Genomic DNA, 55,199 nt, shown 5'->3' on the forward strand with positions numbered 1-55,199 from the left:
CCCACCCCCTGGTGGGGGGTGGGCCCCCGGCCTGTCCGCACGGCGTGGCGGGCGGGCCGTTACGCCCCCGGTCGGTGTGTCGTGGACCCGGTGTGTCGTGGACCCGGTGGGTCCTGCCCGGTGTGGGGCGGCGCGGTTACTTCGGGAGGGCGGGGAGGGAGGGGAGCTTGCCCGGCTCGCTCTTCTGGAAGGTGTCGGTGCCGGCGGCGCCCTCCCAGGTGACCTTCAGGGTGGTGGCGTCGACGGAGTCGACCTTGCCCTTCGCCCGCTGGGCGCCGGCCGGGCACTTCAGGTCGATGGTCTTGCCGTTGGTGGTGCCCTCGCAGGTGAGACCGGTGGCGGCCTCGACGACGAACGCGATCTGCCCCTTGACGGTCAGGATGACGCCCTTGCCCGGCGTGGCCATGGCGATCCAGCCGCCCTCCAGGCTGCCGCCCTTGGCGTCGCCGGCCGGCGCCGGGCTGCCGGGCGCGGGGGTCGACGAGGCGCCCCCGGCGGGCTTGTCGGCGGTCGGGGTGTTCTCGCTGCCGCAGCCGGTCAGGGTGAGGACGGCCACGGCGGCGGTGGTGGCGGCGATGGAGAGGCGCAGGTGGTTGAGCACGGGAAGTCCCCCAGGTAAGGCGAGTTGATCGGCGGAACGCGCCAAACTACCAGCCGTTCGGGTGACGGTCGGAACCCCGCGCCGGGCGGCGTGTCACAGGTACTGGGCGAAGTCGTCCAGGGTGCGGAGGATCTCCGCCTCGCGGGCCGAGGGGAGTTGGAGGACGACCTCCTCGATGCCCAGCTCGGCGTAGTGGCCCAGTTTGCCGGGGCTGGGCTGGACCGCGTACGGGACCACCTGGAGGGTCTTGGGGTCGCGGCCCGCCGCCTCCCAGGCCTGTCGCAGGACCGGTAGGGACTCGGTCAGGCCGCGGCCGCCGATGGGGAGCCAACCGTCCGAGTGGTCGACGATCGCCGAGAACAGCTTCGGTCCCGCGGACCCACCGATCAGGGTCCGCGGCCCGTACAGGGGCTGTCCGGCGGCCAGTTCGCGGGGAGCCTGTACCGGCTTGGGGTGGGCGGAGCTCGCCTGCACGGAGCCGTACGGGCCCTCGTGGGCGGTGGGTCGTGGAGCCCACAGGGCGCGCATCAGGGCCATGTTGTCGCGGACGCGTTCGCGGCGGGTGGGCCAGTCGACTCCGTGGTCGGCGGCCTCCTCGACGTTCCAGCCGTAGCCGATTCCGAGGGTGACGCGGCCGTTGCTGAGGTGGTCGAGGGTGGCGACCTGCTTGGCGAGACCGATGGGGTCGTGCTGGGCGACGAGGGTGATGCCGGTGCCGAGGTGGAGCCGTTCGGTGACCGCGGCGGCCTGGCCGAGGGCGACGAACGGGTCGAGGGTGCGCCCGTACTGCTCGGGCAGGTCGCCGCCCATGGGGGCGGGCGTGGCGCGGCTGACGGGGATGTGGGTGTGCTCGGGGAGGTACAGGCCGGAGAAGCCGCGCTCTTCGAGGGAACGGGCCAGCCGGGTGGGGGAGATGGTCAGGTCGGTGAGGAAGATGGTCGTGGCGATCCGCATGGGCGCGTGCACCTCCGAGACGTGGGAGGGACACGGTAAGGCCTTGCGGGCGAGGCCGGCAGGGTCACACGACGGCGTGGAGAGGTGGATGGCGTGAGGGGCACGGAGACGATCACGGTGCCGGAGGCGTTGCACGGCTACCCGGGGGTGGCCTTCGGCGGCTACGTGGCGGGGCTGCTGGCCGCGCGGATGGCGGCCCCGGCCGAGGGGGAGGCGGTACGGGTGGATTTCCGGCGGCCCGTCGCGACGCGGACGCCGGTCCGGCCGGAGCCGGGTCCCGAGGGGGTGTCCCTGCTGGACGGGGACGGGGGGCTGCTCGCCGCCGCCGTGACGGTCGCGGCACCGCTCGGGGAGCTGCCCGCGCCGCCCTCCTGGGCGGAGGCCGTGAAGGCCGCCGACACCTACCGGGCGGATCCGCCGGACGGGCAGGTCGACTGTTTCGGCTGCGGTCTCGGCCGGACCCCGGCGACGGGGCTGCGCCTGCACTGCGGGCGGGTGCCCGGCCGGGACCTCGTCGCCGCCGCCTGGACGCCCGGAGTCGAACTCGCCGGGCCGGACGGGGCGTTGCCGGCCGAGCTGGTGTGGGGAGCGCTGGACTGTCCCGGCAACGCGGCGGGCCGGTTGCTCGCGGGCGGCCCGGCCGGCGCCGTCACGGCCTCCCTGACGGCGCGGCTGCTGCGGCCCGTGCCCGTGCCCGTGGCGGGGGAGGGGCTGGTCTCGTACGCCTGGCTGCTCGGGGTGGAGGGGCGCAAGTGCGAGGTGGGTACCGCCCTGGTCGCGCCGGACGGTGAACCGTACGCGTACGCACGGGCGTTGTGGATCCGGCCACGGACCGCGTAGCGGCGGTGGAGCGGGGCGGGGCCGGGGCAGGCTCGGTCATACTGGCGGCGGTATCGCGGAGGGGGCGTGCGCAGTGGGGTACGGGACGACTGATCCGCCGGAGCGGATCGGCGCGTACGCCGTCGAGCGGGAGCTGGGCGCGGGCGGCATGGGGACGGTGTATCTGGCCCGGTCGCGGGGCGGCCGGGCCGTCGCGGTCAAGGTGGTGCGGCCGGAGCTGGCCTCCGATCCGCACTTTCGGGAGCGGTTCCGCGCGGAGGTCGAGGCGGCCCGCAAGGTCGGCGGTTTCCACACGGCCCCGGTCGTGGACGCCGATCCGGACGCGGACGTGCCCTGGCTGGCGACGGCGTACGTACCCGGGCCCACCCTGTCGGGGCTGTTGGCGGAGCAGGGTCCGATGGACGGGGCCCGGCTGAGGGCGCTGGGGGCCGCGCTGGCGGAGGCGTTGCAGGCCGTGCACGCCTGCGGGCTGGTCCACCGGGACCTTAAGCCGGGCAACATCATCATGGCCGGGGACGGGCCCCGGGTCCTCGACTTCGGCATTGCCCGGGCCGTTGAATCGACCCGGCTGACCTCCACGGGCACGGCGTTCGGCACGCCCGGCTTCCTGGCCCCCGAGCAGGCGCAGGGGCTGGAGGTGAGCGGCGCGGCCGACGTGTTCGCGCTGGGCGCCGTACTGGTCGCGGCGGCCGGGGGCAGTGCCTTCGGGGAGGGTACGCCGCTCGGGCTGATGTACCGGTCGGTGCACGAGCGGGCGGACGTGTCCGCGGTGCCGGAGGGGCTGCGGGCGGTGGTCACCGCCTGCCTCGCGAAGGACCCGGCGGGGCGGCCGACGCCGGAGGAGCTGTTGGACCTGTTCGCGCCGGGCCCGGGGTTGGTCCCGCGGACTCCTGACGGGCGGGCGTCCGGCCCGTCGGGTCCTACCCGGCGGGCCCGTGCCGCGTCGACTCCCGCCCCGACGGTTCCCCCCGAGCCGGTTCCCACGGCGTCGGCCCCCACCGAGCCGGTTCCCGCCCCGACGGTTCCCCCCGAGTCGGTTCCCACCGAGTCGGCCCCCGGCCCCGCGGCCACGCGGGTGGCCCCGGGGGAGTCGGAGCCGCCGGCGGAGAGGGAGGGTCCCTGGCGCTTTTCGCCCCTGGTCACGGTGCTCACGTTCGTCATCCTGGGGGCCGTGATCATCGTGCCGTTCGCCCTGGCCGCGTGGCGCGACGGCCGGGGTGACAAGGGAGGGGCGTCCCCGTCGCCGTCCCCCTCCGTGTCCGCCTCCCGGTCGCCGTCGGCCGGTGCGGACACCCCGGCCTCCGGCGCGACGTCCCAGGGGGTCGTGGTCCTGATCAGTACCCGTGAGTCGAGCTGGATCTCCGTGAAGGACCACGGCGGGCGCCTGCTCTTCGACGGGACCATGGGCGCGGGCGAGAGCCGGACCTTCACGGACGGCGATTCGATCGACCTCGTATTGGGTGACGCGGGAGCCGTCGACCTCGTCGTCAACGGCAAGGCGGTCCAGGACGATTTCCGGTCCGGTCAGGTGGAACGCCTCACCTACACGAGGGATGCCCCCCGCCCCTAGGACCTGTCGTCAGGCGCGCGGGTAGCGGGCCAGCCAGCCGGGGGCGGAGGCGGAGGGGCCGTGGAGGGCCGGGCCCTGGGTCATTTCGAGGGCGAAGTCGTCGGCGAGTTCCAGGATCGTGGCGCGGCCCTCCAGGTCGGCCAGCCAGGCGGGCGGCAGGGCCGTTTCGCCGTGGAGGGCGCCGAGCAGGGCTCCGCAGAGGGCGCCGGTGGCGGTGGAGTCGCCGCCGTGGTTGACCGCGAGGCGCAGCCCGTGCGGGACGTCCTCGGCGACGAGGGCGCAGTACACGGCGACGGCGAGGGCGTCCTCGGCGTCGCGGCCGTCGCCGGGGGAGAGGGATTCGACGGCCCTGGGGCTCGGTGCCTGGAGGGTGACGGCGGCGACGGCCCGTTGGAGGGCGTCGGTCACCGGCTGGTGGCCGGGGCGGGTGCCGAGCAGGCCGAGGGCGCGCCGGACGGCGGCGTCGAGGGTTTCGCCGCGGGTCAGGCCGTGGACGATGACGGCGAGGGAGCCGGCGGAGAGGTACGCGGTGGGGTGGCCGTGGCTCTGGGTGGCGCACTCGACGGCGAGTTGGAGGACGAGGGCGGGTTCCCAGCCGACGAGCAGGCCGAAGGGGGCCGAGCGGACGGTGGCGGCGGCGTCGCGTGCGGTGGGGTTCTTCGGCTGTTCCAGGGTGCCGAGGATGTCGTCGGCGAAGCCGGTCAGGCAGGCGCGGTCGGGGCCGCGGCGGGCGTAGAGCCATTCCTCGCCGGCGAGCCAGCCGTTGTCCTTGCGGCGTTCGTCGGGGCCCCAGTCGTGTTGGGTGGCGGCCCAGCGCAGGTAGGCGCGGTGGACGTCGGTCGGCGGGTGCCAGCCGCCGGTGTCGCGGCGTACGTGGGCCCGTATCAGGCCGTCGACGGTGAACAGGGTGAGCTGCGTGGAGGCGGTGACGGTGCCGCGGCGGCCGTGGGCGGGGGCGGGTTCGGTCAGGCCGGCCAGGCCGTGGGTCTCGCGGATGCCGCTCAGGGAGAGGCCGGCGACGGGTGCGCCGAGGGCGTCGCCGATCGCGGTGCCGAGGAGGGTGCCGCGTACCCGGCTGCGGAAGTCCTGTTGTTCGGTGCGGCCCCACAGGGCGGTGGCCACCCCGGCGGACGTGGCCGGACCCGGGCCCGCGGTGGCCGGCGGTGCGGTGCGGGTCGGCGGGGTGCCGGTCGGTGCGGGTGCGGTGGTCGGTGCGGTTCCCGTCGGTGCGTCGGGTGCGTCCGTTGCGGTCTTCGTCGCGATGTCGGTCGTCCCGGTCGTCCCGGTCGTCCCGGTCGTGCCGGTCGTGCCGGTACTTCCGATCGTGCCGGTCGTCGCGGATTCCGGCGCCGCCCCCGCGGGCGCCGGTGCCGCAGCTCTTGACATGGCTGTGTCCATTGCTGTTTCCCCCCAGGGTTCGGCGTGACTGTAGTGGACAGGTTCGGTCGATTCCGGAAGGAGTCCGTCAGCTCGCCCTTAAGTGACCGGAGAACGGCCGGAATGCGAACAGTTCCAGCCGCCATCCCATCATGTGGCACGTTTTGCCAGTCGCCTTCCCGGTGGCTGTTTCCGGCCACGCCTCGTTCACGCGGTGTTCTGCCGCGGCCCACAGCCTCGGGGCATGAAGAAGGCACTCCTCGCCGCGACCGTCGTCGCCTCCGCGCTCACCGCCTCCCTGGTCGTGATCCCCTCCGCCTCGGCCTCCGGCTGGGACCTCCCCCGGCACAACGGCCACCACGGCGCCCGTTCCGACATCCCCTTCACCGAGGCCACCGTCACGGCCTCCGGCGACGGCTCCTTCACGCTGAAGTGGAACGCCAAGGGCACCAAGCGCGTCGCGATCAGAGCGAACGGCAAGGTCGTCGCCAAGGGCGGCGCCCAGGGCCGGGCCGTGGTCAAGGGCCTGCCCGCCGCGGACCGTCAGTGGTTCGACTTCGAGCCGGAGCGCGGCGAGGGCCTGCGCCTCGCCGACCGTCTGATCGCGCTGGAGGGCACCGCCAACTTCCGTGACGCGGGCGGCTACCGCACCACCAACGGCCAGTGGGTCAGGATGGGCGAGATCTACCGATCCGACGCACTCAACAAGCTCACCGCGAACGACCTCGCCAAGCTGCAGCGACTGCGCGTGAAGACCATCTTCGACCTGCGCATGGAGGACGAGCGCACCAAGGACGCCGACAAGGTCCCGGCGGGCGCCAAGTACGTCGTCGCGGACGTCTTCGCCGGCTCCGGCTCCTTCCAGTCCCTGCCCAAGACCCCCGACGAGGCCGTCAAGGCCATGATCGACGCCGAGAAGAACATGGTCTCCGGCGAGGGCGGAAAGAAGGCCTACACCCGGGTCTTCCAGGGCATCCAGAACGACCGCGGCCGCTCCGTCCTCTTCCACTGCACCGCCGGCAAGGACCGTACGGGCTGGGCGAACGCCGCGCTGCTGACCGCCCTCGGCGTCCCCCGCGCCACCGTCGAGGCCGACTACCTGGCCAGCAACGACTACCGCAAGGCCGCCAACGACGCGATCCTCTCCCACCTGCCGCCCCAGCAGGCCGCCGTCTACAAGCCGCTCCTCGACGTCCGCCCCGAGTACCTGAACGCGGGCTACGACGAGGTCAAGGCCGAGTACGGCACCTTCGACCGCTACCTGAAGGACGGCCTCGGCGTCGACTCCCGCGAGCTCCGTGAACTCCGCGAGGACCTCCTCGTCGGCTGACCCGACCCGACCCGGCCCGGCGGGAGGTGAGCGGGAGCCCGGCCGGCCCGGCCGGGCTCCCGCGCGCGCAAGCCCGGTCAGTCCAGGACCGGGAGCAGCTCCGGCAGGTGGCCGTCCGAGGCGCGGGCCGCGTCCTGCCGCTCCTGCGGCACCTCGCCGTAGAGGGTCGTACGGGCCTTCGCCGGCCGGCCGGCCGCCTCCGCGACCGCGATCAGGTCCCGGACCGACTTGTACGAGCCGTAACCGGATCCGGCCATCCGGGAGATGGTCTCCTCCATCAGGGTCCCGCCCAGGTCGTTGGCTCCGGACCGGAGCATCTCGGCCGCGCCGTCCGCGCCCAGTTTCACCCAACTGGTCTGGATGTTGGTGATGTGCGGGTGGAGCAGCAGCCGGGCCATCGCGGTGACCGCCCGGTTGTCGCGGACCGTGGGGCCGGGCCGGGCGATGCCCGCCAGGTAGACGGGCGCGTTGGTGTGGATGAAGGGCAGTGTCACGAACTCGGTGAAGCCCTCCACGCCCTTGGCGAGGGCCGCCTGCTGGATCCGCGTCAGCGTCCGGAAGTGGCCGAGCCAGTGCCGGGGCTGGTCGACGTGGCCGTACATCATCGTGGAGGAGGAGCGGATGCCGAGCTCGTGCGCCGTGGAGATGACGTCGATCCAGTCGGCGGTCGGCAGCTTGCCCTTGGTGAGGACCCAACGGACCTCGTCGTCGAGGATCTCCGCCGCCGTGCCCGGGATGGAGTCCAGACCGGCCTCCTTGGCCGCCGTCAGCCAGTCCCGTACGGACATGCCCGTGCGGGTGGCGCCGTTCTCGACCTCCATCGGGGAGAAGGCGTGCACGTGCATGCCGGGGACGCGCTCCTTCACGGCCCGCGCGATGTCGAAGTAGGCGGTACCGGGCAGGTCCGGGTGGATGCCGCCCTGCATGCACACCTCGACCGCGCCCACGTCCCACGCCTGGGCGGCCCGGTCGGCGACCTGGTCCAGGGACAGGGTGTAGGCGTCGGCGTCCGTGCGGCGCTGCGCGAAGGCGCAGAAACGGCAGCCGGTGTAACAGACGTTGGTGAAGTTGATGTTCCGGGTGACGACGTACGTGACCTCCTCGCCCACCACCGACTTGCGCAGGTCGTCCGCGATCCGGCACAGGGCGTCCAGGGCGGGGCCGTCCGCGTGCAGCAGGGCCAGGGCCTGCGCGTCGGTCAGCGCGGTGGGGTCGTCGGCGGCCTGCGCGAGCGCGGCCCGTACGTCGGTGTCGATGCGCTCGGGCACCATGCCGGGGGCGGCGGCCTCGCGCAGCGCGTCCCAGTCGCCGTAGACGTGGTCGAAGTCCTCGCGGCGGTCGCCGGTGCGGCCCTCGGTGTCGATGGTGGTGTGCAGGTCGGTGCGGCCGTACGCGGCGAAGCCCTCGTCGGGCTCCTGCCAGGGGCGGCCCTCGACCGTCGCGGACTCGTTCGCCATGCCCGTCTCCGGGTCGGCCAGGGCGCGGACGTGCGGCAGCAGCCGGGGGTCCAGCCAGGGCTCGCCGCGTCGCAGGAACTCCGGGTAGATGGTGAGGCGTTCGCGCAGCTCGAAGCCGGCGGCCGCCGTGCGCGCGGCCAGCTCCTCGATGTGGGGCCAGGGCCGCTCCGGGTTCACGTGGTCGGGGGTCAGGGGGGACACCCCGCCCCAGTCGTCGATGCCCGCGCCGATGAGCAGCGCGTACTCGGCGTCGACCAGGTTCGGCGGGGCCTGGATGCGGGCGCCGGGGCCGAGGATGTGCCGGGCGACGGCGATGGCGGCGGCCAGCTCCTCCAGTTCCGCGTCGGGCATGCCGCGCATCGCGGTGTCCGGCTTGGCGCGGAAGTTCTGGACGATGACCTCCTGGAGGCCCTGGTAGCTGCGCTGGATCCGGCGCAGCTCGAAGAAGGCCTCGGCGCGCTCCTCGTATGTCTCCCCGATGCCGATGAGGACACCGGTGGTGAAGGGGACGTTGGAGCGGCCGGCGTCCTCCAGGACCCGCAGGCGTACGGCGGGGTCCTTGTCGGGGGAGCCGTGGTGCGGGCCGCCGGGCTCGGACCACAGGCGGCCGGCGGTGGTCTCCAGCATCATGCCCATCGACGGGGCGACGGGCTTGAGGCGCTGGAGTTCGGACCAGGTCATGACGCCGGGGTTGAGGTGGGGGAGCAGCCCCGTCTCCTCCAGGACCCGGATCGCCATGGCCCGTACGTAGGCGAGGGTGTCGTCGTAGCCGTGCGCGTCGAGCCATTCGCGGGCCTCGGGCCAGCGGTCCTCGGGTCGGTCGCCGAGGGTGAACAGGGCTTCCTTGCAGCCCATCGCCGCGCCTTCGCGGGCGATGGCGAGGACCTCGTCGGGCGACAGGTACATGCCGTGGCCGGCGCGGCGGAGCTTGCCGGGCACGGTGACGAAGGTGCAGTAGTGGCACTTGTCGCGGCAGAGGCGGGTGAGGGGGATGAAGACCTTGCGCGAGTACGTGATGACGCCGGGCCGGCCGGCGGCGGCGAGCCCGGCGTCCCGGACCCGTGCCGCGGAGGCGGCGAGGTCCTTGAGGGCCTCGCCGCGCGCCCGCAGGAGTACGGCTGCCTCGGTCGCGTCCAGCGCGACGCCGTCGCGGGCCCGCCGCAGCGCGCGCCGCATCGCGTTGTCGGTCGGAGCGTCACTCGGAGTGGTCATGGGGCGAGCATACGATCCGGTGGTAGATGCACGAAGGTCGTCATCGCATCAGTTCACCGGCGTTGACCAGCAGCGACTGGCCGGTTATCGCCCGTGCCCGGTCGGAGGCGAGGAACGCGGCGGCGTCGGCGACGTCCCCGTCGGTGGCGAGGTCGGGCAGGGCCATCCGTTCGGTGAGTCGGGCGTGGACCTCGGCCTCGGGAACCCCTTCGGTGTGGGCGGTGAACGTGACGAACGCCTGGACGGGCGGGCCCCACATCCACCCCGGCAGCACGGTGTTGACGCGGATCCGGTGCGGGCCGAGCTCGCGGGCCATCGAGTACATCGCGGAGGTCAGCGCGCCCTTGGACGCGGCGTAGGCGGCCTGCTGCACCTCGTTGGGGGCGGCGACGGCGGACTGGGTGCCGATGATGACGACGGAGCCGCCGTTCTCCTTCAGCGCGGGCAGGCAGGCCCGGGTCATCCGCAGGGTGCCCAGGAGGTTCACGTCGAGGATCTGTTGCCAGGTGCCGAAGTCGGCGTCCGTCAGGCCCCCGAAGTACGAGTCCCAGGCGGCGACGTGCACCACGGCGTCGACGCCCCCGAAGCGCTCCCGGGCCAGCGCGACGAGCGCCTCGCACTGCGTCTCGTCGGTGATGTCGGTGGGGAGGAGGGCCGTGTGCCGTCCGTTGGGGTCGATCTCGGCGGCGGACTTGGCCAGGTTCGCCTCGGTCCGCGCTCCGAGGACGGCGTTCCCGCCGTCGCGCACGACGGCGGCGGCCACTTGATGGCCGAGCCCGGCCCCGACGCCGGAGACGATGACGGTCTTCCCTCGCAGCAGCATGGCGCGCTCCCTGACGGCTCGATCTGACGGGCCGTCAGGGTGGGGCGCGGGGGCGCGGATGGGAAGGTGCGCCGAAGGGGTCGCCGGGGGTTCGGGAGCGCGGCGCGTACCGGCCGGCTCCGCGGCGCGGCAAGCGGGTCAAAGGGGCGCCGGCCGTAGCGGATCGGGGCATTGGGGCGTTACCGGCAGAGATGGTGCGCCGATCCTGACCCGCCGGGCGCTCCAGGGCCCCCCGCCCTGGACGTCCTGGGCCACAGGACGGTGAAGCCGAGACGAATGGTGCGTCATATCTCCCGGGGTGACGGCGAGTCGCGTCGGAATACCTGATAGACAGAAGAATCACGGCTCGACCGGCCGCAAACCAAAGCTGGCCGTCTTGGGGGGATCGCCGCACTGTGAAGCCGCTTCACCGTCATGTAGTCAACACCTCGCGCAAGGTCCTGTGCACGGCCGCCCTCGCGGCCAGCCTGACCACCGCCGCGGTCGTGACCAACCCGTCGACCGCAGGCGCGGGGGAGTCCGAACCGACGCCGGACAGCCCGCAGGCCACCGATCGTGGCGACGCGCGGCTCGACCTGCCGCCCGCCCTCGCCGACCCGACGCCGCCGCCCGGGGCGAACGCCCCCGAGGGAGCCGGCGGCATACCCGCGACCGCCCTCGACGCCTACCAGCGCGCCGCGGTGTCGGTGGGCGCCGCCCTGCCCAACTGCAAGCTGCCCTGGGAACTGCTCGCGGGCATCGGCCGCATCGAATCCGTGCACGCCTCCGGCTACGGGCTCCAGTCCGACGGGTCCACGGAGAAGCCGATCCGCGGCCCCCGGCTCGACGGCAACGGCTTCGCGTCGATCAGGGACACCGACAAGGGCGAGTGGGACGCGGACACCGAGTACGACCGCGCCTTCGGCCCGATGCAGTTCATCCCGTCCACCTGGAAGGACTGGAAGGCCGACGGCAACGCCGACGGCAAGCGCGACGCGAACAACATCTACGACGCGGCGCTGGGCGCGGGCCTCTACCTGTGCGCCGGCGACCGGGACCTGTCGGACCCGGCCAAGCTCGACAAGGCGATCCTCAGCTACAACAACTCCCGCGAGTACGTGAACAACGTCCTCGGCTACATGCGGCAGTACCAGAACGGCGCCGCCGGGGTCCCGAACCCGCCCGCCGGGAACTTCCCGACCCTGCCGACGACGGGCACGCTGCCCACCCCGCGGCCGTCGTTCCCGACGACGCCCGTCACGCCGACGACGCCCACGACCCCGACGACACCCACGACGCCGACGAAGCCCACCACTCCGACGACGCCGACGACGCCGACCACGCCGACCAAGCCCACCGAGCCGACCAAGCCGACCCCGGCCGCGCTCGCCAAGTTGGAGAAGGCGGGCGACGTAAAGCTGGAGGCCGAGACCGGAAGCGTCTTCGGCGAGGGCGCCCGCTTCAAGGCGCTGCTCGCCGACGGCAAGCCGGCCGTCGGCCAGGCCGTCGTCATCGCCGTCGAGGCGGACACCACCGGCGGCACCCGCTTCTCCCCGCTGAACGGGTCCAGCGTGGTGGTCCGTACGGACGACCAGGGCATCGCCACCGCCCCGAAGCTCAAGGCGGGCCCGAAGGCGGGCACCTTCACCCTGCGCGTGACGGCCTACGACTCCAAGACCCAGCTCACCCTGGCCCTGGACGGCAAGGTCACCGCCAAGCCGCTCGTGCTGACCCGCGTCGACGGCACGGCCCCGGTCCGGGTCGTGACCGGCACCGCGGTGAAGGGCGTGCAGTTCCTCGCCACCGTCGGGGACGAGCCCGTTGCCGGTACGCAGCTCACCGCGGCCCTGGTCGAGAAGGAAGCGGGCGCCTGGGTGCCCGTCGACCCGACGAAGGCGAAGGGTCCGTACTTCGCGGGCGAGGCCGGCAAGAAGCTGTTCGCGCTGGAGCTGCCGAAGACCGGCGCCGACGGCAAGACCGTCCTGCCGGAACTGCTCACCACGGACGTGGCCCCGGGCACCTACCACCTGCGCCTGATCACGCCCGAGAAGACGTTCCTGATCCTGGAGATCGTGGTCGCCGCCAAGGCGGAGACCACGCCCACGCCGGAGGTCCCGCCGGCGACGGGCACCAACCCCGCCCCGGTCACCTCCGGAACGGCCCCCAGGACCTGATCCGGGGCGCTGCCCGAACGTACAGAAGGCCGCCGGCCGGTCACCGTTCCCACGGTGACCGGCCGGCGGCCTTTCCCCTTTCCTCCGCCCGACAGGGGGAAAGGCAGGAGCCCCGCCACCTCCGCTCGCACGGAGGAGGCAGGGCTCCTTGGGTACTGCTTAATCCAACCGCGATCCGGTCGGCCAGGCGACTAGGCCGGGATAACGTTCTCCGCCTGCGGGCCCTTCGGACCCTGCGTGACGTCGAAGGTCACCTGCTGGTTCTCCTCCAGGGAGCGGAAGCCAGAGGCGTTGATCGCGGAGTAGTGGACGAAGACATCCGGGCCGCCGCCGTCCTGGGCGATGAAGCCGAAGCCCTTTTCAGCGTTGAACCACTTCACGGTTCCGGTAGCCATGAGCCCTCCTATGGGCCAAAGGGTCGCCCTGCTCCAGAACCTGCTAAGAAGTCTGAAAACTACAAAAGCCTGCGGGTCACATTCTCCGCAGGCCTCGTACTGCAAGGGAAACCAAACTGCAACTTGCGTCGAGCCTAGCACGCACCCTGCGGCGGAGACCAGAGGGAAAGATCACGTCACCCGGACGTTTGAGACCCGCGCGATCGCTGACGGAGAGCCGGGCGCTAGTCTCGCGATGTGGACGTCTACCGCAGCCGGCCCCGCGTCGGCCACATCCAGTTCCTGAACTGCCTGCCCCTCTACTGGGGACTGGCCCGAACCGGCACGCTGCTGGACCTGGAGCTGACCAAGGACACCCCCGAGAAACTCAGCGAGCGCCTCGTGCGGGGCGAGCTCGACATCGCGCCCATCACCCTCGTCGAGTACCTCCGCAACGCGGACGAGCTGGTCGCGTTCCCCGACCTCGCGGTCGGCTGCGACGGCCCCGTCATGTCCTGCGTGATCGTTTCCCAGGTCCCGCTGGAGCGGCTCGACGGCGCCCGGGTCGCTCTCGGATCGACCTCCCGAACCTCCGTCCGCCTCGCCCAACTGCTCCTCGCCGAGCAGTACGGAGTCCGGCCCGACTACTACTCCTGCCCCCCTGACCTGGGCGTGATGATGCAGGAGGCCGAAGCGGCCGTGCTGATCGGCGACGCCGCGCTGCGCGCTTCCCTGCACGACGCGCCCCGGCTGGGGCTGGCCGTCCACGACCTCGGGCAGATGTGGAAGGACTGGACCGGACTGCCGTTCGTCTTCGCCGTCTGGGCCGCCCGCAAGGACTACCTGGCCCGCGAGCCCGACGTCGTCTCCAAGGTCCACCGGGCCTTCCTCGCCTCCCGGGACGTCTCCCTGGCGGAGGTGGCCAAGGTCGCCAAGCAGGCCGCCCGCTGGGAGGCCTTCGACGCCGAGCTGCTGGAGCGTTACTTCACCACGCTCGACTTCCGTTTCGGCCCGGAACAACTGGCCGGCGTGCGCGAATTCGCGCGCCGTACGGGGCCCACGACCGGGTACTCCTCGGACGTCGCCGTGGAGCTCCTGAAGGTGGCCGCTCCGTAAGGTCGGGCGGGTTATCCCCGGGGCGGTTCCGCTTGCGGAAAGTGAATGCGCGGTTTCCCGGGAATTCGTTCCCCATTCGCCCTCGTGTACCGCAAACGGACGGGCGAAGCGGAATGCATGCATTTGCCGGGGGTTCGGGAGCGGCCTCGCCGGCGGCCCACCGCGGGTGAGGCCGAAGCCCTAAGGTGCTGTGGTGTTCAGGTGACATCACACAGCGCGGGGGACGGGGAAGCGATGCAGCCGCTCGAAGCCGGTGAACCGCGGACGATCGGGGCGTACCGGCTGCTCGGCCGGCTCGGTGCGGGCGGCATGGGCCGCGTCTACCTGGGGCGCAGCGCGGGCGGCCGGACCGTGGCGGTGAAGATCGTGCACCCGCACTTCGCCTCGGACGAGGAGTTCCGGGCCCGGTTCCGCCGTGAGGTGGAGGCCGCGCGCCGGGTCGGCGGGGAGTGGACGGCGCCGGTGCTGGACGCCGACCCGGAGGCGGCCGTGCCGTGGGTGGCGACGGGTTATGTGGCGGGCCCTTCCCTGGACCGGGCCGTGGCGGGGCACGGGCCGCTGCCGGGGTCCGCGGTGCGGGCCGTCGGCGCGGGGCTGGCGCGGGCCCTGGTCGCGGTGCACGCGCTGGGCCTCGTCCACCGGGACGTCAAGCCGTCGAACGTGATGCTGACCCTCGACGGGCCCCGGCTGATCGACTTCGGGATCGCGCGGGCCACGGACGGCACGGCCTCGCTGACCTCGACCGGGGTGTCCGTCGGCTCGCCGGGCTACATGTCGCCCGAGCAGATCCTCGGAAAGGGCATCACGGCGGCGGCGGACGTGTTCTCGCTGGGCGCGGTCCTGGCCTTCGCGGCGACCGGCCGGCCGCCTTTCAGCGGCGACAACTCGGCCACGCTCCTCTACAAGGTGGTGCACGAGCCGCCGGAGCTCGACGGGATCCCGGCCGGGGAGCTGCGCACGCTGATCGAGTCCTGCCTGGCCAAGGCGGCGTCCGAGCGGCCCGCGCCCGAGGACCTGGTGGTGGCCCTGGGCGGCGCGTTGGGCGCCCCGGGGTGGCTGCCGGCCCCGCTGGTGGAGGAGGCGAGCCGGGCGGCCGTCGCCCTGCTGGACCTGGACGCCGACCATGCCGGGGCCGCCGGGCCCGGGAACCCCGGGCAGGAGGCCGGTTCCGGGCCGGTGCCGTGGACGTCGGCCTCCTCCGGGCCGGCCGTCGGCTTCGGGGCGCCGGACCCCTCCTACGGCGGCGGGCTCCCCGGCCCCGGGGCCACGGGGGGTTCTCCGTACTCCGCCCAGGCGGGCCCGTACGGGTCCTTCGGCGCGGGCGGCACACCGCACGCCGCCCCGACGGGGACGGCGGGCGGCGGCGGGACCGGCGCCGGTGGTGGCGTGCCCGGACCGAGGGCGGCTTCCGACGGGCGCCGGGTCACGGTGACCGCGGCCGGGCGGCGCTTCAGCTGCACCGTCGTCGTCGCGGCGGCGGCCGTCCTGGCGGCGGTGTCCGGCGGGCTGTACGGGATGGGGCTGTTCCCGGGCGGCGGCGAGGGCCGGGACTCCGCGAGCAGCGGCCCCCGCCCCTCGGAGTCCGCGCCGGCGGACACGGCCCCGGGGGCGTCCTCGCCGGCCACCACGCCCTCGGCCGGTCCGTCCGGGGGCGGCTCGGCCGCGCCGAAGGGGACGCGGGGCGACGTCCCGAAGGAACTGATCGGGACCTGGAAGGGGACGGTCACGACCGCCCGCATGGGCGTCCCGAGCGAGTTCGAGATCACCATCAAGGGCGGCAAGGTCGGCGACGTCGTCGCCCGCGACAAGTCGGTCGTCGAACTCCTCGGCACCGACTGCGGCGGCGACTGGAAACTGACGTCGGCCACCGACCGTTCGCTCGTCCTGGACACCTCGGGCGGCCCGAACCCGGCCCCCGGCATCTGCTCCAACGGCTCCGCCGACGAACGGTTCGCCCTCAACGCGAACGGAACCCTGCACTACACGTCGGGCGACCGGGCCGCCGGGAACCCGGAGGGCGACCTCACGCGCGGCCCCTGACCGGCGGGTGCCGGTGTCGGCCCCGGCCCCTGAAAACCGCGCACCGGCCCTGGCGTACGCTGGATCGGTCCGGACCCTTGACACACCGCCGAAAGGTGACGCACCGGTGACCGACCAGGCCGCTCTCCAGTCTGTCCTCGACCGTGCCGCCGCAGGGGGCCGGATCACTCGGGAAGAGGCCCTCGACCTCTACCGGCACGCCCCGTTGCACGCGCTCGGCCAGGCCGCCGACGCCGCACGCCGGCTGCGCTACGCCGGTACGGAGCACATCGCGACGTACATCATCGAGCGCAACATCAACTACACCAACGTGTGCGTCACGGCGTGCAAGTTCTGCGCCTTCTACGCGGCGCCCAAGGACAAGAAGAAGGGCTGGTCCCGGGACCTCGACGACATCCTGCGCCGCTGCGCGGAGACCGTGGAGCTCGGCGGCACCCAGATCATGTTCCAGGGCGGCCACCACCCGGACTACGGCGTCGAGTACTACGAGCACCACTTCGGGGCCATCAAGAAGGAATTCCCGCAGCTGGTCATCCACTCCCTCGGCGCGTCCGAGGTCGAGCACATGGCCCGCATCTCGGGCGTCTCGGCGGAGGAGGCCATCCAGCGGATCCACGCCGCCGGCCTGGACTCCTTCGCGGGAGCCGGCGCGGAACTGTTGCCCGCCCGCCCCCGCAAGGCGATCGCCCCGCTGAAGGAGTCCGGCGAGCGCTGGCTGGAGATCATGGAGATCGCCCACCGGCTGGGCGTGGAGTCCACCTCCACGATGCTGATGGGCACCGGCGAGACCAACGCCGAGCGCATCGAGCACATCGCGATGATCCGGGACACGCAGGACCGCACGGGCGGCTTCCGCGCGTTCATCCCGTACACCTACCAGCCCGAGAACAACCACCTCAAGGGCCGCACCCAGGCGACGGTCTTCGAGTACCTGCGCATGATCGCCATCGCGCGGCTGTTCCTCGACAACGTCGCCCACATCCAGGGTTCCTGGCTCACCGTCGGCAAAGAGGCGGGCCAGCTCTCCCTGCACTACGGCGCCGACGACCTCGGCTCGATCATGCTGGAGGAGAACGTCGTCTCCTCGGCCGGTGCCAAGCACCGCTCGAACCGCCAGGAGATCATCGACCTGATCCGCAAGGCGGGCCGCACCCCGGCGCAGCGCGCGACGACGTACGAGCACCTCCTCGTGCACGACGACCCGGCGAACGACCCCGTCGACGACCGCGTCGCCTCGCACATCTCCTCGATCGCCATCGAGGGCGGCACCGCGCACCCCGAGCTGAAGCTCATCTCCTCGAACTGACGGCGGGGACCGACGCCCGATGCTGACGCTGCACACCGCCGAACTCCTCGTCACCGGTGCGGGGTCGACGCCGCTGGAGGGCGGCGCCGTCCTCGTCGACGGCGACCGGATCGTCCGCGCGGGCCCGTTCGCGGAGCTCGCCGCGGACGCTCCGCACGCCCGGGTGCGCCGCTGGCCCGGCGTGCTGACGCCGGGACTGCTGGCGCGCGGCGCGGACGAGTTGCTGGAGCGGACGTACTACCCGGACGACCCGTACGAGATCACCGAGCTCGGCGCGGATCCGATCACCGGACGGGACGCCCTCGACGCGCTGAGGATGACCGAGGCCCGCTGGGGCAACAGCGCCCGCCGCGGCACGCAGAAGCTGCTCGCGCGCGGAGTGGTGGCGGTCGCCGGGCGGTTCACCGTCGGATCGGTGCGCACCGCGGTGGTCCGCTCGGGTCTCGCCGTGCTGCCGCCCGTCCCCTACGAGGGGCGGCCGGCGCTGGATCCGTTCGCCGGGCGGGAGAGCGCCGAGGACGCCTTCCACGGGGTCCTGGCGGTCGGCGCCCCGGCCCGGTTCGCGGTGTTCGCCGTGCCGTCCCCGGAGGACCTCCAGGCACTCGGCGCGGGCACCTGCGTGGCCACCGTCATCGGGGGTCGTCTGCTGCACCGGCGTCGCTGAGCGGGGTGGGGTCGGCGGTCGGGACGTCGCCCGGCCGCGGGGGCTCCTGGAGCCGTCGGCCGTCGCGGGCGAGGGCGGCCAGCAGGCAGGCCTGGAGGCGGCTGACGCCGCCGAGCTTGGCCCGTATGTTGCCCACGTGGAACTTGACGGTGCTGACCGACAGTTGGAGTTCGGCGGCGAGTTCCGTGTTCGAGGCGCCCGTCGCCAGGAGCAGGAACACCGCCGACTCCTGGTCCGTCAGCCGCACCCGGGGCGGCCCGGCCCCGTACGACGGGAACCAGGCGGGGACGCTGAAGCTGACGACGCGCACGGTTCCCGCTCCTCACCCCGGACACTCCTGTGTCAGGGGACGCGCGGACCGGACAGGTAGGTTCCCGCGGCGTCGAACGGCCACGCGTTGGACGTACAGCCGAGCAGCCCCTTGATCTGCTGCATCATCGCGGGAGCCTGCTGCCCGACCCCGGGGCAGGTCTCGTGTTCCCGACCGAGTTCGTGGCCCACCTCGTGGTTCACGATCAGTGCCCGGTACTCCTCCACGGTCCCGCTGAACTGCGGGGAACCCTCCTGCCAGCGCTTGAGGTTGACCACGACGGTGTGCCCGGCCCGGCAGTTGGTCTCGCCGACCAGCTCGGGCGTGACGACCTCGCACAGCCGGTCGGTGGTCGACGGCGTGGCGATCTTCACGGTGAAGTCCACCGGCTGCCCGGGCCCGGCCAGCCGGAAACCGTACGCCGGGTCCCGGATCCAGCCGCGCCGGTCCCCGAGGACCGCCTCGACTGCGCGGGCGGCGGCGTTCGCGTCGATGCCGCTGCCCTGCTCGACCTCGACCCGCCAGCTCCGCGCGGGCCCCTGGCCCTGGGCCTGACCGGCCACGGTGGAGGCCGTGAACACCCCCGGGCCCGCGGTGGGCGCGGGCGGGCTCGTGGAGGCCGACGCCTTCGGGGAGGCCGGTGCGGAAGGGGGCGCGGTGCGGCCCTTGGACGGCTCCGCCGGGGCACGCCGGCTCTGCCGGGGCGCGGGTGAGGCGGTCGTGGGGGCGCCGGCGTCCGCCGGGGCGGTCGGGGCGGGCCCGGCTCCCCGTCCGTCGGCGACCGTGGCGACCTCCGGGTTGGCGGGGGCCATGGTGTACGCGGTCACGGTGAGCGCGATCAGCGCCGTCGCGCCCAGGATCGTACGGCGCAGCCGTCTGCGTCGTTCGGCCCGGCGCAGCGCGCGCGAACCACTTCGGGGACGACCGGTCGAGCGGCCTGCCGGCATGCGTGAGCCCTTTGCTAGGTGAGGGCACCCAGTGTGCCCCTGCCCTACCGGGCCGTCGGCGCCGTGGGAGCCCGCGCCCAGTCAACCCACCCGCACGCCGCACCACAACTGTCCTCGGGGCCAGTCCCGGGCCGGGTCGGGGGCGCGGGCCGGGGCGCGGCGGGCGGCCTGAGAGGATGGCTGCGTATCTGTCGATCCGCACAGCGAGGGGCCAACGCCAGTGACAAGGGCTTCCCTGGACAAGCAGCCGCACGAAGTCGCCTCCATGTTCGACGGTGTGGCGGCGAACTACGACCTCACCAACGACGTCATCTCCCTCGGCCTGGACCGGCTCTGGCGCAGGGAGGTCGCGAAGGCGGTCGCCGCCCGTCCCGGGCAGAAGGTCCTCGACCTGGCCGCCGGAACCGCCACGTCCTCGCTGCCCTTCGCCGCGACCGGTGCGTACGTCGTCCCCTGCGACTTCTCCCTCGGCATGCTCCGCGAGGGCAAGAAGAAGCACTCCTGGCTGCCGCTGACCGCGGGCGACGCGACGAAGCTGCCGTTCAAGGACGGCGTCTTCGACTCCGTGACGATCTCCTTCGGGCTGCGCAACGTCCAGGACACGGACGCCGCGCTGCGCGAGCTGTACCGGGTGACGAAGCCCGGCGGCCAGGTCGTGATCTGCGAGTTCTCGCATCCGACGTGGGCGCCGTTCCGCACCGTCTACATGGAGTACCTGATGCGCGCGCTGCCGCCGGTGGCCCGCGTCGTGTCCTCCAACCCGGACGCGTACGTGTACCTCGCCGAGTCGGTCCGCGAGTGGCCGGACCAGCCGGCGCTGGCCGCGCTGCTGCAGAAGGCAGGCTGGGGCAAGGTCGCCTGGCGCAACCTGACGGGCGGCGTCGTCACGCTGCACCGCGGCACCAAGGCGTAGCAGGCGGTGGTGGAGACCGGCCCCTTCGACTACGCGGCGCTGCTGGAGCAGGTCGCCGCGGACGTCGCCCCGCTCGTCGGCAGCGGCACCCCCGCCGAGTACATTCCGGCGCTCGCGACGGTGGAACCCCGCAGCTTCGGCATGGCGCTCGCCGACCTCGACGGCAACGTCTTCGGGGTCGGCGACTGGCGGACGCCGTTCTCCACCCAGTCGATCACCAAGGTGTTCTCGCTGGCCCTGGCGCTGGCCGAGGGCGGCGACACGTTGTGGGAGCGGGTGGGGCGCGAGCCGTCCGGCAACCCGTTCAACTCCCTCGTCCAACTGGAGTACGAGAGCGGCATCCCGCGCAACCCGTTCATCAACGCGGGCGCGCTCGTCGTCACCGACCGGCTGCAGAGCCTGACCGGCGACGCGAGCAGCGAACTGTTGGAGTTCCTGCGCCAGGAGAGCGGCAACCCGGGCCTGGGCTTCGACGCGGAGGTGGCGGCGTCCGAGCAGGCACACGGCGACCGGAACGCGGCCGTCGCCCACTTCATGGCCTCGTACGGGAACATCGACAACCCGGTACCGGCGCTGCTGGAGCACTACTTCTGGCAGTGCTCCATCGAGATGAGCTGCGCCGACCTAGCCCTCGCCGGCCGCTTCCTGGCCCGGCACGGGCTGCGCGCGGACGGCTCCCGGCTGCTGACGCGCAGCGAGGCGAAGCAGATCAACGCGGTGATGCTGACGTGCGGGACCTACGACGCGGCGGGCGAGTTCGCCTACCGGGTCGGGCTGCCGGGCAAGAGCGGCGTCGGAGGCGGCATCGTCGCGGTCGTCCCGGGCCTGTGCACCCTCGCGGTCTGGAGCCCGGGCCTCGACGCCCAGGGCAACTCGGTGGCGGGCGTGGCCGCCCTGGACCGCTTCACGACACTGACGGGCCTGTCCGTTTTTTGACCCGTCCCTCGCACGGAGCGGCGTGCCCCGGTGAAATCCAGCCCCGCCGGCGTTTGAGGCGCGGGGTACGGGGCGGAGCCCCGGAAGGGGATCGGGGGCGGAGCCCCCGGGCCCTCGGGTCCGGGCGGAGCCCGGGAAACGGAGAAAGGGCGGGTCGGGGAACGGTCCCGCGCAGCGGCACACCCGGACACCACCCGCCCCGGAACCCCTCACCGTCGGGACGGAAACGCCAACGCCCTCACCCGGCGTCGAACACCAACTCGTAGCGCCGCCCGTACCGCGTACCGCTCGGCAACAGGAACCGCTCCGCAAGCGTCATCCCCAACCGCTCCGCGACCGCGATCGACCGCGCGTTCGCATCGTCGATCATCGCGACCACCCGCGGCACCCCCGCCTCCCGCACCCGCTCCAGCGAGGCCAGCGCGGCCGCGTACGCGTACCCCCGCCCCCACGCGGAGCGCCCCAGCCGCCAGCCGATCTCGATCTCGCCGACCGGCCCCCACGCCTTCTCCGCCGGCCACGGCTGCGCCCCGGTGAAGCCGATGACCTCGCCGTCCGCGTCCAGCAGCGTCCACAGGCAGTGGCCGAGTTGGGCGTCGTGCATCCGCTGCCGTGCGGTGAATTCGACGTACGAGGACAGTTCGGCGGGGCCGCCGAGGAACTCCATCACGTCCGGGTCGTCGAAGACTCCGTGCCAGGCGTGGGCGTCCTCGTGGGTGGGTACGCGCAGGCGTACGTCGGGGAGGGGCCGGGTCGGCGAGGTGGTCATAGGGGGCAGCCCTTCGGATCGTGATCTCTCTCGCTGCTTAGACTGCACTTGTCCGGTGCCGCCTGGCACCCTATATCGAGCCTTCGGGAGACCCCGCAGTGACCGAGCCCCTCTCCGAACACTCCGCGGATGTGATCGTCGTCGGCGCCGGTCCGGCCGGCTCCACCACCGCCTACTACCTCGCCAAGGCCGGACTGGACGTCCTGCTGCTGGAGAAGACGGCGTTCCCGCGCGAGAAGGTCTGCGGTGACGGTCTGACCCCGCGTGCCACCAAGCAGCTGGTGTCGATGGGCATCGACATCTCGGAAGAGGCGGGCTGGCTCCGCAACAAGGGCCTGCGGATCATCGGCGGTGGGCAGCGGCTCCAGCTGGACTGGCCGGAACTCGCCTCCTACCCGGACTACGGCCTCGTCCGCAAGCGCGACGACTTCGACGAGACGCTGGCCCGTCAGGCGCAGAAGGCCGGCGCCCGGCTGTACGAGCGGTGCAACGTCGGCGAGCCCGTCCGTGACCCGCGCACCGGGCACATCACGGGCGTGCAGGCGAAGCTGGGCGAGGAGAAGACCCCGGTCACCTTCCACGCGCCGCTGGTCGTCGCCGCCGACGGCAACTCCTCGCGGCTGTCCCTCGCGATGGGTCTGCACCGGCGCGAGGACCGCCCGATGGGCGTGGCGGTCCGTACGTACTTCACCTCGCCGCGGCACGACGACGACTACCTGGAGTCCTGGCTGGAGCTGTGGGACCGGCGCGGCCCGCAGGACCGGCTGCTGCCCGGCTACGGCTGGATCTTCGGCATGGGCGACGGTACGTCCAACGTCGGCCTCGGCATCCTGAACTCCTCCTCCGCGTTCAAGGAGCTGGACTGGCGCGAGGTCCTCAAGGCGTGGTGCGCGTCCATGCCGGAGGACTGGGGCTACACCCCGGAGAACATGACGCAGCCGATCCGCGGCGCGGCGCTGCCCATGGCGTTCAACCGGCAGCCGCACTACACGAAGGGCCTGCTGCTGGTCGGTGACGCGGGCGGCCTCGTCAACCCGTTCAACGGCGAGGGCATCGCCTACGCGATGGAGTCCGGGCAGATCGCGGCCGACGTCATCGTGCAGGCCCACTCCCGTGCCACGACGGCGCTGCGCGAGCTGACGCTGCACAGCTACCCGAAGGTGCTGAAGGAGACGTACGGCGGCTACTACACGCTGGGCCGCGCCTTCGTGAAGCTGATCGGCAACCCGAAGGTGATGAAGCTGGCCACGCAGCGCGGCCTGACCCACCCCGTACTGATGAAGTTCACGCTGAAGATGCTGGCCAACCTGACCGACCCGACGGGCGGCGACGCGATGGACCGCATCATCAACGGCCTGAGCAAGGTCGCGCCGAAGGCCTGACGGCCCGTCCCGCGTCCCTGCGGTCCTGCGGCCCGACACATTTCGGGCCGCAGGACCGCGGGGACCGCCATCCGGGGCGGTGTGCCTGGACGGCTACCCGACGAGGTGGTCGAACTCGCCGGCCTTCACGCCCGCGATGAACGCCGCGAGCTTCTCGAGTGACGTCGTGATGATCTGAGCCGGGTCGTCACTCTCGCGGATCACGACGACTTCGGCCCGAGCGCCGACCTCGATGCAGTTCTCCCCGTTGCCCCCGGAGAAGCTCGACTTCTGCCACTTGATGCCCTCGACCATGCCTACGGACCCACCTTCTTGAGCGGTGCGGCGAACGAAGCGTTCCTACGAGCAAGCCTTGCCCATGCGCCGGGCGCAGGGGAACTCACAGTCGGTGGAACGTGCGGGGGCCAGTGCCATGTGTCTGACGGGTCTGAGCCGCCATTCGGCGCGCGTTCCGTCCCGCAGGGTGATCGTGAAGCCGGTCGTCCCGCCGCGGTACAGGGCGGCGACGGCTTGCAGCCGGCCGCCGGCGTCGACGTGTTGGAGTGCGCGGATTCTTTCGTCGCGCTTCATGGCGAAGACGTCCGAGTCGAGGATGTCGACGCGGACGGCCCGGACGGCGGCCAGGGGGCTCGCGACGACCTGTACGGGGGCTTGGACCTCGACCGGCCCGCCGTCGGGGTCGTAGCGGACGCGCTCGATCGCGATGCCGGGGTGGACCGTCGCGCCGTGGTCGAGGTGTTGGTGCGCACTGCTGAGTTCGTGAGTTGGTGCCGGGAGTTGAACGAGCACGGGTGCCCCTTCCTGCCGCTCCGTGGGCGGCCGCTCCCTCGCGATGCCGTGACGAGCGGCAAGGCGGGAGAGCGGCCAACTCCCCACAGAAGGCGTAGGACTGAGGGGAGTTCGCGCAGCGTGGGCCAGGGCGTCTCAAGTCGCCCGGCATTCGCGCCTCGCACATCGAAGTTAACGTGTGCGTCGGCAGCGCATCAACTGTTTGCCGTCTAACGAGTGATTCGGCATATGCCATTAGGTGAGGTGTCGAGGGAAAGCCCAGCGGCCCCCGCTGATGCGAGGGCCGCTGGGGATCGGTCCGGTCAGGCGCCGGTGCCGTACTTGTCGAACTGCCCGGCGCGAGCGCCGTCGAGGAACGCTTGCAGTTTCGCGCGAGTCGTTCGGATGACCACCGCAGGGTCGTCGCTCTCCCGCAGCAGAATCTCGTCGTCGCCCTCTCCTTCGGCGACCTCCAGGCAGTTGCTGCCTTCCGCGTCCGTGCTGTAAAGAGACTTCTCCCACTGAATGTCCATAGTCCTACGCCTTCATACTTGTTGTGCTCTTTTGTGAATAAAATCCCTTGACCGGTCCGGGTCGAGGGAGCGCTGCTCCGTCCGATCAAGGATCGCCCGGTAGTTGTCGAGGCGCGTCTCGGCGTCGAGGAACGCAGGTCCGTGTGCGGTGTCGGTCTGCACCGTGTCGAGCTGGGGGACGGGCCCTGACGCGTACAGGGTCGACGACCCCGCATTGGGGAAACCGCCTGCCTCGAACGGGATGACTCGCACCCTCACGTTCTCCCGCTCCGACTCCTCCAGCAACCGATCGAGCTGCGCCCTGGCCACTTTCGCGCCGCCGAACTCCAGCCGCAGCGCGGCCTCGTGGATCAGGAACGTGCACATCGGCGCGTTGGGACTGTCGAGTACGTCTCGACGCTTCAAGCGGTACGAGAGCTGCCGGCGAAGGTTGGTGGGGCTGAGTGTGGGCACTGCCTGCTCGAATACGGCGCGGGCGTACTCCTCGGTCTGGAGCAGGCCGGGCATGTGCATGATCTGTACGGCGCGCAGTGCGTGGGAACGGGCCTCCAGTTCGGCCAGATCCAGGGCGCCGGGCGACAGGACGCCCGCGTAGTCGTCCCACCACCCTTGACCGCGTTCCTCGGCCATGTCCGCGAGGGCGTCGATGTACGCGGTGTCGGAACAGCCGTAGTGACCGGCCCACGTCCTGACCCGCTCGCCGCTGACGCCGGATCGGCCGGATTCGATGTTGGAGATCGCCGTTCGGTCGGAACCTACGAGCTGCACGGCGTGCGCGGGTGTCAGTCCGGCATGTTCCCGCATCTTGCGCAGCTCTGCACCGAGCCGCTGCTGCCGCGCGGTTGGGGCTTTGCGGTTGGGCATCAGCATCCTTCTCCCGTGTTGGGTTCCAGTGTCGCCCGTCGATTTCGACTGGTCCATGTTGTAGCAACCATGAGTAGAAACGGCATCAAGTGTGATGCGGACGCGTTACGGTTCTCCACAACGTCGCGTCTTCGGCAGTCGAACGCGAAGTGCAGCCGCTCGCCCCTGCTTTGGCGTGCCGTCAATCGGGGAGCGGCCATCGCCACGCGTTCCGGTCGACGCAGCGTTCAACCGCGTTGGGAGACAGGGAGTGATCATGAGTGACGTCCAGGCACGTTCGAGCGCCTTATCGCCGGACCGGCCGCCGGTGCAGGCCGGGCGGTACAAGTTCAGTGGGCCCAACGAGGCGCGGACGGTGGGGCTCGCGCGGGAGTGGGTGGCCGGTCTGCTGGAGACGCTCGGGCGGCGCCGGCTGGCCGAGGCGGCGCGGCTGTGCACCTCGGAGGCCGTGACGAACGCGCACATTCACACGCGTTCCGCCGTACTCGCGGTCGAGGTCGTGGTGACCGACGGGCGGGTGTTCGTGTTCGTGCGGGACGACGCCGTCGACACGGCGCTGCCGCTGCCCGGCGAACTGCGCCATGCCCCGGCCGGCCAGGAGAGCGGGCGGGGGCTCCACTTGATCGCCGCCTTCGCCGAGCGGTGGGACGTGATGCCGGGGCGCGGGCGCGACAAGGTCGTCTGGTTCAGCCTCGCCGAGGGGGCAGCCGAAATGGCACGCGAAGGAGCACGCGGAGGGGCAGTCGAAGGGCCGGAGGGGCTGGGATGAGCCTCGCAGCCGCAGCCGATGGCACCTCCTGGGGCATGCACGCCCTGTCGTTGGGGCTCGCGGTGCTCGCGTTGATCGCGATCCGGATGTCGATGCCCTCCCCGCTGCGCGCGAGGACGTCCCCGTCGGCATACACCTGCTACTGCTCCGGCGTGGCCGTACGGGTGGCCTTCCGGGCCGAGCCGGAACCGGCCGAGTACCGCCGTTGGCAGGCGTGGCTCGAACAGCCGCCCCGCGTGCCCGGGGTGACGGCGGGGGAGGGGCGTCCCGTGCCGGAAGCCGACTGAGGCCTTCGTGTCGACCGACGGACGGCGCCGAGGCTCAGTGGGTCCCGGATCCGGGGCCGTTCGTCGGCTCGGCGGCGCAATGCACGGCCCGTATGCCCCGGGCCAGCAGGAAGAGGCCGGACACCAGCAGGGCCGTCGACGCGGTCCATTCGAGTCCGAGGGCGAACGGATGACCGGGCTTCTGCCAGGGGCGGGCGGTGGTCAGGAGCCAGCCGCCGACCGCGAGGAGGGCGAGGCCCAGCGCCGCCGCCCGGGCCCCTGCGTCATCGGTGCCGGGTCGGCCGTCGAGCGGTTCGCTCACGGCGCCACCTCCACTACGTCTTTTCGGCCGGACCGGCCACGACCATCTTCGCAGGACCCCGGCCGGTTCGACGCGGGCCGCCGCCTGGCGGGATGGAGCCCGGCCGACAACCCGGCCAACAGCCCGACGATCGCTGCCGCGGCCGACGGTGGCCGGGTGGATCACCGGCGCCCAGTCACCGGCGCCCAGTCACCGGCGACGGGGCCGGCGACCACGGTCGGCTCGCCCGGTGACGTACCGACGAGCCCATCGAGGCCCCGAGGGCGGCGGATTCCGGGAGGAACCGGGCGCAGACGTGCCGGCCCAGGGCGCCCCGGCGCCCCCGGGCATGACGAAGGGCCGGTACTCCACCCCCGAGCGGGGGAGTACCGGCCCTTCGTGACGAGCGGTCCGATCAGAGGAGACGGACGGCGCCCGTGGGCATGTCGTAGTTCATGGGGCGCTCGACGATACCGGTGTTGGGGTTCTGCGCACCGATGAAGTTGCCGCCACCGGAGTACACGGCGACGTGGTACGCGCTGCCCTTGGCGCCCCAGTAGACGATGTCGCCCGGCTGGAGGGCGCTCAGGGACACCGAGCGGCCCGCGGTGGACTGCGCCTGGGAGGTGCGCGGCAGGGAGATGCCGGCCTGCCGGTACGCCGCCTGCACGAGGCCGGAGCAGTCGAACGAGGACGGGCCGGTGCCGCCCATGACGTACGCCTTGCCGAGCTGCGCGCGGGCGAAGTTGAGGATCGCGGACGCGGAGCCCTTGACGGGCGCCGTGACGGTGCCCGTGCCCTGGCCGCTGCCCGAACCCTTGGTCGAGCCGGTGCTCTTGGAGGGCGTGGAGGAGCCCTGCTCGGCGGAGGTGTTGGAGCCCGAGGCGGTCTGGAGGGAGTCGCGCTCGGAGTCGCGGGTGGCGCGCTCGGCGTCGGCCTTGCGGTCCGCTTCCTCCTTCGCCTTCTTCTCGGCGGCCTGCTGGGCGGTCTCCTTGGCCTGCTTCGCCTCGGCGGCGGCACCCGTGCGGGCGCTCTCCTCCTGGGCGTTCAGCTCGCCTTCCACGGCGGCCTCGACGGCCGCGACGCGGGTGGTCTCGGCGGCCGTGGTGACCGCGGAGGACACCTCGGCGCCGAGGTTCAGTTCGAGGACCGGCATTTCCATCGTCGTCTCGGCCACGGGGTCCGCGGACGGGGTCGCGCTCGCGGTCCCGGCCATGGCCAGGGTGCTGAGAACGCCACCGGCAACTCCGGCGCGGACCGCGAGCTTCGAGGCGCTGCGGCGCGGCTTCCGGTGGCTGGGTATGTGAGCGGTGTGGGACATGAGAACAACCGCTATCAGGGGGTGGGCGTCCGCTTCAAGAAACGTGGTCTGCGCCACAGTTGCGCGCGGAGGGCGTTAACCGGGCGCGTCGCGGGTCTTATTGACGCCGTAACGGGCGTAACGGACACCCTTTCACAAGCCTGTGATCATGGGGTTTCAGTGATTGGTCCGAATTTATCCTGGGCCTACCACTGACCCGCACAGATGGCCAAGCCCTCTTTCGGCGGCCCGGATTCCGTGTGACACAGGTCACAGTTACCTCGGGCTCCGGCGGCTCTGTGGCCGGTCCGTGATCCGACCGTGAGCGTGCTGTGCGGTTCGTGAACGGATGCACAGCATCCGCTCCCCTTTCATCCCGCCGTCGACTTCCGGCCACCGGCCCCCCGGGTACCCGATCGCGGCCCCCGCATTCCCCCTCGCGCCCGCCCGCGCGAACCCCGCGTCCACTCCCGTCCCGCCGGCTTCCCCCGGTCGGGCGACGGCGTTTCCTTTACCACCCCTCCCGCGCTCCCGCCAATTTGCCTGCAAGGGGCACCATTTGATAGGGCAACCGGCGTTCCACCTGCGATGACGAGCCCCAATGTCACCTTTGGTGATCATGTGGATGCCTTGCGTACGAAGATCACCACTCAGCGGGCTTCATGATCGTTCGTCAGGTGGTGGAGATCACAAACTCGGTGTTGTTACCCGTGTCGCAGATCACAGACCGGCAGGCATAAGATGCGCAGCAGTCCGGCTTGTGAACTGCCTCACATGCCCCGTTCCGACTCCGGGGTGATCTTCGAGAGGCGGGGCACGCGGCGCCGGCAGCGGTCCAACGGTCAAGGACGACTGGAAGGAGCGAGGAGCGTGAATGCGTACGCGCCCATCCTCGTGCTCGGCGCCCTCGGCGCAGGGTTTGCGATCTTCTCCGTGGTCATGGCCACGCTGATCGGCCCAAAACGGTACAACCGGGCGAAGCTCGAAGCCTATGAGTGCGGCATCGAACCCACCCCGATGCCCGCCGGTGGCGGTCGCTTCCCCATCAAGTACTACCTGACGGCGATGCTCTTCATCGTCTTCGACATCGAAGTTGTCTTCCTCTACCCCTGGGCCGTCACCTTCGACGCCCTGGGGATCTTCGGGCTCGTCGAGATGTTGCTCTTCGTGCTCACCGTCTTCGTCGCCTACGCCTACGTCTGGCGCCGCGGCGGCCTGGAATGGGACTGAGGGGCTGAATACTCCATGGGACTGGAAGAGAAGCTGCCGAGCGGCTTCCTGCTGACCACCGTCGAACAGGCCGCGGGTTGGGTGCGCAAGTCATCCGTCTTCCCGGCCACCTTCGGCCTCGCGTGCTGCGCGATCGAGATGATGACCACCGGAGCCGGCCGCTACGACCTGGCCCGCTTCGGCATGGAGGTCTTCCGCGGTTCCCCGCGGCAGGCCGATCTGATGATCGTGGCCGGGCGGGTCAGCCAGAAGATGGCGCCGGTGCTGCGGCAGGTGTACGACCAGATGCCCGCTCCGAAGTGGGTCATCTCCATGGGCGTTTGCGCCTCTTCGGGCGGAATGTTCAACAACTACGCGATCGTCCAGGGCGTCGACCACATCGTTCCGGTGGACATCTACCTCCCCGGCTGCCCGCCCCGGCCCGAGATGCTGCTGGACGCGATCCTCAAGCTCCACCAGAAGATCCAGGGCGGCAAGCTCGGCGTGAACCGGGAAGAGGCGGCGCGCGAGGCGGAGGAGGCGGCCCTCAAGGCGCTCCCCACCATCGAGATGAAGGGGCTCCTTCGGTGAGCGACGACCCCGCCGTCGAGAACGGCAATAACGTCCCTGCTCCGCGCGGCCGGGAGACCCTTGCGGGCCCCGAGGTGATCGGCGTCCGCAAGGGCATGTTCGGCGCCGCGAACGGCGGCGACACCAGCGGCTACGGCGGCCTGGTCCGCACCGTCGCCCTGCCCGGCGAGAGCGCCCGCCCCTACGGCTCGTACTTCGACGAGGTCGTCGACGAGCTCGAAGGCGCCCTGGAGGAGCAGGACCTGGTCCCCGCCAACGTGATCGAGAAGGTCGTCGTCGACCGGGCGGAGCTGACGCTCCACATCGCGCGCGAGCACCTGCTGCGGGTGGCCTCCACCCTGCGCGACGACCCGGCCCTGCGCTTCGAGCTCTGCACCGGTGTCAGCGGCGTCCACTTCCCCGGCGACAAGGGCCGCGAACTGCACGCCGTCTACCACCTGCGCTCGCTCACCCACGGCCGGATCGTGCGACTGGAGGTGTCCGCCCCGGACGCCGACCCGCACGTCCCCTCGATCGTCACGGTCTACCCGACGAACGACTGGCACGAGCGCGAGGCGTACGACTTCTTCGGGCTGGTCTTCGACGGCCACCCGGCCCTCACCCGGATCATGATGCCGGACGACTGGCAGGGCTTCCCCCAGCGCAAGGACTACCCGCTCGGCGGCATCGCCGTCGAGTACAAGGGCGCCCAGATCCCGGCTCCCGACCAGCGGAGGTCGTACAGCTGATGTCCACGAACCACGCCTCCTCCCGGGAGACCACGGAAGGCACCGTCTACACCGTCACGGGCGGCGACTGGGACGAGGTCGTCCGGTCGGCGGCCCGCGCGGACGACGAGCGGATCGTCGTCAACATGGGTCCCCAGCACCCGTCCACCCACGGCGTGCTCCGCCTGATCCTGGAGATCGACGGCGAGACCGTCACCGAGGCCCGCTGCGGCATCGGCTACCTCCACACCGGCATCGAGAAGAACCTCGAATTCCGGAACTGGACACAGGGCACCACCTTCGTGACGCGCATGGACTACCTGACGCCGTTCTTCAACGAGACGGCCTACTGCCTCGGCGTCGAGAAGCTGCTCGGCATCACCGAGCAGATCCCCGACCGCGCGACGGTCATCCGCGTCCTGCTCATGGAACTCAACCGGCTCTCCTCCCACCTGGTGTGCATCGCCACCGGCGGCATGGAGCTGGGCGCGACCACGATCATGATCTACGGGTTCCGGGACCGCGAGCTGATCCTCGACGTCTTCGAGCTGATCACCGGACTGCGCATGAACCACGCGTTCGTCCGCCCCGGCGGCCTCGCCCAGGACCTGCCCCCGGGCGCCGTCGACCAGCTGCGCGACTTCGTGAAGACCATGAAGAAGAACCTGCCGGAGTACGACAAGCTCGCCACCGGCAACCCCATCTTCAAGGCCCGCATGCAGGACGTCGGCTACCTCGACCTCACCGGCTGCATGGCGCTCGGCGCCACCGGCCCCGTGCTGCGCTCCGCCGGGCTGCCGCACGACCTGCGCAAGTCGGACCCGTACTGCGGCTACGAGAACTACGAGTTCGACGTCCCGACCACCGAGAGCTGCGACTCCTACGGGCGGTTCCTGATCCGCCTGGAGGAGATGCGCCAGTCGCTGCGGATCGTCGAGCAGTGCCTGGACCGGCTGGAGCCCGGACCGGTCATGGTCGCCGACAAGAAGATCGCCTGGCCCGCCCAGCTCGCCATGGGCCCCGACGGCCTCGGCAACTCGCTCGACCACATCAAGAACATCATGGGCAGTTCCATGGAGGCCCTCATCCACCACTTCAAGCTGGTGACCGAGGGCTTCCGGGTCCCCGCCGGACAGGCCTACGCGGCCGTCGAGTCCCCCAAGGGCGAGCTCGGCGTCCACGTCGTCTCCGACGGCGGCACCCGCCCCTACCGGGTCCACTTCCGCGATCCGTCCTTCACCAACCTGCAGGCCATGGCAGCGATGTGCGAGGGCGGCCAGGTCGCCGACGTCATCGTCGCCGTCGCCTCCATCGACCCCGTGATGGGAGGCGTCGACCGATGACAGCCCGTCGTGAAACGCAAGGCATCCAGCTGGGGATGCCCCAGCTCCCCGCCCCCGACTTCCCGGCCGACGTGCGCGCCCGGCTCGAAGCGGACGCGAAGGAGGTGATCGCCCGCTACCCCGACAGCCGCTCCGCGCTGCTGCCCCTGCTGCACCTCACGCAGTCCGAGGAGGGGTACGTCTCCCGCACCGGCATCCGCTTCTGCGCCGAGGTGCTGGGCCTGACCACCGCCGAGGTCACCGCGGTCTCCACCTTCTACACGATGTACCGGCGCGGGCCCTCCGGGGACTACCAGGTCGGCGTCTGTACGAACACCCTGTGCGCCGTCATGGGCGGCGACGCCATCTTCGACGAGCTCAAGGAGCACCTCGGCGTCGGCAACAACGGGACCACCCCCGACGGGAAGGTCACGCTGGAGCACATCGAGTGCAACGCGGCCTGCGACTACGCCCCCGTGGTGATGGTCAACTGGGAGTTCTTCGACAACCAGACCCCCGACTCCGCCAAGGCCATGGTCGACGACCTGATCGCCGGCCGGCCCGTCGAACCGACCCGGGGCGCGCCGCTGTGCACGTACAAGGAGACGGCCCGGATCCTGGCCGGGTTCCCCGACGAACGCGAAGGCGCCGTCGAGGCGAGCGGCGGCGCGGGCCCCGCCTCCCTGATCGGCCTGCGGATCGCACGCGGCGAGACCCCGCACGCCTCGATCGTGCACCCGCGGGGCGAGACCCGCGGCGACACCGACACCGAGGGAGGGGCGTGATGTCCGTGTCCACCGAACTGAGTAAGAACGGGACGAGTCCGGAGAAGCTCCTCGCCCCCGTCCTGTCGGCGTTCTGGGACGATCCGCAGTCGTGGACGCTGGAGACCTACCGGCGTCACGAGGGCTACGAGGGACTGCGCAAGGCCCTCGCCATGACGCCCGACGACCTCATCGCCTACGTGAAGGACTCGGGCCTGCGCGGCCGCGGCGGCGCAGGCTTCCCCACCGGCATGAAGTGGCAGTTCATCCCGCAGGGCGACGGCAAGCCGCACTACCTCGTCGTGAACGCGGACGAGTCGGAGCCGGGAACCTGCAAGGACATCCCCCTCCTCTTCGCCAACCCGCACTCCCTCATCGAGGGAATGATCATCGCCTGCTACGCGATCCGCTCGCAGCACGCCTTCATCTACCTGCGCGGTGAGACCGTCCCGGTCCTGCGACGCCTGCACGAGGCCGTGCGCGAGGCGTACGAGGCCGGGTACCTCGGGAAGGCCGAAGACCGGGAAAGGAGCGGCCTGGGGAGCGGGCTCGACCTCGACATCACGGTGCACGCGGGCGCGGGCGCGTACATCTGCGGCGAGGAGACGGCGCTGCTCGACTCCCTCGAAGGCCGGCGCGGTCAGCCCCGGCTGCGTCCCCCCTTCCCTGCCGTCGAGGGGCTCTACGCCTGCCCCACTGTCGTCAACAACGTCGAGTCCATCGCCTCGGTTCCCGCGATCCTGAACAAGGGCAAGGACTGGTTCAAGTCGATGGGGACCGAGAAGTCCCCCGGCTTCACCCTGTACTCGCTGTCCGGGCACGTCAGCGGCCCCGGCCAGTACGAGGCCCCGCTCGGCATCACCCTGCGCCAGCTCCTCGACATGAGCGGCGGGATGCGCCCCGGACACCGGCTGAAGTTCTGGACCCCCGGCGGCTCCTCCACCCCGATGTTCACCGACGAACACCTCGACGTCCCCCTGGACTACGAGGGCGTCGGCGCGGCCGGCTCGATGCTCGGCACCAAGGCCCTCCAGTGCTTCGACGAGACGACCTGCGTCGTCCGCGCCGTCACCCGCTGGACCGAGTTCTACGCCCACGAGTCCTGCGGCAAGTGCACCCCCTGCCGGGAGGGCACCTACTGGCTCGTCCAGCTGCTGCGCGACATCGAGGCCGGCAAGGGCGTCATGTCCGACCTCGACAAGCTGAACGACATCGCCGACAACATCAACGGCAAGTCGTTCTGCGCGCTCGGCGACGGCGCCGCCAGCCCGATCTTCTCCTCGCTCAAGTACTTCCGCGAGGAGTACGAGCAGCACATCACGGGCAAGGGCTGCCCCTTCGACCCCAGCAAGTCGACCCTCTGGGCTGACACGGAGGTGAACGCGTGACCGTCACCACAAACGCCCCCGCCGGTGGCGGCGAGGTGCACAAGGCCCCCGAGGACACGGTCTCCCTGACCATCGACGGCGTCGAGCTGTCGGTGCCCAAGGGGACCCTCGTCATCCGGGCCGCCGAACAGCTCGGCATCGAGATCCCCCGGTTCTGCGACCACCCCCTCCTCTCCCCGGCCGGCGCCTGCCGCCAGTGCATCGTCGAGGTCGAGGGCCAGCGCAAGCCGATGGCCTCCTGCACCATCACCTGCACCGACGGCATGGTCGTCAAGACGCAGCTGACCTCCCCGGTCGCCGACAAGGCCCAGCGCGGGGTGATGGAGCTGCTGCTCATCAACCACCCGCTGGACTGCCCCGTCTGCGACAAGGGCGGCGAATGCCCCCTGCAGAACCAGGCGATGTCGCACGGCAACTCCGAATCCCGCTTCGAGGGCCACAAGCGGACCTACGAGAAGCCCGTCCCGATCTCCACGCAGGTCCTCCTGGACCGCGAGCGGTGCGTGCTGTGCGCGCGCTGCACCCGCTTCTCCAACGAGATCGCCGGCGACCCGATGATCGAGCTGCTGGAGCGCGGCGCGCTCCAGCAGGTCGGCACCGGCGAGGGCGACCCCTTCCAGTCGTACTTCTCCGGCAACACCATCCAGATCTGCCCCGTCGGCGCCCTCACCTCGGCCGCCTACCGGTTCCGGTCCCGCCCCTTCGACCTCGTCTCCTCCCCGAGCGTGTGCGAGCACTGCGCGGGCGGCTGCGCGACCCGCACCGACCACCGGCGCGGCAAGGTCCTGCGGCGCCTCGCCGCCGAGGACCCCGAGGTCAACGAGGAGTGGCTCTGCGACAAGGGCCGCTTCGGATTCCGCTACGCGCAGCGCCCGGACCGGCTCACCACCCCGCTGGTGCGCGGCGCCGACGGCGTCCTCGCCCCGGCGAGCTGGCCCGAGGCGCTGGAGGCGGCCGCGAACGGCCTCGCCGCCGCGCGCGGCCGGACCGGCGTGCTGACCGGCGGCCGGCTCACCGTCGAGGACGCCTACGCCTACGCCAAGTTCGCCCGCGTCGTCCTCGACACCAACGACATCGACTTCCGGGCCCGCGTGCACAGCGCCGAGGAGGCCGACTTCCTGGCCGCCTCCGTCGCCGGCACCGGCAAGGACCTCGACGGCACCGGCGTCACCCACACCTCGCTGGAGGCCGCGCCGACCGTGCTGCTCGCCGGCATCGAGGCCGAGGAGGAGGCACCCGGCGTCTTCCTGCGACTGCGCAAGGCCCACCGCAAGCACAAGCAGCGGACCTTCGCGCTGGCCCCCTTCGCCAGCCGCGGCCTGGACAAGGCGGGCGGCATCCTGCTGGCCGCCGCCCCCGGCACCGAACCCGAGTGGCTGGACGCCCTCGCCACCCGCACCGGCCTGGAGGCCGGCGGGTCCGTCGCCGCGGAGGCGCTGCGCCGGCCCGGCGCGGTCATCGTCGTCGGGGAACGCCTCGCGGGCGTGCCCGGCGCGCTGACCGCCGCCGTACGGGCGGCCAACGCGACCGGGGCCCGCCTGGTGTGGATCCCGCGCCGGGCCGGGGAACGGGCCGCCGTCGAGGCGGGCGCCCTGCCGTCGCTGCTGCCCGGGGGCCGCCCCGCCACCGACCCGCGGGCCCGCGACGAGGTCGCGACCGCCTGGGGGCTGGACGAACTCCCGCACCGCTACGGCCGCGACACCGGCCAGATCGTGGAGGCCGCCGCGACCGGCGAGCTGTCCGCGCTCCTCGTCGGCGGCGTCGAGGTCGCCGACCTGCCGGACCCGGCCCGCGCCCGCACCGCCCTCCAGGAGGCCTTCGTCGTCTCCCTGGAACTGCGGCCCGGCGAGGTCACCGACCACGCCGACGTGGTCCTGCCCGTCGCCGCGGTCGCCGAGAAGCCGGGCGCGTTCATCAACTGGGAAGGCCGGGTGCGCCCCTTCGAGGCAGCCCTCAAGCCCGACCAGATGACCCGCCGCCTCGCCCCCGCCGACGCCCGCGTGCTGCACATGCTGGCCGACGCGACGGACCGGCCGATCGCCCTGCCCGACGTGCACGCCGTACGCCGGGAACTGGAACGGCTCGGCCCCTGGGAGGGCGAGCTCGCCGCAGAGCAGTCCACGGACCGGGTACCGCTGCCGCGGCCCGCCGCCGGGGAGGCGGTCCTGGCCGGCCACCGGCTGCTGCTGGACCTCGGCCGGCTCCAGGAGGGCGACGAGGCCCTCGCCGGAACCCGGCACGAGGCGCCGGCCCGACTGTCGGCCGCCACCGCCGCCGAGACCGGCGTCAAGGACGGCGACGTCCTCGCGGTGACCGGCCCGGCCGGCTCGGTGGAACTCCCGCTGCGGATCACCGAAATGCCCGACCGGGTGGTGTGGCTGCCGCTGAACTCCACCGGTTCCGGCGTGTACTCCGACACCGGAGCCCGCCCCGGCACCCTCGTACGCATCGGACCGGCGGTCCCGGCCGCCGCCGCCGGTGACACCACTGCGGAGGTGGGAGCGTGAACGCGGTACCCGGTGACCTCGTACAGCTGGCCGCGGAGGACCTGTCGCTGTTCGGCAGGGACGTCTGGTGGCTCGTCGTCATCAAGGCGGTGTTCTGCTTCGCCTTCCTGATGGTGACCGTGCTGTTCTCCATCGTGTGGGAGCGCAAGGTCGTCGCCTGGATGCAGCTGCGCATCGGCCCCAACCGGCACGGCCCCTGGGGCATGCTCCAGTCGCTCGCCGACGGCATCAAGCTGATGCTGAAGGAAGACGTCATCGTCAAGCGGGCCGACAAGGTGGTGTACGTCCTGGCCCCGATCATCGCGGCGATCCCGGCCTTCATGGCCATCGCGGTGATCCCCTTCGGCCCGGCGGGCAACGAGGTCTCCATCTTCGGCCAGCGCACCACGATGCAGCTGACCGACCTGCCCATCGCGATGCTGTACATCCTCGCGGTGGCCTCGGTCGGCATCTACGGCATCGTCCTCGCCGGCTGGTCCTCGGGCTCCACCTACCCGCTGCTCGGCGGACTGCGGTCCTGCGCGCAGATGATCTCCTACGAGATCGCGATGGGCGCGGCCTTCGCCTCGGTGTTCCTCTACTCCGGGTCGATGTCGACCTCGGCGATCGTGGAGGCCCAGGCCGACCGCTGGTACATCATCCTGCTGCCGGTGTCCTTCATCATCTACGTCATCACGATGGTCGGCGAGACGAACCGCGCCCCCTTCGACATGCCGGAGTCCGAGGGCGACCTGGTCGGCGGCTTCAACACCGAGTACTCGTCAATCAAGTTCGCGCTGTTCATGCTGGCCGAGTACGTCAACATGGTCACCGTCTCCGCGGTCTCCGTCACCCTGTTCCTGGGCGGCTGGCGGGCCCCGGCGCCGATCTCCACCTACTGGGAGGGCGCGAACCACGGCTGGTGGCCGATGCTCTGGTTCGTCCTCAAGGTGCAGCTGCTGCTGTTCTTCTTCATCTGGCTCCGCGGCACCCTGCCCCGCGTCCGCTACGACCAGCTGATGAAGCTCGGCTGGAAGGTCCTCATCCCGGTCTCCGTGGTCTGGCTGATGCTGGTCGCGACCGTCCGGGCGCTGCGCAACGAGGCCTACGACTTCAGCGAGATCGTCCTGTACGTCGGCGGGGCCGTCGTCGCGATCCTGTTGCTGTCCTTCGTGGTCGACCTGTTCCGGGACAAACGCGAGAAGGCCGCCGTCGAGCAGGCCGACAAGGTCGCCGCGGCCGAGCCGTTCGACCCGCTGGCGGGCGGGTTCCCCGTACCGCCCAAGCCCGGCCAGCACCTGGCACCCGTACCGCGCCGACGGTCCCGCAGCGAGCGGGAGCTGATCGTCAGCGGCGGCACGAACACCGACAGCGACCGAGAGGAGGGTGCGGGAAATGTCTGACGAGAAGTGGCAGAACCCGGTGGCCGGCTTCGGCGTGACCTTCAAGGCCATGTTCAAGAAGCGCCTCACCGAGCAGTACCCGGAGCAGCAGAAGACCACCGCTCCGCGCTTCCACGGACGGCACCAGCTCAACCGCCACCCCGACGGTCTGGAGAAGTGCATCGGGTGCGAGCTGTGCGCCTGGGCCTGTCCCGCCGACGCCATCTACGTGGAGGGCGCGGACAACTCCGAGGAGGAGCGCTACTCCCCGGGCGAGCGGTACGGCCGCGTCTACCAGATCAACTACGCCCGCTGCATCCTGTGCGGGCTGTGCGTCGAGGCGTGCCCGACCAGGGCGCTGACCATGACGAACGAGTTCGAACTGGCGGACTCCAGCCGTGAGTCGCTGATCTACACCAAGGAGCAGCTCCTCGCCGGCCTGACCGAGAACATGGTCGAGGCGCCGCACTCGGTGTTCCCCGGGACCGACGAGCAGGACTACTACCGGGGGCTGGTGACGGGGGCCGCCCCGGGCACGGTCCGGCAGACGGCCGTCTCCAAGGGCGAGGTCGCCGAACCCGCCGAGGGGGTGGAGGCATGAGCGCCGCCCTGGACGCGGCGAACCTCGCCGCCGGATCGCTGACCTCCACGGGCGAGGCGGTCCAGTTCTGGATCCTCGGCACCGTCGCCGTCATCGGCGCGCTCGCCACGATCCTCATGAAGAAGGCCGTGCACAGCGCGCTCAGCCTCGCCGGGACGATGATCATCCTCGCGGTCTTCTACCTCGCCAACGGGGCGTACTTCCTGGGCGTCGTCCAGGTCATCGTCTACACCGGCGCCATCATGATGCTGTTCCTCTTCGTGGTCATGCTCGTCGGCGTCACCGCCGCCGACTCCCTGAAGGAGACCATCAAGGGCCAGCGCTGGCTCGCCGTCCTGTGCGGACTCGGCTTCGGCACCCTGCTGATCGCCGGCATCGGCCAGGCCGGACTCAGCCACTTCAACGGGCTCGGCCGGATCAACTCCGGCGGCCACGTCGAGGGCCTGGCCACGCTGATCTTCACCAAGTACGTCTTCGCCTTCGAGCTCACCGGCGCCCTGCTGATCACCGCGACCGTCGGCGCGATGGTGCTCACCCACCGCGAGCGCACCGAGCGGGCCGCCACGCAGCGCGAGCTCGCCGAGAAGCGCGTGCGCGACGGAGTGCAGCTCCCGCCGCTGCCGGCGCCCGGCGTCTACGCCCGCCACAACGCCGTGGACGTGGCCGGCCTGCTGCCGGACGGCACCCCGTCCGAGCTGACCGTCAACAAGACGCTCCGGGCCCGCGGTCAGATCCGCGACGTGTCCGGTGAGGCGCTGAACGACCTGAAGGCGCTGGAGCAGGCGTCGTCGGACCGCCTCGGCCGTGAGGAGGCATCGAAGTGAATCCGGTCAACTACCTCTACCTGGCCGCCCTGCTGTTCACCATCGGCGCGGCCGGAGTCCTCATCCGGAAGAACGCGATCGTGCTGTTCATGTGCGTCGAGCTGATGCTCAACGCCTGCAACCTCGCGTTCGTGGCCTTCTCCCGGATGCACGGCAACCTCGACGGACAGATCATCGCCTTCTTCACGATGGTCGTCGCCGCCGCGGAGGTCGTGGTGGGCCTCGCGATCATCGTGTCGTTGTTCCGTACCCGCCACTCGGCCTCGGTCGACGACGCCAGCCTGATGAAGCTGTAAGGGGCGTTCACACAGTGGAGAATCTGATTGCGCTGCTGGTGGCGGCGCCCCTGCTCGGGGCGGCGGTGCTGCTCTGCGGCGGCCGCCGGCTCGACAAGGTCGGTCACTGGCTCGGTACCCTGCTCGCCGCCGTCTCCTTCGGCATCGGCGTCGCCCTCTTCGCCGACATGCTGGGGCGGAGCGCCGACGACCGGACCCTGCACCAGCGGCTGTTCAGCTGGATCCCGGTGGAGGGCTTCCAGGCGGACATCGCCTTCCAGCTGGACCAGCTGTCGATGACCTTCGTCCTGCTGATCTCCGGGGTGGGCACGCTCATCCACGTGTACTCGATCGGGTACATGGAGCACGACGAGCGCCGCCGCCGCTTCTTCGGCTACCTCAACCTGTTCGTCGCGGCCATGCTGCTGCTGGTCATCGCCGACAACTACCTGCTGCTGTACTTCGGCTGGGAGGGCGTCGGCCTCGCCTCCTACCTCCTGATCGGCTTCTGGCAGCACAAGCCCAGCGCGGCCACCGCCGCGAAGAAGGCCTTCCTCGTCAACCGCGTCGGTGACATCGGCCTGTCGATCGCGATCATGCTGATGTTCACCACCTTCGGGACGTTCACGTTCGGACCGGTCCTCGGCTCCGTCGGCGAGACCTCCGAGGGCACGCTCACCGCGATCGGCCTGATGCTGCTGCTCGCCGCCTGCGGCAAGTCGGCGCAGGTGCCGCTCCAGTCCTGGCTCGGTGACGCGATGGAGGGCCCGACCCCGGTCTCGGCCCTCATCCACGCGGCCACCATGGTCACCGCGGGCGTCTACCTGATCGTCCGCTCCGGCGCCATCTTCAACGGGGCGCCCGACGCGCAGCTCGTCGTCACCGTCGTCGGAGCGGTCACCCTGCTCTTCGGTGCGATCGTCGGTTGCGCGAAGGACGACATCAAGAAGGCCCTCGCGGGCTCCACGATGTCGCAGATCGGGTACATGATCCTCGCCGCGGGCCTCGGCCCCATCGGCTACGTCTTCGCGATCATGCATCTGGTGACGCACGGCTTCTTCAAGGCGGGCCTCTTCCTCGGCGCCGGTTCCGTGATGCACGGGATGAACGACGAGGTCGACATGCGCAAGTACGGCGGCCTGCGGAAGTACATGCCGATCACCTTCGTGACCTTCGGACTCGGCTACCTCGCCATCATCGGCTTCCCGGGCCTGTCGGGCTTCTTCTCCAAGGACATGATCATCGAGGCGGCCTTCGCGAAGGGCGGCACCGAGGGCTGGATCCTCGGTGGCGTGACCCTGCTGGGCGCGGGCATCACCGCCTTCTACATGACCCGCGTCATGCTCCTCACGTTCTTCGGTGAGAAGCGCTGGCAGCCCGACGCGGACGGCCACGCGCCGCACCCGCACGAGTCCCCGAAGTCCATGACCATCCCGATGATCGTGCTCGCCTTCGGGTCGGTCTTCGCCGGTGGGTTCTTCGAGATCGGCGACCGCTTCCTCAACTGGCTGGAGCCCGTCACCGGCTACGAGCACGGCCACCCGCCGGTCAGCGCCCTGACGGTGACGGCCGCCACCATGGTCGTCCTCGTCATCGGCGTCGGCATCGCCTGGGGCATGTACGGCAAGAAGCCCGTCCCGGTCGTCGCCCCGCGCGGCTCGCTCCTCACCCGGGCGGCCCGCCGGGACCTGTTCCAGGACGACTTCAACCACGTCGTCCTCGTCCGCGGCGGCGAGCACCTGACCCGCTCGCTCGTCTACCTCGACCACAGCGTGGTCGACGGAGTGGTCAACGGCACGGCCGCCTCGGTCGGCGGGCTCTCGGGCCGGCTGCGCAAGCTGCAGAACGGCTACGCCCGCAGCTACGCGGTCTCGATGTTCGGGGGCACGGCGATCCTCATCGCCGCGACCCTGCTGATGAGGGCGGTGTGAGATGAATTTCCCGCTTCTGACGGTGACGGCCGCGGTCCCCGCGGTCGGCGCGATCCTCACGGCGGCCGTACCGGCCGCCCGCCGGACCGCCGCCAAGTGGCTCGCGCTGCTCTTCTCGCTGGCGACACTGGCACTGGCCGTGCTCGTCGCGGTCCGCTTCGACCCGAGCGGTGACCGCTACCAGCTCACCGAGTCCCGTTCCTGGATCGCCGACTTCGGCGTCCGCTACGAACTCGGCGTCGACGGCATCGGGGTGGCGCTGATCGCGCTCACCGCGCTGCTCATCCCCTTCGTGATCGCGGCCGGCTGGAACGACGCCGACCCGCTGGAGACGAACTCCTCCCGTTGGCGGCCGACCCAGGGCTTCTTCGCCCTGATCCTCATGGTCGAGGCGATGGTGATCATCTCCTTCGCCGCGACCGACGTCTTCCTCTTCTACATCTTCTTCGAAGCCATGCTCATCCCGATGTACTTCCTCATCGGCGGCTTCGGCGACCGGGCGCACTCCGGGTCCGACGAGAACGCGGCCGCGCAGCGCTCGTACGCGGCGGTCAAGTTCCTCCTCTACAACCTGGCCGGCGGGCTCATCATGCTGGCCGCCGTCATCGGGCTGTACGTGGTCGCGGGGAACTTCTCGCTCCAGGAGATCACCGCCGCCCGCGCCGCGGGCACCCTGGACATGGCGACCAACACCGAACGGCTGCTGTTCCTCGGCTTCTTCTTCGCCTTCGCGGTGAAGGCGCCGCTGTGGCCGCTGCACACCTGGCTGCCCAACGCGATGGGCGAGGCCACCGCCCCGGTCGCCGTACTGATCACCGCGGTCGTCGACAAGGTCGGCACCTTCGCGATGCTCCGCTTCTGCCTCGGGCTGTTCCCCGACGCCAGCAAGTGGGCCACGCCGGTGATCCTCGTCCTCGCCCTGATCAGCATCGTCTACGGCGCGCTGGTCGCGGTCGGGCAGCGCGACATCAAGCGGCTGGTCGCCTACGCGTCGATCTCCCACTTCGGGTTCATCATCATGGGCATCTTCGCGATGACCTCCCAGGGACAGTCCGGCGCGACGCTGTACATGGTCAACCACGGCATCTCGACGGCGGCGCTGATGCTGGTCGCCGGCTTCCTGATCTCGCGGCGCGGCTCGCGGCTCATCGCCGACTACGGCGGCGTCCAGAAGGTGGCCCCGGTCCTCGCCGGCACCTTCCTGATCGGCGGTCTCGCCACCCTGTCGCTGCCGGGCCTCGCACCGTTCGTCAGCGAGTTCCTGGTCCTGGTCGGCACGTTCGCCCGCTACCCGGTCGTCGGCATCATCGCGACCGTCGGCATCGTGCTCGCCGCGCTGTACACGCTGGTCCTGTACCAGCGCACGATGACCGGCCCCGTGAAGGAGGAGGTCCGCACCATGCCGGACCTGCGCCTGCGGGAGGTGCTGGTGGTCGCCCCGCTGATCGCGCTGCTGATCGGCCTGGGCGTCTACCCCAAGCCCCTGACCGAGATCGTCAACCCGGCGGTCGAGCACACCATGTCGGACGTACAGCAGACCGACCCCGAGCCCGAGGTGGAGGCGGCCAAGTGAGCACGTCAGCTACAGGCCTTTGGGCCCTGGCCGCGGAACCGATCGACCGGATCCCGGCCCCGCACATCGAGTACGCCCAACTCGCGCCCACGCTCATCGTGGTGGGCGCGGCCATCCTCGGCGTCCTCGTCGAGGCGTTCGTCCCCCGCAGGTCCCGCTACTACGTGCAGGTGTTCCTCGCCGTCGCCGCGCTGGCCTCGGCCTTCGCGGCGGTCGTCGGCCTCGCGGCCGGCGGGTACGGGAGCAGCAAGGCGCAGATCGCGGCCATGGGCGCCATCGCGGTGGACGGCCCGGCCCTGTTCCTCCAGGGCACCATCCTGCTCGCGTCCATCGTGGCGATGTTCACCTTCGCCGAGCGGCGCCTCGACCCGGAGGCCCACGGCAACCGGGTGGACTCCTTCGCCGCGCAGGCCGCGTCCGTACCGGGCAGCGACAGCGAGAAGGCCGCCGTCAAGGCCGGGTTCACCACCACCGAGGTGTTCCCGCTGGCCCTGTTCGCCGTCGCCGGCATGCTGATCTTCCCGGCGGCCAACGACCTGCTGACGCTGTTCATCGCGCTGGAGGTCTTCTCCCTCCCGCTGTACCTGCTCTGCGCCGTCGCCCGCCGCCAGCGGCTGATGTCGCAGGAGGCGGCCGTCAAGTACTTCCTGCTCGGCGCCTTCTCCTCGGCGTTCCTGCTGTTCGGCATCGCCCTGCTCTACGGGTACTCGGGCTCCGTCTCGTACGCGGTCATCGCGGACGTGGTGGACGGCACGGTCGCCAAGACCGACCCGGCGCTGGCCGCCACGATGGGCAACGACGCGCTGCTGCTGATCGGTGGCGCGCTGATCCTGATGGGCCTGCTGTTCAAGGTCGGCGCGGTCCCCTTCCACATGTGGACCCCGGACGTCTACCAGGGCGCCCCGACGCCGGTCACCGGTTTCATGGCCGCCGCGACGAAGGTCGCCGCGTTCGGCGCGCTGCTGCGGCTGCTGTACGTGGTCCTGCCGGGCCTGCGCTGGGACTGGCGGCCGGTGATGTGGGGCGTCGCGATCGTCACGATGCTGGCCGGCGCGGTCATCGCCGTGACCCAGACCGACGTGAAGCGGCTCCTGGCGTACTCGTCGATCGCGCACGCGGGGTTCATCCTCGCCGGTGTGATCGCGACGTCGGCGGAGGGCGTCCAGTCCGTCCTCTTCTACCTGGGCGCCTACTCCTTCGTGACGATCGGCGCCTTCGCGGTGGTCACGCTGGTGCGGGACGCGGGCGGCGAGGCCACCCACCTGTCGAAGTGGGCCGGTCTCGGGCGGCGCTCGCCGCTGACGGCGGCCGTGTTCGCGGTGTTCCTGCTGGCCTTCGCCGGCATCCCGCTGACCTCCGGGTTCACCGGCAAGTTCGCCGTGTTCAAGGCGGCGGCCGAGGGCGGGGCCGGGGCGCTGGTCGTGGTCGGCGTCATCTCGTCGGCGATCGCCGCGTTCTTCTACGTCCGGGTGATCGTGCTCATGTTCTTCAGTGAGCCGAAGGCCGACGGCCCGACGGTGGCGGTGCCCTCGCCGCTGACGATGACGACCATCGCGGTCGGCGTCGCCGTCACCCTCGTCCTGGGCCTGGCCCCGCAGTACTTCCTGGACCTGGCGGGGCAGGCGAGCACGTTCGTCCGCTGACCGGTCCGCAACCGCACCGGGGCCCGGCTTCCCACGGGGGGAGCCGGGCCCCGGTGTCGTATGCCGGGCTATTCGGACCGCTGACGCTTCGCCGTGATGGTGGTGAGGTCGAGGTCGACGGGGAAGGGGACGGCGACCTTCAGGCGGTCGTGGAAGATGCCGGTGGCGACGTAACCGCCACTGGCCGGTTCCCGCTCGAAGACGTAGACGACGGCGCGGCCGTCCTTGTTCTCGACCCGCCAGTAGTGGGGGATCCCCGCCCGTGCGTACTTGAGCGGCTTGGTCTCGCGGTCGCGGTCGACGGACTCGGGAGAGACCACCTCGATGGCCAGTAGGACGGCCTTGGCGGGGAACCGCGTCTGTGCCAGGTCGGTGAGGACGTCCTCGCTGCACACGATGACGTCGGGCTCGGGTCGGTTGCGGCGGTCGATGTCGATGGTGAACTCGCGGACCACCTCAAGACCCCGGGGCACCAGCGACCGGAGTTGCCAGTTGAGGAAGTCGACCGTGCGGGAGTGGAAGAGGGTCTGCGGACTCACGAAGATCAGGCTCCCGTCGATCAGCTCCGTGTGAGGAGGCAGATTCGGAAGCGTGTCCAGGTCGTCCGCGGTCCAGCCGCCCGGAGGCGGGATCGGCCAGCTGTGTTCCGGGTTCATCAGTGCTCCCATGAGCCGCAGTCTCGTGAGTGCGACCAGCGTATCGCCGGGAATCCGAGGAACACCGCCCTTTCGGGTGAGTCATATGCGGCTGGCACTTGATGGCCCTGCGGTCGCAGGACTAGTGGCCGTGCGAGTGCGCGGTGCCCCCTGCGGCCGGGGTCTTCTTCGGGCACGTCAGGGCGGTGTTCCAGTTGTGGAAGCGGCCCGCCGGGTTGTGCTTGTACGCCCACATGTGCAGGTCGTAGTGCTTCGGCATGCCCGCCCAGTGGCCCGGCATCGGGCCGTCGAAGGGGAGGCCGAACATCGACGGCCGGTCGTCGGCCGTCTTCAGGTCCTGGTCCCGGTCGGTGACCATCCACTCCACCGCCTGGAGCTTGCGCCGCCCGTGCTTGTCCGTCTCGGCGCTGTACACGAGCGCGGTGGGCTTGCTGGGGTCCGTCGAGCCCCAGTAGGCGTCCTTGACGTAGTGGAAGCCCATGGAGCCGACGCCGAACGGGTTGTTCATGCACTCGCCGTGCTTCACGTACCCGTCCTTGACGGCCTGCCGCTCGTCCACGTACTTGGCGGTCACCGCGATGGCCGTCGCCATGTCGCGCATCGCCTTCCTGTTGCGGGGGTCGGGCGCCGGACCTTCCACGGCCGAGGCGGCCGGGGCGAGGGTGAGCGCCACGGCCGCGGCGGCGGCGAGGGCCAGGGTACGGGTGGACACGAGCATGGGCAGGGCCTCCTGCGCTGCGGGGACTTCGGCCTGTCCGAGCAGCATGTGCGGGCCCCGGGCCGGCCCGCCACGCGGGCGGGCCGGACGGATGAGCCAAACGGCCCGCCCGGCGTACGCGCGGACGTCCGCGTCCGCGTCACCGGCAGCCCCGGCGAGCGCCGTACGGGCCCTCGGCCACCCTGCGGGAACCCGTCGTCCCGAGGGACGGACTAGCGCGATCCCACGATCCGGCCGGTGACCTCGCCGAGGCCGACGCGGGTGCCGTCGGCGCCGGGCGCCCAGGCGGTCAGGGTGACGGTGTCGCCGTCCTCCAGGAAGGTGCGCTTGCCGTCGGCGAGCTCGATGGCGTCGCGGCCGTTCCAGGTGAGCTCCAGCAGGGAGCCGCGCTGATCGACCTCGGGGCCGCTGACGGTGCCGGAGCCGAACACGTCGCCGGTGCGCAGGGAGGCGCCGTTGACGGTCATGTGGGCCAGCTGCTGGGCGGCCGTCCAGTACATCGTCGCGAACGGCGGCCGGGCCACCTCCGTCCCGTTGATGGAGACGGCGATGTGCAGGTCGAAGCCGCCGGGGCGGTCGCTGTCGGCGTCGTCGAGGTAGGGCAGCAGCGGGAAGTCCCGCGCGGGCGGGGTGACGCGGGCCGCGTCCAGGGCCTCCAGGGGGGTCACCCAGGCGGAGACGGACGTGGCGAACGACTTGCCGAGGAACGGGCCGAGGGGGACGTACTCCCAGGCCTGGACGTCGCGGGCCGACCAGTCGTTGAGGAGGAACAGCCCGAAGACGTGGTCCTCGAAGTCGGCCAGCGGCACCGGCCGGCCCAGCTCGGACGGCGCGCCGACGACGAAGCCGACCTCGGCCTCGATGTCGAGCTTCACGGACGGCCCGAAGACGGGCGCCGCGTCGGTGGGCGCCTTGCGCTGCCCGGAGGGGCGCACGACGTCCGTGCCGGAGACCACGATGGTGCCGGAGCGGCCGTGGTAACCGATGGGCAGGTGCTTCCAGTTGGGGGTCAGCGCGTCCCCGTCGGGGCGGAACATCTTCCCGACGTTGGTGGCGTGGTGCTCGCTCGCGTAGAAGTCGACGTAGTCGGCGACCTCGTACGGCAGGTGCAGCGTGACCGCGTCCAGCGGCAGCAGGTGCGGCTCGACGGTGGGGCGGTGCCCGGGGTCGGTGACCCAGGCGGTCAGCGCGCGGCGCACGTCGCGCCAGGCGGTGCGGCCGGCGGCGAGCAGCGGGTTCAGCGAGGACTGCCCGAGCAGTCCGGCGTACGGGGAGCCGAGCGCCAGGGCGGCCGCTCCCGCGTCGAGCACGTGCCCGCCGATCCGCACGCCGATCCGGCGACGGTCCTCCCCGGCGGTCGAGAAGACGCCGTAGGGGAGGTTGTGCGGCCCGAACGGGTCGCCCTCGGGAACATCGAGGGGGCTCTGCTGGGGCATGGGGTGCTGCCTCGCTTTCGACGCGGGCCGGGGGTGTCCCGGGGGCTTGTTGACACGTTACGTGCCAGGTGGGGTCTGTGGGAGGCCGGATTCGGGCGCTATTTGTAGGACTTGTCCAACGGGGTCCGTATCCTTGACGCCGTGACTTCCGCCCTCCCCCATGCCTTGATCGCCACTGACCTGGACGGGACTCTGCTGTGCGCCGGAGACACCGTCTCCGCCCGCTCCCACAAGGCCCTCGCGACCGCCCGGGCCGCCGGCGCCCAACACATCGTCGTCACCGGACGGCCCGTTCCCCAGGTCCGACACGTCCTGGACGACCTCGGTTACGAGGGGCTCGCGGTGTGCGGGCAGGGCGCGCAGGTGTACGACGCGGCGCGCGGGCTCCTGCTGCACTCCGTCTCCATGGACCACGGGCTCGCCGAGGTCGCCCTCGGCAAGATCGAGGCGGAGATCGGCGAGGTCTGGGCGGCGGTGAACCAGGAGGGCCTCGACGCCGAGATGCTGATAGGGCCCGGCTACCGGATGTGGCACCCGCACCTGCCGACCGTCCGCGTACCCCGCCGCAGCGACCTGTGGTCGGCCCCGATCAACAAGGTCCTCCTCCAGCACCCCCGGCTCGACGACGACGAGCTGACCCGGGTCGCGCGCTCGGTGGTCGGCGACCTGGTGAACGTCACCATGGCCGGGGAACACACCGTGGAACTCCAGCCCCTGGACGTGGACAAGGCCGCCGGCCTCGCCCGCGCCGCCGAGGTGCTCGGCATCCCGGGCTCGTCCACGATCGCCTTCGGCGACATGCCGAACGACGTCCCGATGTTCGCGTGGGCGGCCCACGGGGTCGCCATGGCCAACTCCCACCGCGAACTCCTGGCCGTCGCCGACGAGGTCACCCTGTCGAACGAGGAGGACGGCATCGCGGTGGTCCTGGAGCGGCTGTACGCCTGAGGGCGTCGGTCACGAGGCGGACCCGCCGGCGGTGGCGATACCCGCTTCGGCGGCGGCCGCGCGGCGGATGCGGCTGATCTCGGCGGCGATGTCCCGGGCCTCGCCGAGGTCGGTGACTTCTCCGGCGCGGCTCTCCAACGCGCGAAGCCGGGCAGCGGCCTCGGGATGCCGGGCGATGGCCACCTCGACGGCCCATGCCTCGGTGAAGGTGCGCAGGGGAGCGGCTGACACCTCGGTACGGGCGCGGGCGGTGCCGGCCGCCCGGTCGCGGTCGAAGTCGGCGAGGAGATGAGGGGCGACCCGGGCGAGGGTGGCGCGGATCGCCTCGGGCAGGGCCGGCGGCTGCGGGGTGGCCGACGGCCGGGGCGCGGCACTCATGCGGCTTCGGTCCTCTCCTGCGCGTCCGGCTCGTGTGTCCCCCGGTTGTGGCCGCCGGGTGGTGAGGGGTGGGGCCGGGGGCCGTGGTCTCCGAAGTCACCGCAGCCACGTATGACAATTATGATAGTTGCCCTATGGTGGAGCGTATGGAGACGAAGACGTACACGACCATCGACCTTCGCAAGGGGATGGGCGAGATTCTGGATCGGACCCGGATCGCCGGCGAAGCCGCCGCCATCACACGCAAGGGGAAGACCGTCGCCTACCTGGTGCCGGCCGAGTGGTTCGAGCAGATGACCTGCTGGCAGCAGTCGCACGACGCCCCGCAGGAAGCGGCCTGATCTCCACCTGAGGAGCCTTTGACCATGCCTGCCCATGCACTCCACTTCGAGGAGTACGAGGGGGTGCCGCGGCGGTTGCCGCCCATGCCCGAACGCACCCCCCAAGCGCTCCGGTTGGCGATTCAGGAGCACACCCCGCATCTGCTCCCGGACTTCGAGGCGCATTGGAAGCGCGTGATCGGCAACGCCTTCAGCGTCACGCCGGTCCCGGCTTTCATGCGTCTGTGGTGGACGCAGTACGCCATCGTGCGAGACCCCGTTCTCGACGCGCACCTGCGCGATCTCGAAGCGCGCGCCGCCGTGTCCGAAGATCCTGAGGAGTCCATGCGCCTCCTGGAGGAATACAGCCGCCTCCGGCACGAAGCTGCCGAGCGGGAGCCCGGCGAGTGAGCGACGAGCCACCGCGGCCGCCTTGGCAGATGGACTGGACGAAGCAGGCGGACCAGGACTTCCGGAGCATGCCTGCGGAAGCCGTCGAGCTGATCATGAGCGCCCGCGCCGAGCTGATCACGGCCGAGGACCCCTACTTCCGGGGGATCGACGCCGATGCCGGGCTTCCGCACTGGATGACCGTCCGCCCGCTGGCGTCGACCCGGCCGGGTGGCTCGCACATCGTGGACCTGGCGGGTGGGCGAGGCTGGCTCATCTACACCTTCATGCGTCGCCACGCAGAACCACAGATCGTTGTCACCGAGGCCTTCTGGGCCTGATAGCGGGCCGACGGCGACGGGCTCAGGGGTTGCGGTTCGTACGTTCCCGGCTGTGGTCGCCGGGGTGGTCGAGGGGGTGGGCGCAGGCGATGGGGCCGGTGGTCGCCGGGCAGTCGGGGAGGGGGAGGATCGCGTCGGGTTCGGCGTCGGGTCCCTTGCCGTCGGACCAGCGGGCCCACAGGGCGTCGCCGGAGGCGGGGTCGTGGACGACGTCCAGGTGCGGGCCGGCGTGCCGGTCCAGGGAGCAACGCAGCTCCGGACCGGCCGCGAGGACCTCCCGCAGGGCCCTCGCGGGGAGGAGGCGTGTCAGCGCGTCCAGGTGCGCCGCCGAGAGGGTGCCGGACGCGGCGCACTCCGGGCGCGGGGGAGGCGTCGGGCCGTCGCTCACGCGAGCCACCCCCGGGCGACGATGCCGGCCACGCAGCACGTCCACGCGACCGCCCCGACCGTCACCGCCACCGCGGTCCGCCGGTCGGCGCGGGCCCGGCGGGCCGCCGGGTCGGGATCGGGAAGGATCAGGCCCCGCAGCCGCTCGGCCGCCGCCAGGGCCCCGAGCGCGAACACGCCGCGCTCCGCGTCCCGCCGGGCCAGGGCCGAGTCCAGCAGCGTGAGGAACAGGGCCCGGTAGGCCGGGTCCGACTCCATGCGCCGCAACTCGGCCCCGGTGTCGTCCCCTTCGGGCGGTGGGGCGCTCACAGCAACCCCTTCGCGCTCCGCGCGTTGCGCCGCGCGTTCTCGGCGCGCATGCGCTCCATCGGCTCGGCGGGCCGCACGTGCCGCGGCTCCGCCTCCCATTCCGCGCCGCCGCGCACAGGCCGCAGGGCCCAGTACGGGCCGGCGACCCCGCGGAACTCCCCGACCCGCCCGTCCTGTGCGGTGTCCACCACGAGCGTGCCGGGGGGCGGGGGTTGAGGGGGCTGTGTTTCACACATGACACCGTTCCTCTCCGTAGCCGAGTCGCTACCGATCGGGTTCAGAATGGCCCTGGCCGGGGGAGGCTTCAACCTGTCGAATCGGAACGGAAGATCGGTCAGGGGCCTTTGAACCGCAAGGAGTTGAATCCCGAGCGAGGACCGCAGGCGGCCTTCGGGGCGCGTGTGCGCAGCTGGCGGGAGGAGCGTGGTTGGACGCAGGAGCTCCTGGGCGGGCGGCTCGGGTACTCCAGTACGCACGTGTCAGCAGTCGAAACCGGACGGAAAGTGCCGACCTTGCGGTTCTCGCGCAGTGCCGACGAGGTCTTCGGCACCGGCCAGGGCGAAAAGTCGTTCGAGCGCGAGTGGCGCGAGATCCGGCACGGCGTACTGCTGGAGGGCTTCCCGGAGTTCCTCGGGTACGAGAGCCGGGCGGTGGAGATCCGCCTGTACGAGGTGGGCGTCATACCTGGACTGCTCCAGACGCCGGAGTACTCGACCGTCGTCACCGAGAGCACCGTCAAGAGGGGAGCCATCACAGCGGATCAGGCGGGCGAACGAATCGCGGTGATTGCGGCGCGACAGGCCGCTCTGCTTCGTACCCCTCCACCCGTTGTTTTCGCGGTGTTGGACGAGAGCTGTCTGCGGCGCCCCATTGGTGGACCAGCCCTCATGAAGGGGCAGCTGACGCGTCTGCTCGAATTCGCCGAGCTGCCGAACACCGTGCTTCAGATCGCCCCCTTCGAGATGGGGGAGCGCCGTCCGCTCAGCCTGCCGGTCACCGTGCTCACGCTGCCGGACCGCTCGATCATGTCCTACGCAGAATCCGCTCAACGGGGCCACCTGGAACGGGACAACAACTCGGTGGTGCCCATGCTGACGGCCTACCATCAACTCCAGGCCGAAGCACACACGCAGGCGGCATCTGTGGCCATGATCGATCAGCTACGAAAGGGCACGTCGTGACGACCGAATCCCCCCGCTGGTTCACGTCCTCCTACAGCGAAAACGGCGGCCAGTGCGTCGAGGTCGCTATGAACCTCGTCGCCTCTCGGGGTGTCGTCCCCGTCCGGGACTCCAAGTGCGACAACGGCCCCATCCTCGGCTTCACCGCTGCCGCGTTCTCCGCGTTCGTGGACGGCGTCAAGGCCGTCTGACCTCGCTCCATCGGGCTACGAAAGGGCACGTCGTGACGACCGAATCCCCCCGCTGGTTCACGTCCTCCTACAGCGACAACGGCGGCGCGTGCGTCGAGGTCGCCACCAACCTCGTCGCCTCGCGCGGTGTAGTCCCCGTCCGGGACTCCAAGTGCGACAACAGCCCCATCCTCGGCTTCACCGCCGCCGCGTTCGCCACCTTCGTGGACGGCGTCAAGGCCGTCTGAGCGTCGGTCGGGCCCCGGGGCGTATGCCACCCCCGGGGCCCCGGTCCGTCAGCCCGCCGCGCGCGGAAGCCGGCGTTCCCAGGTGCGGTGGAAGACGACCTCGTCGCCCTCCCGGCAGACCACCTCGTTCGACGTCAGGAAGCCGCCCTCGTCGCACGAGATCTCCGAGCGGGTCTCCACCCGGGCGTCCCAGCCCAACTCCGGCCGGTGCAGGCGGATGCTCCACTCCGAGCGGGTGCGGGCGGACAGGGGGTCCGACTCCTGGATCTCGTACACCTCCCGCGCGTCCTCGCTGAACTCCAGCCCGTCCGGGTACACCCGGGTGCCCCCGTAGCGGGGGTCGACCTCCAGCCGCCAGGTGCCGGCCGCGACGTCCCGTACGACGAGGCGTTCCGGGCGCGGCTCCTCCAGGGTGTCCGGGTAGGCCACGCCCAGCGGGGCGGCCTGCTCGGGGGCCTCGAAGACGATCCCGCCGTCCGCGCGCGGGGAGGGCGGCCGGACGGGGAGTTCCAGGGTGCTGCCCGCCGGGTCGAGGGTCCAGCCGGCCTCCGAGCCGGCCCGGGGCCAGATCCACGGCCAGTACGCCGACGACACCGCCAGCCGGATCCGGTGCCCCGGCGGGAACGCGTGCCCGATGCCGTTCAGCTCGAAGGTGACGTCCTCGGTCGCGCCCGGGGTCCACGGCGCCGCCCGGTCCCGGCCGTGGCGCGCCGACAGGTTCAGCGCGCCACGGGTGACCAGCGTCGAGGAGCCGTCGGGGGCGACGTCGCACAGCCGGGCCACGACCTGCCCGTAGGGGACCTCCATGCGCAGCCGCAGCGTCACCGAGGGCCGGCCGAGGATCTCCACCGGCTCGCCCGCCCCGACGGGGAACTCGAAACAGGCCGACTTGGCGTCCTCCTCGCGCTGGTCCGGCGGCAGGTCGGCGTCGTTGCCGAAGGGGAAGAAGCGGCCCGCGTCGATCCCGGTGTGCTGCGGCGACGCGACCACGACGGGGTGGCCCTGGAGCCCGTACGAGACGGGGACGACCGTCGGGGACGGCCAGGCCCGCTCGCCCACCCAGCGGCCCGGCAGCCGTTCGTAGACGGTGGCCGGCGGGTGCGAGTCGCTGATCCAGGCGCGCAGCAGGGGTTCGTCCATGACGCCGTTGTCGTCGCCGCGCAGCCAGTGGTCCCACCAGCGCAGGGTCTCCTGGAGGAAGCCGATCGCCGGGCCCGGCGGCAGCCCGCGGTCCGGGTACTGGTGCGACCAGGGGCCGATCAGGCCCCGTACGCGTCCGGCCGGCAGGTGCTCGACGAGCCGCAGGACCGTGTCGCGGTACGGGTCGTGCCAGCCGCCGACGGCCAGCACGGCGGCCTTGACCGCCCCGTAGTCCTCGCAGACGCTGCCGTGGCGCCAGTAGTCGTCGCGGGTCTGGTGGGCCAACCAGGTGTGGACGAGGGGCTCGACGGCGGTGAGCCGGTCCAGCCACTGCTCGCGCCAGCCGTCGCCGACGAAGAGCGGGTCCGGCGGCCGCGCGGCGAAGGCCAGCATCGTCGCCGCCCAGGCGTGCATGTCCACGGCCAGGACGGAGCCGCCCATGTAGTGCACGTCGTTGTCGTACCGGTCGTCGGTCGAGCAGACGGTGACCACCGCCTTCAGGGCCGGCGGGGCCAGCGCCGCGATCTGGAGGCTGTTGAAGCCGCCCCAGGAGATCCCGAACATGCCGACCGCGCCCGTGCACCAGGGCTGCGCCGCCAGCCACTCCACCACGGCGACCCCGTCGGCGAGCTCCCGCGCGTCGTACTCGTCGCCGGGGAGGCCGCCGCTGCAACCGTGGCCGCGCACGTCGACGCGGACCGAGGCGTAGCCGTGCCCGGCGTACCAGGGGTGGCGCTGGCGGTCGCGGGGCGCGGTCCAGTCGGTGAGCCGGTAGGGGAGGTACTCCAGCAGGGCGGGGACGGGCTCGTCCGTCACCGGGCGCCAGATCCGCGCGTACAGCTCCACCCCGTCCGGCAGCGGGATCCGGACGTCCTCGTGGGTGGTCCCGTACGGGAACTCGGTACGGATGATCATCGGTGGTCGGGCCCCTTTCAGTGGACGGGGTGCATGGTGCGGCGCAGCCAGGGCGCCAGCGCGACCACGACCAGGCCCGCCGCGACGGCGATGGCGCCGTTGACGCCGAAGTAGACGGGGTGGGACACCTGGTCGTAGAGCTTGACGACCTGGGCCTGGATGCCGTTGGCCAGGGCCAGCGAGAGGAACCACAGGGCCATGGTCTGGCTCGCGTACGCCTTGGGGGCGAGCTTCGTGGTGGCCGACATGCCGGAGGTCTCCAGCAGGACGTCGCCGAGCCCCAGCAGCAGGTACGAGCCGACGATCCACCAGGCGGCCATCTTGTAGGTCTCGTCGGCGTGGCCCGAGGTGGGGATGACCATCAGCAGGAAGGACAGGCCGCCCAGGATCACCCCGATGGCGATCTTGTTGGAGGCGTGCGGCTGGCGGCGGCCCATGCGGACCCACAGGGCGGCCACCACGGGCGCCAGCGCCACCTCGAAGGCGCCGAGCGCGGAGGCGTACCAGCCGGCGGGGAAGTCGAAGCCGAGGATGGTGGTGCGGGCGTTGGTCGAGGCCAGCAGCATCATCGTCGAGTAGGCCTGGAAGAGGATGAAGTTGAAGGCGACCGAGGCCAGGAAGAGCACCACGTACGGGCGCAGCCGTCCGCGTTCCTCGGCCGTGACGCGCGGGCTGCGGAACATGACCGCGAAGTAGACGACCGGCGCGATCACCGAGACGAGGGTCAGCAGGTCCACGAAACGGGCCATCGTCAACCAGCCGATAGCGGCCAGGAGGGTGGCGATGACGGCGAACGCGACACAGCCGCCGACGATCTTCCACACGGCGGCGCGCATCGCGTCGGGGGCGAGGGCGTACTCGGCCGAGTGTTTCCGTCCCGCCAGATGGCGGCGTCCGAGCACGTACTGGACGAGCCCGAAGGTCATGCCGATGGCGGCGGCGGAGAAGCCCCAGTGCCAGCCCGCGCGCTCCCCGAGCCAAGCGGTGATCAGCGGTCCGGCGAAGGCCCCGATGTTGATGGCCATGTAGTAGAGGGCGAATCCGGCGTCGCGCCGCTGGTCGTCGGTGCGGTACAGCTTGCCGACCATGCT

Annotated in this window: 58 protein-coding genes (1 of these 58 only partly in view); 34 read left to right on the forward strand and 24 right to left on the reverse strand. The window is 71.5% G+C overall.

Features of this window, described 5'->3' with window-relative positions; translation table 11 throughout:
* Window positions 1–136: 136 nt before the first annotated feature.
* Both NOD94_RS08210 and NOD94_RS08215 read right to left on the reverse strand, forming a co-directional pair.
* Window positions 137–601, reverse strand: a complete 465-nt coding sequence (locus tag NOD94_RS08210; RefSeq protein WP_281205086.1) for a hypothetical protein — start codon at window positions 599–601, stop codon at window positions 137–139.
* Window positions 602–694: 93 nt separating this feature from the next.
* The gene (locus NOD94_RS08215) at window positions 695–1,555 is read right to left on the reverse strand and encodes a TIGR03619 family F420-dependent LLM class oxidoreductase (protein ID WP_281205087.1); all 861 of its coding nucleotides are present in this window, start codon (window positions 1,553–1,555) and stop codon (window positions 695–697) included.
* Between the two features lie 93 nt (window positions 1,556–1,648).
* Between NOD94_RS08215 and NOD94_RS08220 the strand changes: the two genes are divergently transcribed.
* Together NOD94_RS08220 and NOD94_RS08225 are read left to right on the forward strand one after the other, a co-directional pair.
* Entirely contained in the window at window positions 1,649–2,395 is a 747-nt protein-coding gene (locus NOD94_RS08220) for a hotdog fold domain-containing protein (RefSeq protein ID WP_281205088.1), read from the forward strand.
* Window positions 2,396–2,468: 73 nt separating this feature from the next.
* Window positions 2,469–3,965 (forward strand): RodZ domain-containing protein, encoded by a 1,497-nt coding sequence (locus NOD94_RS08225; RefSeq protein WP_281205089.1) that lies wholly within the window; start codon window positions 2,469–2,471, stop codon window positions 3,963–3,965.
* Between the two features lie 9 nt (window positions 3,966–3,974).
* Here the strand turns inward: NOD94_RS08225 and NOD94_RS08230 are convergent, their stop codons facing one another.
* Window positions 3,975–5,087 (reverse strand): ADP-ribosylglycohydrolase family protein, encoded by a 1,113-nt coding sequence (locus NOD94_RS08230; RefSeq protein WP_281205141.1) that lies wholly within the window; start codon window positions 5,085–5,087, stop codon window positions 3,975–3,977.
* Between the two features lie 499 nt (window positions 5,088–5,586).
* On the opposite strand from NOD94_RS08230, the gene NOD94_RS08235 reads away from it, so the two are divergent.
* A complete protein-coding gene (locus NOD94_RS08235) occupies window positions 5,587–6,672 on the forward strand; it encodes a tyrosine-protein phosphatase (RefSeq protein WP_281205090.1) in 1,086 nt (361 codons plus the stop codon).
* Between the two features lie 77 nt (window positions 6,673–6,749).
* Here the strand turns inward: NOD94_RS08235 and NOD94_RS08240 are convergent, their stop codons facing one another.
* Together NOD94_RS08240 and NOD94_RS08245 are read right to left on the reverse strand one after the other, a co-directional pair.
* Window positions 6,750–9,341 (reverse strand): bifunctional FO biosynthesis protein CofGH, encoded by a 2,592-nt coding sequence (locus tag NOD94_RS08240; RefSeq protein WP_281205091.1) that lies wholly within the window; start codon window positions 9,339–9,341, stop codon window positions 6,750–6,752.
* Between the two features lie 40 nt (window positions 9,342–9,381).
* On the reverse strand, window positions 9,382–10,164 hold the full coding sequence (locus tag NOD94_RS08245) for an SDR family oxidoreductase (protein ID WP_281205092.1): 783 nt from the start codon (window positions 10,162–10,164) through the stop codon (window positions 9,382–9,384).
* Between the two features lie 395 nt (window positions 10,165–10,559).
* Here NOD94_RS08245 and NOD94_RS08250 point away from each other — a divergent pair, with 395 nt between their 5' ends.
* Complete coding sequence (locus NOD94_RS08250; protein ID WP_281205093.1) at window positions 10,560–12,317, forward strand: lytic transglycosylase domain-containing protein; 1,758 nt, start codon at window positions 10,560–10,562, stop codon at window positions 12,315–12,317.
* Window positions 12,318–12,508: 191 nt separating this feature from the next.
* Here NOD94_RS08250 and NOD94_RS08255 read toward each other — a convergent pair whose 3' ends face one another.
* A complete protein-coding gene (locus NOD94_RS08255) occupies window positions 12,509–12,712 on the reverse strand; it encodes a cold-shock protein (protein ID WP_015610594.1) in 204 nt (67 codons plus the stop codon).
* Between the two features lie 237 nt (window positions 12,713–12,949).
* Between NOD94_RS08255 and NOD94_RS08260 the strand changes: the two genes are divergently transcribed.
* The 4 genes from NOD94_RS08260 to NOD94_RS08275 all read left to right on the forward strand — a co-directional run bounded on the left by NOD94_RS08260 (window position 12,950) and on the right by NOD94_RS08275 (window position 17,817).
* Window positions 12,950–13,807, forward strand: coding sequence for a menaquinone biosynthesis protein (locus NOD94_RS08260; protein ID WP_281205094.1), 858 nt, complete (start codon window positions 12,950–12,952; stop codon window positions 13,805–13,807).
* Between the two features lie 234 nt (window positions 13,808–14,041).
* Entirely contained in the window at window positions 14,042–15,847 is a 1,806-nt protein-coding gene (locus NOD94_RS08265; protein ID WP_281205142.1) for a serine/threonine-protein kinase, read from the forward strand.
* Window positions 15,848–15,953: 106 nt separating this feature from the next.
* Entirely contained in the window at window positions 15,954–17,153 is a 1,200-nt protein-coding gene (gene mqnC / locus NOD94_RS08270; RefSeq protein ID WP_281205095.1) for a cyclic dehypoxanthinyl futalosine synthase, read from the forward strand.
* A gap of 19 nt (window positions 17,154–17,172) precedes the next feature.
* Window positions 17,173–17,817, forward strand: a complete 645-nt coding sequence (locus tag NOD94_RS08275) for a hypothetical protein (RefSeq protein ID WP_281205096.1) — start codon at window positions 17,173–17,175, stop codon at window positions 17,815–17,817.
* On the opposite strand, the gene NOD94_RS08280 is transcribed toward NOD94_RS08275, so the two are convergent.
* The gene (locus NOD94_RS08280; RefSeq protein ID WP_281205097.1) at window positions 17,783–18,127 is read right to left on the reverse strand and encodes a helix-turn-helix transcriptional regulator; all 345 of its coding nucleotides are present in this window, start codon (window positions 18,125–18,127) and stop codon (window positions 17,783–17,785) included. The genes NOD94_RS08275 and NOD94_RS08280 overlap by 35 nt on opposite strands.
* 32 nt (window positions 18,128–18,159) lie before the next feature.
* Window positions 18,160–19,074, reverse strand: coding sequence for a DUF3152 domain-containing protein (locus tag NOD94_RS08285; protein ID WP_281205098.1), 915 nt, complete (start codon window positions 19,072–19,074; stop codon window positions 18,160–18,162).
* A gap of 220 nt (window positions 19,075–19,294) precedes the next feature.
* Between NOD94_RS08285 and NOD94_RS08290 the strand changes: the two genes are divergently transcribed.
* Both NOD94_RS08290 and NOD94_RS08295 read left to right on the forward strand, forming a co-directional pair.
* Window positions 19,295–19,987, forward strand: a complete 693-nt coding sequence (locus NOD94_RS08290; RefSeq protein WP_281205099.1) for a demethylmenaquinone methyltransferase — start codon at window positions 19,295–19,297, stop codon at window positions 19,985–19,987.
* A gap of 6 nt (window positions 19,988–19,993) precedes the next feature.
* On the forward strand, window positions 19,994–20,923 hold the full coding sequence (locus NOD94_RS08295; protein WP_281205100.1) for a glutaminase: 930 nt from the start codon (window positions 19,994–19,996) through the stop codon (window positions 20,921–20,923).
* A gap of 238 nt (window positions 20,924–21,161) precedes the next feature.
* Here NOD94_RS08295 and NOD94_RS08300 read toward each other — a convergent pair whose 3' ends face one another.
* Window positions 21,162–21,692 (reverse strand): GNAT family N-acetyltransferase, encoded by a 531-nt coding sequence (locus NOD94_RS08300; protein ID WP_281205101.1) that lies wholly within the window; start codon window positions 21,690–21,692, stop codon window positions 21,162–21,164.
* Between the two features lie 98 nt (window positions 21,693–21,790).
* Between NOD94_RS08300 and NOD94_RS08305 the strand changes: the two genes are divergently transcribed.
* On the forward strand, window positions 21,791–23,074 hold the full coding sequence (locus tag NOD94_RS08305) for a geranylgeranyl reductase family protein (protein WP_281205102.1): 1,284 nt from the start codon (window positions 21,791–21,793) through the stop codon (window positions 23,072–23,074).
* Between the two features lie 93 nt (window positions 23,075–23,167).
* On the opposite strand, the gene NOD94_RS08310 is transcribed toward NOD94_RS08305, so the two are convergent.
* The 4 genes from NOD94_RS08310 to NOD94_RS08325 all read right to left on the reverse strand — a co-directional run bounded on the left by NOD94_RS08310 (window position 23,168) and on the right by NOD94_RS08325 (window position 25,239).
* Window positions 23,168–23,368, reverse strand: a complete 201-nt coding sequence (locus NOD94_RS08310) for a DUF397 domain-containing protein (protein ID WP_281205103.1) — start codon at window positions 23,366–23,368, stop codon at window positions 23,168–23,170.
* Window positions 23,369–23,413: 45 nt separating this feature from the next.
* The gene (locus NOD94_RS08315; protein ID WP_281205104.1) at window positions 23,414–23,863 is read right to left on the reverse strand and encodes a hypothetical protein; all 450 of its coding nucleotides are present in this window, start codon (window positions 23,861–23,863) and stop codon (window positions 23,414–23,416) included.
* Between the two features lie 302 nt (window positions 23,864–24,165).
* A complete protein-coding gene (locus tag NOD94_RS08320) occupies window positions 24,166–24,375 on the reverse strand; it encodes a DUF397 domain-containing protein (protein WP_281205105.1) in 210 nt (69 codons plus the stop codon).
* A 12-nt stretch (window positions 24,376–24,387) separates the two neighbouring features.
* Window positions 24,388–25,239 carry a helix-turn-helix transcriptional regulator gene (locus tag NOD94_RS08325; protein WP_281205107.1) on the reverse strand — a complete coding sequence of 284 codons (852 nt, stop codon included), beginning with the start codon at window positions 25,237–25,239 and terminating at the stop codon, window positions 24,388–24,390.
* 256 nt (window positions 25,240–25,495) lie between these two features.
* Between NOD94_RS08325 and NOD94_RS08330 the strand changes: the two genes are divergently transcribed.
* Both NOD94_RS08330 and NOD94_RS08335 read left to right on the forward strand, forming a co-directional pair.
* On the forward strand, window positions 25,496–26,008 hold the full coding sequence (locus NOD94_RS08330) for an ATP-binding protein (RefSeq protein WP_281205108.1): 513 nt from the start codon (window positions 25,496–25,498) through the stop codon (window positions 26,006–26,008).
* Window positions 26,005–26,295, forward strand: coding sequence for a hypothetical protein (locus tag NOD94_RS08335; protein WP_281205109.1), 291 nt, complete (start codon window positions 26,005–26,007; stop codon window positions 26,293–26,295). The genes NOD94_RS08330 and NOD94_RS08335 overlap by 4 nt, the downstream gene beginning before the upstream one ends.
* A gap of 34 nt (window positions 26,296–26,329) precedes the next feature.
* Here the strand turns inward: NOD94_RS08335 and NOD94_RS08340 are convergent, their stop codons facing one another.
* Together NOD94_RS08340 and NOD94_RS08345 are read right to left on the reverse strand one after the other, a co-directional pair.
* Entirely contained in the window at window positions 26,330–26,596 is a 267-nt protein-coding gene (locus NOD94_RS08340) for a hypothetical protein (protein ID WP_281205110.1), read from the reverse strand.
* A 394-nt stretch (window positions 26,597–26,990) separates the two neighbouring features.
* The gene (locus tag NOD94_RS08345) at window positions 26,991–27,896 is read right to left on the reverse strand and encodes a C40 family peptidase (protein WP_281205111.1); all 906 of its coding nucleotides are present in this window, start codon (window positions 27,894–27,896) and stop codon (window positions 26,991–26,993) included.
* An 849-nt stretch (window positions 27,897–28,745) separates the two neighbouring features.
* On the opposite strand from NOD94_RS08345, the gene NOD94_RS08350 reads away from it, so the two are divergent.
* The 14 genes from NOD94_RS08350 to nuoN are packed head-to-tail and all read left to right on the forward strand — an operon-like array spanning window position 28,746 to window position 44,571.
* Window positions 28,746–29,105: an NADH-quinone oxidoreductase subunit A gene (locus NOD94_RS08350; RefSeq protein WP_030773548.1), complete on the forward strand. Its 360-nt coding sequence runs from the start codon at window positions 28,746–28,748 to the stop codon at window positions 29,103–29,105.
* Between the two features lie 15 nt (window positions 29,106–29,120).
* A complete protein-coding gene (locus NOD94_RS08355) occupies window positions 29,121–29,675 on the forward strand; it encodes an NADH-quinone oxidoreductase subunit B (protein ID WP_266381642.1) in 555 nt (184 codons plus the stop codon).
* Window positions 29,672–30,403 (forward strand): NADH-quinone oxidoreductase subunit C, encoded by a 732-nt coding sequence (locus NOD94_RS08360; RefSeq protein ID WP_281205112.1) that lies wholly within the window; start codon window positions 29,672–29,674, stop codon window positions 30,401–30,403. The genes NOD94_RS08355 and NOD94_RS08360 overlap by 4 nt, the downstream gene beginning before the upstream one ends.
* Window positions 30,403–31,725, forward strand: coding sequence for an NADH-quinone oxidoreductase subunit D (locus NOD94_RS08365; RefSeq protein WP_281205113.1), 1,323 nt, complete (start codon window positions 30,403–30,405; stop codon window positions 31,723–31,725). The genes NOD94_RS08360 and NOD94_RS08365 overlap by 1 nt, the downstream gene beginning before the upstream one ends.
* A complete protein-coding gene (nuoE, locus tag NOD94_RS08370) occupies window positions 31,722–32,489 on the forward strand; it encodes an NADH-quinone oxidoreductase subunit NuoE (RefSeq protein ID WP_281205114.1) in 768 nt (255 codons plus the stop codon). Before NOD94_RS08365 ends, nuoE begins: the two co-directional genes overlap by 4 nt.
* Window positions 32,489–33,856: an NADH-quinone oxidoreductase subunit NuoF gene (gene nuoF / locus NOD94_RS08375; RefSeq protein WP_281205115.1), complete on the forward strand. Its 1,368-nt coding sequence runs from the start codon at window positions 32,489–32,491 to the stop codon at window positions 33,854–33,856. The genes nuoE and nuoF overlap by 1 nt, the downstream gene beginning before the upstream one ends.
* The gene (locus NOD94_RS08380) at window positions 33,853–36,363 is read left to right on the forward strand and encodes an NADH-quinone oxidoreductase subunit G (RefSeq protein ID WP_281205116.1); all 2,511 of its coding nucleotides are present in this window, start codon (window positions 33,853–33,855) and stop codon (window positions 36,361–36,363) included. Before nuoF ends, NOD94_RS08380 begins: the two co-directional genes overlap by 4 nt.
* On the forward strand, window positions 36,360–37,745 hold the full coding sequence (gene nuoH, locus NOD94_RS08385) for an NADH-quinone oxidoreductase subunit NuoH (RefSeq protein WP_281205117.1): 1,386 nt from the start codon (window positions 36,360–36,362) through the stop codon (window positions 37,743–37,745). The genes NOD94_RS08380 and nuoH overlap by 4 nt, the downstream gene beginning before the upstream one ends.
* A complete protein-coding gene (gene nuoI, locus NOD94_RS08390) occupies window positions 37,738–38,325 on the forward strand; it encodes an NADH-quinone oxidoreductase subunit NuoI (RefSeq protein ID WP_281205118.1) in 588 nt (195 codons plus the stop codon). Before nuoH ends, nuoI begins: the two co-directional genes overlap by 8 nt.
* A complete protein-coding gene (locus NOD94_RS08395) occupies window positions 38,322–39,149 on the forward strand; it encodes an NADH-quinone oxidoreductase subunit J (protein ID WP_281205119.1) in 828 nt (275 codons plus the stop codon). Before nuoI ends, NOD94_RS08395 begins: the two co-directional genes overlap by 4 nt.
* Window positions 39,146–39,445 (forward strand): NADH-quinone oxidoreductase subunit NuoK, encoded by a 300-nt coding sequence (gene nuoK / locus NOD94_RS08400; protein WP_030864698.1) that lies wholly within the window; start codon window positions 39,146–39,148, stop codon window positions 39,443–39,445. The genes NOD94_RS08395 and nuoK overlap by 4 nt, the downstream gene beginning before the upstream one ends.
* 14 nt (window positions 39,446–39,459) lie before the next feature.
* Complete coding sequence (gene nuoL / locus NOD94_RS08405) at window positions 39,460–41,355, forward strand: NADH-quinone oxidoreductase subunit L (protein WP_281205120.1); 1,896 nt, start codon at window positions 39,460–39,462, stop codon at window positions 41,353–41,355.
* A 1-nt stretch (window position 41,356) separates the two neighbouring features.
* Window positions 41,357–42,928, forward strand: coding sequence for an NADH-quinone oxidoreductase subunit M (locus tag NOD94_RS08410; RefSeq protein ID WP_281205121.1), 1,572 nt, complete (start codon window positions 41,357–41,359; stop codon window positions 42,926–42,928).
* Window positions 42,925–44,571 (forward strand): NADH-quinone oxidoreductase subunit NuoN, encoded by a 1,647-nt coding sequence (gene nuoN / locus NOD94_RS08415; protein ID WP_281205122.1) that lies wholly within the window; start codon window positions 42,925–42,927, stop codon window positions 44,569–44,571. The genes NOD94_RS08410 and nuoN overlap by 4 nt, the downstream gene beginning before the upstream one ends.
* 68 nt (window positions 44,572–44,639) lie before the next feature.
* Here the strand turns inward: nuoN and NOD94_RS08420 are convergent, their stop codons facing one another.
* The 3 genes from NOD94_RS08420 to fahA form a co-directional block, all read right to left on the reverse strand.
* Window positions 44,640–45,239: a Uma2 family endonuclease gene (locus tag NOD94_RS08420; protein ID WP_281205123.1), complete on the reverse strand. Its 600-nt coding sequence runs from the start codon at window positions 45,237–45,239 to the stop codon at window positions 44,640–44,642.
* A gap of 109 nt (window positions 45,240–45,348) precedes the next feature.
* Complete coding sequence (locus NOD94_RS08425) at window positions 45,349–45,993, reverse strand: hypothetical protein (protein ID WP_281205124.1); 645 nt, start codon at window positions 45,991–45,993, stop codon at window positions 45,349–45,351.
* 164 nt (window positions 45,994–46,157) lie between these two features.
* Window positions 46,158–47,381 carry a fumarylacetoacetase gene (fahA, locus tag NOD94_RS08430; RefSeq protein ID WP_281205125.1) on the reverse strand — a complete coding sequence of 408 codons (1,224 nt, stop codon included), beginning with the start codon at window positions 47,379–47,381 and terminating at the stop codon, window positions 46,158–46,160.
* Between the two features lie 141 nt (window positions 47,382–47,522).
* Between fahA and NOD94_RS08435 the strand changes: the two genes are divergently transcribed.
* On the forward strand, window positions 47,523–48,329 hold the full coding sequence (locus tag NOD94_RS08435) for an HAD family hydrolase (protein ID WP_281205126.1): 807 nt from the start codon (window positions 47,523–47,525) through the stop codon (window positions 48,327–48,329).
* A gap of 9 nt (window positions 48,330–48,338) precedes the next feature.
* Here the strand turns inward: NOD94_RS08435 and NOD94_RS08440 are convergent, their stop codons facing one another.
* The gene (locus NOD94_RS08440; RefSeq protein ID WP_281205127.1) at window positions 48,339–48,707 is read right to left on the reverse strand and encodes a hypothetical protein; all 369 of its coding nucleotides are present in this window, start codon (window positions 48,705–48,707) and stop codon (window positions 48,339–48,341) included.
* 146 nt (window positions 48,708–48,853) lie between these two features.
* Here NOD94_RS08440 and NOD94_RS08445 point away from each other — a divergent pair, with 146 nt between their 5' ends.
* The 3 genes from NOD94_RS08445 to NOD94_RS08455 are packed head-to-tail and all read left to right on the forward strand — an operon-like array spanning window position 48,854 to window position 49,758.
* Window positions 48,854–49,048: a type II toxin-antitoxin system Phd/YefM family antitoxin gene (locus NOD94_RS08445; protein ID WP_281205128.1), complete on the forward strand. Its 195-nt coding sequence runs from the start codon at window positions 48,854–48,856 to the stop codon at window positions 49,046–49,048.
* Window positions 49,049–49,072: 24 nt separating this feature from the next.
* A complete protein-coding gene (locus tag NOD94_RS08450; RefSeq protein ID WP_281205129.1) occupies window positions 49,073–49,438 on the forward strand; it encodes a hypothetical protein in 366 nt (121 codons plus the stop codon).
* A 29-nt stretch (window positions 49,439–49,467) separates the two neighbouring features.
* Window positions 49,468–49,758: a hypothetical protein gene (locus tag NOD94_RS08455; RefSeq protein WP_281205130.1), complete on the forward strand. Its 291-nt coding sequence runs from the start codon at window positions 49,468–49,470 to the stop codon at window positions 49,756–49,758.
* A 22-nt stretch (window positions 49,759–49,780) separates the two neighbouring features.
* On the opposite strand, the gene NOD94_RS08460 is transcribed toward NOD94_RS08455, so the two are convergent.
* Genes NOD94_RS08460 through NOD94_RS08470 form a run of 3 tightly spaced genes read right to left on the reverse strand, consistent with a single transcriptional unit; the run spans window position 49,781 to window position 50,690 of the window.
* Window positions 49,781–50,146: a hypothetical protein gene (locus NOD94_RS08460; RefSeq protein ID WP_281205131.1), complete on the reverse strand. Its 366-nt coding sequence runs from the start codon at window positions 50,144–50,146 to the stop codon at window positions 49,781–49,783.
* On the reverse strand, window positions 50,143–50,454 hold the full coding sequence (locus tag NOD94_RS08465; RefSeq protein ID WP_281205132.1) for a hypothetical protein: 312 nt from the start codon (window positions 50,452–50,454) through the stop codon (window positions 50,143–50,145). The genes NOD94_RS08460 and NOD94_RS08465 overlap by 4 nt, the downstream gene beginning before the upstream one ends.
* Entirely contained in the window at window positions 50,451–50,690 is a 240-nt protein-coding gene (locus tag NOD94_RS08470) for a hypothetical protein (RefSeq protein ID WP_281205133.1), read from the reverse strand. Before NOD94_RS08470 ends, NOD94_RS08465 begins: the two co-directional genes overlap by 4 nt.
* Before the next feature lie 108 nt (window positions 50,691–50,798).
* On the opposite strand from NOD94_RS08470, the gene NOD94_RS08475 reads away from it, so the two are divergent.
* The 3 genes from NOD94_RS08475 to NOD94_RS08485 are packed head-to-tail and all read left to right on the forward strand — an operon-like array spanning window position 50,799 to window position 52,053.
* Complete coding sequence (locus NOD94_RS08475) at window positions 50,799–51,635, forward strand: helix-turn-helix transcriptional regulator (protein WP_281205134.1); 837 nt, start codon at window positions 50,799–50,801, stop codon at window positions 51,633–51,635.
* Window positions 51,632–51,826 (forward strand): DUF397 domain-containing protein, encoded by a 195-nt coding sequence (locus NOD94_RS08480; RefSeq protein WP_281205135.1) that lies wholly within the window; start codon window positions 51,632–51,634, stop codon window positions 51,824–51,826. Before NOD94_RS08475 ends, NOD94_RS08480 begins: the two co-directional genes overlap by 4 nt.
* 32 nt (window positions 51,827–51,858) lie before the next feature.
* A complete protein-coding gene (locus tag NOD94_RS08485) occupies window positions 51,859–52,053 on the forward strand; it encodes a DUF397 domain-containing protein (RefSeq protein ID WP_281205136.1) in 195 nt (64 codons plus the stop codon).
* A 48-nt stretch (window positions 52,054–52,101) separates the two neighbouring features.
* Here NOD94_RS08485 and NOD94_RS08490 read toward each other — a convergent pair whose 3' ends face one another.
* Window positions 52,102–54,108, reverse strand: coding sequence for a CocE/NonD family hydrolase (locus NOD94_RS08490; RefSeq protein WP_281205137.1), 2,007 nt, complete (start codon window positions 54,106–54,108; stop codon window positions 52,102–52,104).
* A 17-nt stretch (window positions 54,109–54,125) separates the two neighbouring features.
* Window positions 54,126–55,199, reverse strand: partial view of a peptide MFS transporter gene (locus NOD94_RS08495; protein ID WP_281205138.1) — the 3' portion only. The gene runs 420 nt beyond the window's last position; the window shows 1,074 of its 1,494 coding nt (coding positions 421–1,494); its start codon lies off the right edge, out of view; it ends in the stop codon at window positions 54,126–54,128.

Source organism: Streptomyces sp. Isolate_45 (genome assembly GCF_024721315.2).
Lineage (GTDB): Bacteria > Actinomycetota > Actinomycetes > Streptomycetales > Streptomycetaceae > Streptomyces.

Excerpts from the sequence above, each read along its gene's own strand:
- NOD94_RS08320 (WP_281205105.1), bottom strand. The coding sequence starts at position 24,375 with ATGGACATTCAGTGGGAGAAGTCTCTTTACAGCACGGACGCGGAAGGC.
- NOD94_RS08365 (WP_281205113.1), top strand. The coding sequence starts at position 30,403 with ATGTCCACGAACCACGCCTCCTCCCGGGAGACCACGGAAGGCACCGTC.
- NOD94_RS08240 (WP_281205091.1), bottom strand. The coding sequence starts at position 9,341 with ATGACCACTCCGAGTGACGCTCCGACCGACAACGCGATGCGGCGCGCG.
- NOD94_RS08265 (WP_281205142.1), top strand. The coding sequence starts at position 14,042 with ATGCAGCCGCTCGAAGCCGGTGAACCGCGGACGATCGGGGCGTACCGG.
- NOD94_RS08450 (WP_281205129.1), top strand. The coding sequence starts at position 49,073 with ATGCCTGCCCATGCACTCCACTTCGAGGAGTACGAGGGGGTGCCGCGG.
- NOD94_RS08255 (WP_015610594.1), bottom strand. The coding sequence starts at position 12,712 with ATGGCTACCGGAACCGTGAAGTGGTTCAACGCTGAAAAGGGCTTCGGC.
- NOD94_RS08420 (WP_281205123.1), bottom strand. The coding sequence starts at position 45,239 with ATGGGAGCACTGATGAACCCGGAACACAGCTGGCCGATCCCGCCTCCG.
- NOD94_RS08410 (WP_281205121.1), top strand. The coding sequence starts at position 41,357 with ATGAATTTCCCGCTTCTGACGGTGACGGCCGCGGTCCCCGCGGTCGGC.
- NOD94_RS08330 (WP_281205108.1), top strand. The coding sequence starts at position 25,496 with ATGAGTGACGTCCAGGCACGTTCGAGCGCCTTATCGCCGGACCGGCCG.
- NOD94_RS08300 (WP_281205101.1), bottom strand. The coding sequence starts at position 21,692 with ATGACCACCTCGCCGACCCGGCCCCTCCCCGACGTACGCCTGCGCGTA.
- NOD94_RS08325 (WP_281205107.1), bottom strand. The coding sequence starts at position 25,239 with ATGCCCAACCGCAAAGCCCCAACCGCGCGGCAGCAGCGGCTCGGTGCA.
- NOD94_RS08445 (WP_281205128.1), top strand. The coding sequence starts at position 48,854 with ATGGAGACGAAGACGTACACGACCATCGACCTTCGCAAGGGGATGGGC.
- NOD94_RS08275 (WP_281205096.1), top strand. The coding sequence starts at position 17,173 with ATGCTGACGCTGCACACCGCCGAACTCCTCGTCACCGGTGCGGGGTCG.
- NOD94_RS08470 (WP_281205133.1), bottom strand. The coding sequence starts at position 50,690 with ATGTGTGAAACACAGCCCCCTCAACCCCCGCCCCCCGGCACGCTCGTG.
- NOD94_RS08285 (WP_281205098.1), bottom strand. The coding sequence starts at position 19,074 with ATGCCGGCAGGCCGCTCGACCGGTCGTCCCCGAAGTGGTTCGCGCGCG.
- NOD94_RS08395 (WP_281205119.1), top strand. The coding sequence starts at position 38,322 with ATGAGCGCCGCCCTGGACGCGGCGAACCTCGCCGCCGGATCGCTGACC.
- NOD94_RS08355 (WP_266381642.1), top strand. The coding sequence starts at position 29,121 with ATGGGACTGGAAGAGAAGCTGCCGAGCGGCTTCCTGCTGACCACCGTC.
- NOD94_RS08425 (WP_281205124.1), bottom strand. The coding sequence starts at position 45,993 with ATGCTGCTCGGACAGGCCGAAGTCCCCGCAGCGCAGGAGGCCCTGCCC.
- NOD94_RS08335 (WP_281205109.1), top strand. The coding sequence starts at position 26,005 with ATGAGCCTCGCAGCCGCAGCCGATGGCACCTCCTGGGGCATGCACGCC.
- NOD94_RS08455 (WP_281205130.1), top strand. The coding sequence starts at position 49,468 with ATGGACTGGACGAAGCAGGCGGACCAGGACTTCCGGAGCATGCCTGCG.
- NOD94_RS08235 (WP_281205090.1), top strand. The coding sequence starts at position 5,587 with ATGAAGAAGGCACTCCTCGCCGCGACCGTCGTCGCCTCCGCGCTCACC.
- NOD94_RS08310 (WP_281205103.1), bottom strand. The coding sequence starts at position 23,368 with ATGGTCGAGGGCATCAAGTGGCAGAAGTCGAGCTTCTCCGGGGGCAAC.
- nuoI (WP_281205118.1), top strand. The coding sequence starts at position 37,738 with ATGTCTGACGAGAAGTGGCAGAACCCGGTGGCCGGCTTCGGCGTGACC.
- nuoE (WP_281205114.1), top strand. The coding sequence starts at position 31,722 with ATGACAGCCCGTCGTGAAACGCAAGGCATCCAGCTGGGGATGCCCCAG.
- NOD94_RS08490 (WP_281205137.1), bottom strand. The coding sequence starts at position 54,108 with ATGATCATCCGTACCGAGTTCCCGTACGGGACCACCCACGAGGACGTC.
- NOD94_RS08215 (WP_281205087.1), bottom strand. The coding sequence starts at position 1,555 with ATGCGGATCGCCACGACCATCTTCCTCACCGACCTGACCATCTCCCCC.
- NOD94_RS08345 (WP_281205111.1), bottom strand. The coding sequence starts at position 27,896 with ATGTCCCACACCGCTCACATACCCAGCCACCGGAAGCCGCGCCGCAGC.
- NOD94_RS08245 (WP_281205092.1), bottom strand. The coding sequence starts at position 10,164 with ATGCTGCTGCGAGGGAAGACCGTCATCGTCTCCGGCGTCGGGGCCGGG.
- fahA (WP_281205125.1), bottom strand. The coding sequence starts at position 47,381 with ATGCCCCAGCAGAGCCCCCTCGATGTTCCCGAGGGCGACCCGTTCGGG.
- nuoF (WP_281205115.1), top strand. The coding sequence starts at position 32,489 with ATGTCCGTGTCCACCGAACTGAGTAAGAACGGGACGAGTCCGGAGAAG.
- NOD94_RS08440 (WP_281205127.1), bottom strand. The coding sequence starts at position 48,707 with ATGAGTGCCGCGCCCCGGCCGTCGGCCACCCCGCAGCCGCCGGCCCTG.